Source organism: Chloroflexota bacterium, from assembly GCA_016197225.1.
Lineage (GTDB): Bacteria > Chloroflexota > Anaerolineae > Anaerolineales > VGOW01 > VGOW01.
This window is the reverse complement of sequence record JACPWC010000118.1, coordinates 1-57482: the sequence shown is the minus strand read 5'-3', so window position 1 is coordinate 57482 and position 57482 is coordinate 1. Positions and strand designations below refer to the sequence as shown.

The 57482-nt window shown below is 59.9% G+C and carries 56 protein-coding genes and 1 pseudogene; 46 read left to right on the top strand and 11 right to left on the bottom strand.

Annotation, left to right across the window (positions count from 1 at the left end; translation table 11 throughout):
* Positions 1–90: 90 nt before the first annotated feature.
* A complete protein-coding gene (locus HYZ49_19915; GenBank protein MBI3244553.1) occupies positions 91–597 on the top strand; it encodes a GTP-binding protein in 507 nt (168 codons plus the stop codon).
* Positions 598–603: 6 nt separating this feature from the next.
* The gene (locus HYZ49_19910; protein ID MBI3244552.1) at positions 604–1323 is read left to right on the top strand and encodes a hypothetical protein; all 720 of its coding nucleotides are present in this window, start codon (positions 604–606) and stop codon (positions 1321–1323) included.
* Here HYZ49_19910 and HYZ49_19905 read toward each other — a convergent pair.
* Together HYZ49_19905 and HYZ49_19900 are read right to left on the bottom strand one after the other, a co-directional pair.
* On the bottom strand, positions 1297–2664 hold the full coding sequence (locus tag HYZ49_19905) for a polysaccharide biosynthesis C-terminal domain-containing protein (GenBank protein ID MBI3244551.1): 1368 nt from the start codon (positions 2662–2664) through the stop codon (positions 1297–1299). The two genes, HYZ49_19910 and HYZ49_19905, sit on opposite strands and share 27 nt — an antisense overlap.
* A 23-nt stretch (positions 2665–2687) precedes the next feature.
* Positions 2688–5195: a transglycosylase domain-containing protein gene (locus HYZ49_19900; protein MBI3244550.1), complete on the bottom strand. Its 2508-nt coding sequence runs from the start codon at positions 5193–5195 to the stop codon at positions 2688–2690.
* A 171-nt stretch (positions 5196–5366) separates the two neighbouring features.
* On the opposite strand from HYZ49_19900, the gene rsmG reads away from it, so the two are divergent.
* Complete coding sequence (gene rsmG, locus HYZ49_19895; GenBank protein ID MBI3244549.1) at positions 5367–6089, top strand: 16S rRNA (guanine(527)-N(7))-methyltransferase RsmG; 723 nt, start codon at positions 5367–5369, stop codon at positions 6087–6089.
* A 23-nt stretch (positions 6090–6112) separates the two neighbouring features.
* On the opposite strand, the gene recF is transcribed toward rsmG, so the two are convergent.
* The 8 genes from recF to HYZ49_19855 form a co-directional block, all read right to left on the bottom strand.
* The gene (recF, locus tag HYZ49_19890; protein MBI3244548.1) at positions 6113–7330 is read right to left on the bottom strand and encodes a DNA replication/repair protein RecF; all 1218 of its coding nucleotides are present in this window, start codon (positions 7328–7330) and stop codon (positions 6113–6115) included.
* 206 nt (positions 7331–7536) lie between these two features.
* Positions 7537–8856 (bottom strand): GMC family oxidoreductase, encoded by a 1320-nt coding sequence (locus tag HYZ49_19885; GenBank protein ID MBI3244547.1) that lies wholly within the window; start codon positions 8854–8856, stop codon positions 7537–7539.
* A 146-nt stretch (positions 8857–9002) separates the two neighbouring features.
* On the bottom strand, positions 9003–10499 hold the full coding sequence (locus HYZ49_19880; protein MBI3244546.1) for an MFS transporter: 1497 nt from the start codon (positions 10497–10499) through the stop codon (positions 9003–9005).
* Positions 10500–10506: 7 nt separating this feature from the next.
* Positions 10507–11316, bottom strand: a complete 810-nt coding sequence (locus tag HYZ49_19875) for a M48 family metallopeptidase (protein ID MBI3244545.1) — start codon at positions 11314–11316, stop codon at positions 10507–10509.
* Positions 11313–12104 carry an ABC transporter permease gene (locus HYZ49_19870; GenBank protein ID MBI3244544.1) on the bottom strand — a complete coding sequence of 264 codons (792 nt, stop codon included), beginning with the start codon at positions 12102–12104 and terminating at the stop codon, positions 11313–11315. Before HYZ49_19870 ends, HYZ49_19875 begins: the two co-directional genes overlap by 4 nt.
* Before the next feature lie 65 nt (positions 12105–12169).
* Positions 12170–12946 carry an ABC transporter permease gene (locus tag HYZ49_19865; GenBank protein ID MBI3244543.1) on the bottom strand — a complete coding sequence of 259 codons (777 nt, stop codon included), beginning with the start codon at positions 12944–12946 and terminating at the stop codon, positions 12170–12172.
* Positions 12947–13012: 66 nt separating this feature from the next.
* The gene (locus HYZ49_19860; protein ID MBI3244542.1) at positions 13013–14041 is read right to left on the bottom strand and encodes an ATP-binding cassette domain-containing protein; all 1029 of its coding nucleotides are present in this window, start codon (positions 14039–14041) and stop codon (positions 13013–13015) included.
* Between the two features lie 152 nt (positions 14042–14193).
* On the bottom strand, positions 14194–14619 hold the full coding sequence (locus HYZ49_19855; GenBank protein MBI3244541.1) for a hypothetical protein: 426 nt from the start codon (positions 14617–14619) through the stop codon (positions 14194–14196).
* Positions 14620–14914: 295 nt separating this feature from the next.
* On the opposite strand from HYZ49_19855, the gene HYZ49_19850 reads away from it, so the two are divergent.
* The 7 genes from HYZ49_19850 to HYZ49_19820 all read left to right on the top strand — a co-directional run bounded on the left by HYZ49_19850 (position 14915) and on the right by HYZ49_19820 (position 21054).
* Positions 14915–16201, top strand: coding sequence for a PLP-dependent aminotransferase family protein (locus tag HYZ49_19850; GenBank protein MBI3244540.1), 1287 nt, complete (start codon positions 14915–14917; stop codon positions 16199–16201).
* A gap of 172 nt (positions 16202–16373) precedes the next feature.
* Positions 16374–16637 carry a 4Fe-4S binding protein gene (locus HYZ49_19845; GenBank protein MBI3244539.1) on the top strand — a complete coding sequence of 88 codons (264 nt, stop codon included), beginning with the start codon at positions 16374–16376 and terminating at the stop codon, positions 16635–16637.
* 77 nt (positions 16638–16714) lie between these two features.
* A complete protein-coding gene (locus HYZ49_19840) occupies positions 16715–17770 on the top strand; it encodes a 3-methyl-2-oxobutanoate dehydrogenase subunit VorB (protein MBI3244538.1) in 1056 nt (351 codons plus the stop codon).
* Between the two features lie 74 nt (positions 17771–17844).
* The gene (locus tag HYZ49_19835; protein MBI3244537.1) at positions 17845–19314 is read left to right on the top strand and encodes a GAF domain-containing protein; all 1470 of its coding nucleotides are present in this window, start codon (positions 17845–17847) and stop codon (positions 19312–19314) included.
* Complete coding sequence (locus HYZ49_19830) at positions 19301–20089, top strand: 2-oxoglutarate oxidoreductase (GenBank protein MBI3244536.1); 789 nt, start codon at positions 19301–19303, stop codon at positions 20087–20089. Before HYZ49_19835 ends, HYZ49_19830 begins: the two co-directional genes overlap by 14 nt.
* An 84-nt stretch (positions 20090–20173) precedes the next feature.
* Positions 20174–20755, top strand: a complete 582-nt coding sequence (locus tag HYZ49_19825) for a 2-oxoacid:acceptor oxidoreductase family protein (GenBank protein ID MBI3244535.1) — start codon at positions 20174–20176, stop codon at positions 20753–20755.
* Positions 20756–20820: 65 nt separating this feature from the next.
* Positions 20821–21054: a hypothetical protein gene (locus HYZ49_19820; protein MBI3244534.1), complete on the top strand. Its 234-nt coding sequence runs from the start codon at positions 20821–20823 to the stop codon at positions 21052–21054.
* A 97-nt stretch (positions 21055–21151) separates the two neighbouring features.
* Here the strand turns inward: HYZ49_19820 and HYZ49_19815 are convergent, their stop codons facing one another.
* Complete coding sequence (locus HYZ49_19815) at positions 21152–21433, bottom strand: NifU family protein (protein MBI3244533.1); 282 nt, start codon at positions 21431–21433, stop codon at positions 21152–21154.
* Between the two features lie 245 nt (positions 21434–21678).
* Here HYZ49_19815 and HYZ49_19810 point away from each other — a divergent pair, with 245 nt between their 5' ends.
* From HYZ49_19810 to rbsK, 36 genes and pseudogenes are all read left to right on the top strand, one after another.
* Positions 21679–22578, top strand: a complete 900-nt coding sequence (locus tag HYZ49_19810; protein ID MBI3244532.1) for a universal stress protein — start codon at positions 21679–21681, stop codon at positions 22576–22578.
* 218 nt (positions 22579–22796) lie between these two features.
* Positions 22797–23732 carry an ATP-binding cassette domain-containing protein gene (locus tag HYZ49_19805; protein MBI3244531.1) on the top strand — a complete coding sequence of 312 codons (936 nt, stop codon included), beginning with the start codon at positions 22797–22799 and terminating at the stop codon, positions 23730–23732.
* Positions 23733–23812: 80 nt separating this feature from the next.
* Positions 23813–25054: an ABC transporter permease gene (locus HYZ49_19800; protein MBI3244530.1), complete on the top strand. Its 1242-nt coding sequence runs from the start codon at positions 23813–23815 to the stop codon at positions 25052–25054.
* A gap of 9 nt (positions 25055–25063) precedes the next feature.
* Positions 25064–26248: an ABC transporter permease gene (locus tag HYZ49_19795; protein ID MBI3244529.1), complete on the top strand. Its 1185-nt coding sequence runs from the start codon at positions 25064–25066 to the stop codon at positions 26246–26248.
* A gap of 12 nt (positions 26249–26260) precedes the next feature.
* Complete coding sequence (locus HYZ49_19790) at positions 26261–26713, top strand: nuclear transport factor 2 family protein (protein MBI3244528.1); 453 nt, start codon at positions 26261–26263, stop codon at positions 26711–26713.
* A gap of 128 nt (positions 26714–26841) precedes the next feature.
* Positions 26842–27366, top strand: coding sequence for a hypothetical protein (locus HYZ49_19785; GenBank protein ID MBI3244527.1), 525 nt, complete (start codon positions 26842–26844; stop codon positions 27364–27366).
* Between the two features lie 93 nt (positions 27367–27459).
* Positions 27460–28188, top strand: coding sequence for a CPBP family intramembrane metalloprotease (locus HYZ49_19780; protein ID MBI3244526.1), 729 nt, complete (start codon positions 27460–27462; stop codon positions 28186–28188).
* 8 nt (positions 28189–28196) lie between these two features.
* Positions 28197–30245 carry a c-type cytochrome gene (locus tag HYZ49_19775; protein ID MBI3244525.1) on the top strand — a complete coding sequence of 683 codons (2049 nt, stop codon included), beginning with the start codon at positions 28197–28199 and terminating at the stop codon, positions 30243–30245.
* A 67-nt stretch (positions 30246–30312) separates the two neighbouring features.
* Positions 30313–31488, top strand: coding sequence for a sensor histidine kinase (locus HYZ49_19770; GenBank protein ID MBI3244524.1), 1176 nt, complete (start codon positions 30313–30315; stop codon positions 31486–31488).
* A gap of 71 nt (positions 31489–31559) precedes the next feature.
* Positions 31560–32216: a response regulator transcription factor gene (locus HYZ49_19765; GenBank protein MBI3244523.1), complete on the top strand. Its 657-nt coding sequence runs from the start codon at positions 31560–31562 to the stop codon at positions 32214–32216.
* Positions 32217–32302: 86 nt separating this feature from the next.
* On the top strand, positions 32303–32722 hold the full coding sequence (locus tag HYZ49_19760; protein ID MBI3244522.1) for a RidA family protein: 420 nt from the start codon (positions 32303–32305) through the stop codon (positions 32720–32722).
* A 199-nt stretch (positions 32723–32921) separates the two neighbouring features.
* Positions 32922–33842 (top strand): TIGR03560 family F420-dependent LLM class oxidoreductase, encoded by a 921-nt coding sequence (locus HYZ49_19755; GenBank protein ID MBI3244521.1) that lies wholly within the window; start codon positions 32922–32924, stop codon positions 33840–33842.
* The gene (locus tag HYZ49_19750) at positions 33842–35554 is read left to right on the top strand and encodes a TerB N-terminal domain-containing protein (protein MBI3244520.1); all 1713 of its coding nucleotides are present in this window, start codon (positions 33842–33844) and stop codon (positions 35552–35554) included. The genes HYZ49_19755 and HYZ49_19750 overlap by 1 nt, the downstream gene beginning before the upstream one ends.
* Before the next feature lie 99 nt (positions 35555–35653).
* Positions 35654–36991: an ATP-binding protein gene (locus HYZ49_19745; protein ID MBI3244519.1), complete on the top strand. Its 1338-nt coding sequence runs from the start codon at positions 35654–35656 to the stop codon at positions 36989–36991.
* 27 nt (positions 36992–37018) lie between these two features.
* Entirely contained in the window at positions 37019–37291 is a 273-nt protein-coding gene (locus HYZ49_19740; GenBank protein MBI3244518.1) for a DUF4404 family protein, read from the top strand.
* A gap of 109 nt (positions 37292–37400) precedes the next feature.
* Positions 37401–37802, top strand: coding sequence for an STAS/SEC14 domain-containing protein (locus HYZ49_19735; protein MBI3244517.1), 402 nt, complete (start codon positions 37401–37403; stop codon positions 37800–37802).
* Positions 37795–38228, top strand: a pseudogene (locus HYZ49_19730) (HNH endonuclease). The gene HYZ49_19735 and the pseudogene HYZ49_19730 overlap by 8 nt, the downstream one beginning before the upstream one ends.
* Positions 38221–40350 carry a DEAD/DEAH box helicase gene (locus tag HYZ49_19725; protein MBI3244516.1) on the top strand — a complete coding sequence of 710 codons (2130 nt, stop codon included), beginning with the start codon at positions 38221–38223 and terminating at the stop codon, positions 40348–40350. Before HYZ49_19730 ends, HYZ49_19725 begins: the two are co-directional and overlap by 8 nt.
* Positions 40351–40354: 4 nt before the next feature.
* A complete protein-coding gene (locus HYZ49_19720) occupies positions 40355–42139 on the top strand; it encodes a PQQ-dependent sugar dehydrogenase (protein MBI3244515.1) in 1785 nt (594 codons plus the stop codon).
* 233 nt (positions 42140–42372) lie between these two features.
* Positions 42373–43476 carry a LacI family DNA-binding transcriptional regulator gene (locus tag HYZ49_19715; protein ID MBI3244514.1) on the top strand — a complete coding sequence of 368 codons (1104 nt, stop codon included), beginning with the start codon at positions 42373–42375 and terminating at the stop codon, positions 43474–43476.
* 86 nt (positions 43477–43562) lie between these two features.
* Positions 43563–45140: an extracellular solute-binding protein gene (locus tag HYZ49_19710; protein MBI3244513.1), complete on the top strand. Its 1578-nt coding sequence runs from the start codon at positions 43563–43565 to the stop codon at positions 45138–45140.
* A 4-nt stretch (positions 45141–45144) separates the two neighbouring features.
* The gene (locus HYZ49_19705; protein ID MBI3244512.1) at positions 45145–46302 is read left to right on the top strand and encodes a sugar ABC transporter permease; all 1158 of its coding nucleotides are present in this window, start codon (positions 45145–45147) and stop codon (positions 46300–46302) included.
* Positions 46303–46424: 122 nt separating this feature from the next.
* A complete protein-coding gene (locus HYZ49_19700; protein MBI3244511.1) occupies positions 46425–47402 on the top strand; it encodes a carbohydrate ABC transporter permease in 978 nt (325 codons plus the stop codon).
* Positions 47402–48241 carry a dTDP-4-dehydrorhamnose reductase gene (gene rfbD, locus HYZ49_19695; protein MBI3244510.1) on the top strand — a complete coding sequence of 280 codons (840 nt, stop codon included), beginning with the start codon at positions 47402–47404 and terminating at the stop codon, positions 48239–48241. Before HYZ49_19700 ends, rfbD begins: the two co-directional genes overlap by 1 nt.
* Before the next feature lie 180 nt (positions 48242–48421).
* The gene (locus HYZ49_19690; GenBank protein ID MBI3244509.1) at positions 48422–48922 is read left to right on the top strand and encodes an SIS domain-containing protein; all 501 of its coding nucleotides are present in this window, start codon (positions 48422–48424) and stop codon (positions 48920–48922) included.
* Complete coding sequence (locus HYZ49_19685) at positions 48919–49782, top strand: sugar phosphate isomerase/epimerase (protein ID MBI3244508.1); 864 nt, start codon at positions 48919–48921, stop codon at positions 49780–49782. The genes HYZ49_19690 and HYZ49_19685 overlap by 4 nt, the downstream gene beginning before the upstream one ends.
* A gap of 33 nt (positions 49783–49815) precedes the next feature.
* A complete protein-coding gene (locus tag HYZ49_19680; GenBank protein MBI3244507.1) occupies positions 49816–50253 on the top strand; it encodes an RbsD or FucU transport in 438 nt (145 codons plus the stop codon).
* Between the two features lie 55 nt (positions 50254–50308).
* Positions 50309–51406, top strand: a complete 1098-nt coding sequence (locus tag HYZ49_19675; GenBank protein ID MBI3244506.1) for a Gfo/Idh/MocA family oxidoreductase — start codon at positions 50309–50311, stop codon at positions 51404–51406.
* Between the two features lie 75 nt (positions 51407–51481).
* Positions 51482–52249 carry a glucose 1-dehydrogenase gene (locus HYZ49_19670; GenBank protein MBI3244505.1) on the top strand — a complete coding sequence of 256 codons (768 nt, stop codon included), beginning with the start codon at positions 51482–51484 and terminating at the stop codon, positions 52247–52249.
* Positions 52249–52608, top strand: a complete 360-nt coding sequence (locus HYZ49_19665) for a cupin domain-containing protein (protein ID MBI3244504.1) — start codon at positions 52249–52251, stop codon at positions 52606–52608. Before HYZ49_19670 ends, HYZ49_19665 begins: the two co-directional genes overlap by 1 nt.
* A 12-nt stretch (positions 52609–52620) precedes the next feature.
* Positions 52621–53463, top strand: a complete 843-nt coding sequence (locus tag HYZ49_19660) for an amidohydrolase family protein (GenBank protein MBI3244503.1) — start codon at positions 52621–52623, stop codon at positions 53461–53463.
* Between the two features lie 19 nt (positions 53464–53482).
* Positions 53483–54439 (top strand): thiamine pyrophosphate-dependent dehydrogenase E1 component subunit alpha, encoded by a 957-nt coding sequence (locus HYZ49_19655; GenBank protein ID MBI3244502.1) that lies wholly within the window; start codon positions 53483–53485, stop codon positions 54437–54439.
* Complete coding sequence (locus HYZ49_19650; protein ID MBI3244501.1) at positions 54379–54696, top strand: four helix bundle protein; 318 nt, start codon at positions 54379–54381, stop codon at positions 54694–54696. Before HYZ49_19655 ends, HYZ49_19650 begins: the two co-directional genes overlap by 61 nt.
* Before the next feature lie 34 nt (positions 54697–54730).
* Positions 54731–55702, top strand: a complete 972-nt coding sequence (locus tag HYZ49_19645) for an alpha-ketoacid dehydrogenase subunit beta (GenBank protein ID MBI3244500.1) — start codon at positions 54731–54733, stop codon at positions 55700–55702.
* 47 nt (positions 55703–55749) lie between these two features.
* Positions 55750–56211 (top strand): VOC family protein, encoded by a 462-nt coding sequence (locus HYZ49_19640; GenBank protein ID MBI3244499.1) that lies wholly within the window; start codon positions 55750–55752, stop codon positions 56209–56211.
* A gap of 61 nt (positions 56212–56272) precedes the next feature.
* A complete protein-coding gene (rbsK, locus tag HYZ49_19635; protein MBI3244498.1) occupies positions 56273–57214 on the top strand; it encodes a ribokinase in 942 nt (313 codons plus the stop codon).
* Positions 57215–57482: the final 268 nt, after the last annotated feature.

Sequence of the window (57482 nt, the reverse complement as noted above, 5' to 3'; positions counted from 1 at the left end):
GTGCGGCCCCTCACTGCGAGACCCGCACCCTTCGACTGCGGCCCGCAAAGAACACGCAGGCCTCCGCTCAGGGTGCTATACCGTTCAACCATGAAGCCGACTTCTCAACTCGCCATCAAAGTCGTGGTGGCCGGCGACGGCAACGTCGGCAAAACGTCGCTCATCCGCCAGTACTGTGAAGGCAAATTTGAATCGTCGCGGGTGATGACGATTGGCGTGGACTTTCAGACCAAGCGGGTGGCCTTGCCCGAAGGCGAAGTGAAACTCTCCATTTGGGACATGGCCGGACAGGAGCGATTTGCCGTCATGCGATCCGGGTTCTATCGGGGAAGCCGGGCGGCAGCCCTGGTCTTTGACGTGACTCAGGCCGCCTCGCTTACCAACCTCGAAACCTGGCGGGCCGAAATTCTCAAAGTGATGCCCGACCAAAAGTTCGTGGTCGTTGGCAACAAGATTGACCTGCCGCGTGACGAGGCGACTCAAGACGCCGCCAACTTCGCCGCCCAAATCGGGGCCGAGTACGTGGAAACCAGCGCCGCCACTGGTGACGGCGTGCCAAAGTTGTTTGAGGCGCTGGCGAGACTGGCGATCGGGTGAGGCCGGATGAACGCCAAATCGGCTCAAGCCATCTTATCGCTTGCCCAGCAAAGCGACATACTTATTTTTGGCGAGACTCATGGGACGCAAGAAGTGCCGCAGGTTCTAGCGGCGATGCTCGACGACTTCAGAGCGACAGGCTTTTGCGCCCTGGGCCTTGAAGCGCCTCTTTCCGAGCAGAATGCGCTTGCCAACTGGGCCAAAGGGGAAACAACAGAAGCCCCGTCGTTCTTTGCGCGCCCTTTCGCAGATGGAAGGGGAAATGAACAAGCTCTGGCCCTTGCCCGCGAAGCAATTCGCAAAGGCTGGCACGTCATTTGCTTTGACGTTAATTCAGTTGCGCCTGGTTTCGTGTGGGCCGAACGAGATAACGGGATGGCGGAGAATTTGGTTGCGGAGTGGGAGCGCCTGGGACCGGACTGTAAGGTGGTCTGTCTTTGCGGAAACCTGCATTCGCGGCTTGCGCCTTTGCCAAAAGGATTCGCTCACTTCTGGCCTTCCTTTGCCGCTCGCATCCAGCAGTTGAAGCCAAACGCCAAAGTCAACAGCATCAACATCATGTTTCACGGCGGTTCTTTTTTCAATACCAAAGTTCAGCAAATTGCTGGCAGACCGATTACTGAAGACTGGGTTTCTGAGGACGCCGAAACCGGGCATTCATTGGTTTGGCATTTGCCGCAGGCGACTCCGGCAACATTTTTAGCTCCGCCTACTCACTTCTTCTAAGCTTTTCTTTGCGTTCTTCGCGCCTTCGCGGTTCAACCTCCACCTCCACAATAGCAGTAACCCCACCATCGGCACGGCCCCCAACCCATCTCCAATCGCAATTCCAATCAACCCTAGAGTCGGCGTGAGCAAATAAGCACCGCCGGCGCTGAAGGCCAGGCCAATTACAGAGGCAGTCACCGTCCACCAGGGTTGCTGGCGGGCGTAAGTGGCATAGGCCAACGGCTGGCTGAGGGCGGTGAGGAAGAAGTACGGCGCAAGCGTTGCCAATGTCGCCGATACTTGCCTGGCATCCTCAGCCGTGAAGTTGCCACGTTGATAAAGCACGGCTACTATCGGCTCGCGCAAAAACAGGAAGGCAATCGTCAGCGGCAGGGCGACGACGAGCATGAGCTTCAACGTCCGGTCGAGGGCGGCGCGAAAGGCGGGCAGGTTGTTGGCGGTGCGGGCCAGTTCGGGGAAGGCAGGTGTGACAACTCCGGCCAGCAACAGGGTGCTGGCGGCGGCAATGGGCCGCATGGCAAATTCGTAGGCCGCCACTGCGCCCAGGCTCACCCCGCTGGCAAAGCCGCGCATGATCACAAAGTCCGAGTGATAGATCAAGTCGCTGATGGCAAACGGCACGAGCAGGGCCAGTGCGGCAGGCAGGCCGGGATGGCGAAAGTCGAGCGTGAACTTGAGATTGGCTGTGAGCGCCTTTGGAAACGAGAGCGGCAGGGCGACGAGGGCGACGAGGCTGGCCGAGAGCGTGGCCGCCACCAACGTCCAAGCGCCGAGCGTCGAGGGCGCGACGGCAACGACGAGGAAGTAGGCAACACTGCCCGCAAACAAAATGGCCGCCGGGCCGACGAGCAAATTCTTGGCCGTCAACGTTCCGCGCCAAACGCCAACCGGCGCGGCGATGGTGGGGCCAATGAGCAGAGTCCGGGCCATGGAAACGGCGACGGCCTGACGCCGAAGGTCCAGCCCCGGCGCGAGTCGCGGCAAGAGGGCCGGCATCAGAATAAAGCTCAACACGGCAACGACGGCCACCCCAATCAACGCCAGCGACCACAGTGAGTTTACAAATCCCCAAGATTCAGTTTCATCATCCGCTAAATTCGCTCGCGAAGCGTCCGTTGTCAAAAACCGTCGAAACAAAGGCGGCACTGCCGTCTCCAGCCCGCCGACGAGGGCGACGGAACTGAGCACGAATGGAATCGAAGAGGCGACGTAGAAGGCGTCGAGGGCGGGGTCAAGCCCGAAGCGGGCGGCGATGATGGGTGTGGCAAGAAAGGCGACGAGGCCGCCGAGGAGTCGCAGGGCGGCAAGGATGAGGCCGGTTCGGACGAGGCGCGACACGCGAGGATTGTATCATTGGGAAGTCAGGGATTCACGACAAACGTGATCGGTTCGCTTCTCAGTGTTTCCCCGCTCACCGTCACCCCCGCCGCCTCCAGGGTGTGCCGCCCCGGCGCGAGTTGCCAGAAGTGTTGATAGGGCGACTCGGTCAGCGTTGCCACGACTTGCCCGTCCAGCACAAACGAGACTCCTTTCATCGCCTCACCGCTCACGGCGCTGAAGACGATCTGCTGGCTTGCCAGAGGCAGGCGAGGCGAGATGGCGTAGAGGGTGGAGTCGTCGGGCGAAGTTAGAGTGAGGAGTTGGGAGTTAGAGTTGGGATTTTGGAAATTGGGATTTGGGATTTGCGGCAAGCCTTTTTGCCGCGCCCATTCCTGGGCTTCGGGTGGGAGAACGAGGAAGACTTGAGTAGCGATGCGTTCGGGCGGGGTGTTCTCGTCGGCTAAACCGCCGGTGGCGGCGTCAATTTGGAAGGGTTGGTAGAAGGTGTCGGGTTGAGTCGGTTGAGTCCCGTCAATGAAAAGATCAACTTTGCGGAGCGGGCAGTAGTCGGTTGGCAACAGGCCGGAGAGGGCGCAGACTTCGACGCGGACGAGGCCGGGCGGCTCGGCGAATGGCGTTTCGGGCTTGCCGGTGAGGGCGGCGCGCATGAAGTCGTGCCAGATCGGCCCTGCCCCGGCAACGCCACTGATGTTGACCATTGGACTGTTGTCGGCGTTGCCCACCCAGGCGCCGATGGCGAGTTCGGGCGTGTAGCCCACCGTCCAGTTGTCGCGGAAATCGGTGGTGGTTCCGGTTTTGACGGCGGCCGGGCGGCCAATTTGCAGGATGCTGTTCGGGCCGAAGGTGGCGAGGCGGGCGTTGTTGTCGGAGAGGATGTCGGTGATGAGGTAGGCCACGCGCTCGTCAAGAACGCGCTCGGCGGGGCGGGGTTGCCATTGGTAAACAATGTTGTTCTCTGCGTCAGTAATTTTGAGAATAGTAATTGGTAATTGGTAATTGCCGCCGGTTGCGAAGACGCCGAAGGCGGAGGTGAGGTCAACCAGGCGGACTTCGCCGCCGCCGAGGGTGAGGGCCAGGCCGAAACGATCCGCATCCGAGAGCGTCGTCAGGCCCATCTTGCCGGCCAGGGCCAGCATGTTGTTGATGCCAATGTGATCAAGCGCCTTGACTGCCGGAATGTTGAGTGAGCCGCCTAGCGCCTCGCGGGCCAGCACCGGCCCGTGAAAGTTGCGGTCGTAGTTTTGCGGGACGTACGAAAAACCTTCTTTGGTGACGAAGGCAGTGCGCACGTCGAGGATGAGGGTGGCGGGAGTCCAGGGGCAATAACCAGTAACTAATAACGAATTGCCAGAATTTTGTAATTGGTTATTAGTTATTGGTAATTGGGAGCACAGGGCCGGATCAAACGCGGCGGCGTAGGTGATGGGTTTGATGGCCGAGCCGGGCTGGCGGGGGGCGACGGCCATGTTGATCGCGCCGGAGATTTCGGCGTTGAAGTAGTCGGGGGAGCCGACCATTGCTAAGATTTGGCCGGTGTGAGGATCCAGGGCGACAAGGGCGGCGTCGGTGACGCTCCCCGGGACTTCGCTGGAGTCGGCCAACAATTGGAGCCGGCGGGTGATGATTTGCTCGGCGGTGATGGTGAGATCAAGGTCGAGGGTGGTGGTGACGGTCAACCCTGAGTACAAAACGTCGGGCGGGTAAGTCGCTTCAAGCTGACTCCAGACGTAAAAGATAAAATGCGGGGCGGTGATCGGAAAAGGCGAGGGCGCGAATTGCAGGACTTCGTCTTTGGCAAGTTTGGCTTCGTCTTCGGCGATGAAGTTGTTCTTGACCATGAGGTCGAGCACAATGATCTGCTTGTCGTCGGCGGCCTGCGGGTCGGTGAGCGGGTCGAAGAGGGCGGGCGCTTGCGGCAGGCCGGCCAGCAGGGCGCACTCGGCCAGGTCGAGGTCGCGGGCGCTCTTGCCGAAGTAGGCTTGAGCGGCAGAGTCGAGGCCGTAGGCAAGGTAGCCGTAGTAAGTCTGGTTGAGGTAGAGTTCGAGGGTTTGGTCTTTGGTGTAAGCCTGCGACAGCCGCCAGGCGAGGATGCTCTCGCGCATTTTGCGGAGGAGGGTGCGCTCGGCGCGCTCCTGCGGATCGAGCAACATGTTGCGGGCCACCTGCTGGGTGATGGTGGAGCCGCCGGCCAGCACCTCACCGCCCTGGATGTTGATCCACAGGGCGCGAACGATGCCGACGATGTCCACGCCGGGGTTGGTGTAGAAGCTGGCGTCTTCGACGGCGACGGTGGCTTGCTGGCAGGCAAGCGGAATTTCGTCGAGTGGCAGGGTGGTGTGGCGCACTCCGGCCGGGTCGGTGATTTCGTAGAGCAGTCGCCCGTCGCGGGCGAGAATTTTGGTGGAGGGGACGGTGAGGGCTTCGGTGAGGCGGTCGAGGGAGGGTAAATCGGTGAACAGTGAGTGCGTGATCAGTGAGACGAGCACAAGCAATAGTGCAAACGAGGAGAGAAAGAGACGGCGACGCATGGAGGTAAGAGCAGGAAGCAGAAAACAAAACACGCCCGTGCGCCAATTGTAAACGTTTTTGCGCAAGGGCGTGTTGCAGAGGTTTACAGGAAACGCCCGTCATCTTTTTTGGGCGGGTGGTTGGGATGATTAGTGATCAATTGCGGCTTACTCCAGTTATAATTTCCACCAATGAACCGTCTCTCCTCTGCCGTCAAACAACTGCTTGGTCTCGACCTTACCCCCGCCCAACTCGCCGCCTTTCGCATTTACGCCGCCGAACTTGCCGAATGGAACGAGAAGTTCAACCTTACCGCCATCAAAAGCCCGGCGGACGTTGAAATCAAACACTTCGCCGATTCGCTGTCGTGTCTTCTGGCAATACGCAATACGCAATATGCAACACGCGCTTCGCTGATTGACATCGGCACCGGGGCCGGTTTCCCCGGCCTGCCGCTGAAGATCATTTGCCCGGAGTTGAAGCTGACGCTGGTGGAGTCGGTGGGCAAGAAGGTGACGTTTCTCGAGCACGTCGTCGGCAGGTTGGAGTTGAAGGACGTGATGGTGATCAAGGGCCGGGCCGAGGAAGTCGGGCAGGATGGGGCACACCGCGAAAAATACGATTGGGCCGCCGCGCGGGCAGTGGCCGAAATGCCGATCTTGCTGGAGTATTTATTGCCGCTGGTGAAGATGGGCGGCAAGGCGCTGGCGCAAAAAGGGGAAAGCGCCCCGGCCGAGACTCACGGTGCAGAGCGGGCGGCGAAAATTTTGGGCGGGAGCCTGGCTCAGATCACGTCGGTTGAACTGCCGGGCGTGGTCGAGCCGCGCTACCTGGTCGTCTTTGATAAAGTGGCGGCCACACCGGGGAAGTATCCGCGCCGGGCGGGAGTGCCGGGTAAGGAGCCGTTGAAATAACCAATAACTACTAACGATATTCGTTATTGGTTATTCTGGATCGTTCCGCTCACCACCCGCCACTTTTCAACCGTCCCCACAAACTCCGGCTCGAACAAATTCAAATCGGTCGTCGTCATCACCGACTGCTCCACGCCGCCGAGTCGCTTGAGCAGGTCGCGCCGCCGCTGCGGGTCAAGCTCGGCCAGCACTTCGTCGAGCAGAAGGATAGGCGGCTCGCCGGCTTTGTCGGTCATCCACGCCAGCTCGGCCAGTTTGAGCGCAAGCACCGCCGTGCGCCCCTGCCCGCGCGAGCCGTAGATGCCGAGGTCAATGCCGCTGGCGAGAAAACGCACGTCGTCGCGGTGCGGGCCGGTGAGCGTCATGCCGCGCTCGATCTCCTGCCGCCGCGTAGCCTCCAGCTTCTCGCGCAAACTTTGGGCGATGGACTCCGGGCCGACGCCGGAGCGCGTGACCGGCACGTCGAGGCCGAGGCCAATTTGAGGGGTGTCGTCGGCCAGCGGGTCGAAGGCCGGTTGATAGGCCAGCCGCAAGTGCTCTGCGCCCTCGGTCAACTCGCGATGAATGGAAGCGGCGAAGCGCCCAATTTCTTCCAGCGCCCGCGCCCGGGCCGCGATCAATGTTGCCCCATGACGACAAAGCTCCCCATCCCAAAACTCCAACTCGACGCCGTTGCTATTTCCGTTGCGCTCTTGCAGTTGCTTGAGCAGGGCGTTTCTCTGCGAAAGGATTTTTCCGTACTCGCCCAGCGCCAGCGCATAAACCGGATCAACCTGGCAGAGCGTGGAATCCAGGTATCGCCGCCGGTCGCCGGGGGAGCCTTCCACTAAGGCCATGTCCTGCGGCAGGAACAGCACCACGTTGACCGCGCCGTGCAGGTCGCCGGCCCGCCGCTTGAGGCCGTTGATGAGCACCGTCTTCTTCAAGCGTTGCTCGCGGGCCGCGCCCACATCCTCAACTTCAAGGCGAATATCCACCCGGCGAATTTCGCGCGCGGTGTGAACTTCGGCTACAATCTTGAAGAAGGGGCGCGGGTCGTTGCGCAGGGCCAGCCAGTGGATCAGTTGGCGGTCGGTGGTGGCGTGCGGCGAACTGGCGGTGGCAAGATAATAGATGGCCTCAAGTAAGCTGGTCTTGCCTTGCGCGTTGTTGCCTATCAGGATGAGCGGCCCGGCGGGAAGATCGGCCTCGAGGCGGGTGTAGTTGCGGAAGTTGGTGAGGGAGAGGTGGGCGACGCGCATTGGAGTCGGATTCTAACATGAGAGCAGTCGGCAAGATAATTAGTTTTGAGAACGCCGAAGTCACGCTTCACGAAAAACTTTATTGGAACGCAGACGCGAAGCGCGCAGATATTTTTGAAAAAATCAGCGACGATCAGCGCACAAAGCGTCCGCGTTTATCAGCGTTCTAATAGAAGCCCGTGAGCAGTTACGATCATTCGAAGCGATCAGTGGCCCTCTTCTCTCAGCAGATGCTCCACCAACCTCTTCCCCAACCCAATAATCGTCAGCACCGTCGGTCGGGCAAGCGATTCGGGGAAGGCGCTGGCGTCGCAGACGTACAAGTTCTCAATTTCGGTCTGCAAGTTCTGGTCGAGCACCCCTTCGGGGCCGATGCGGACGGTGGCGCAGGGGTGCGTGCCGCGCAGGGGAGTCATGAGGAGTGACTCGGGGTCGGCCCCGGCCTTGACGAGAATCTGTTTGGCAACTGCCGAGGCGTGGTCGAGCTTCTTCCGGTCATTGGCCGTGAACGGCTTGCTGATATTGCGTTCGGACTCGACGACACCCGAAATATCATCTTTGAGTTTGATCATGATTCCGAGAGTGTGATTCCAGCGCGGCCAGGTGGCGAGCGCGCCCGGCCCTTTCAACGCCATCACAATCGGGTAGTTGAGCCAGGGGTCAATCAGGGTGCTGAGCAAGTATCCCACTTCATCGTTCGCCCACTCGTAAGTCATCGGCGGCTCGTTGCCGTTGCCTGCGAAGCGCGACGCGCCGTAGACCATCACCGTCGTGTCCATGCCGATTCCCTGACCGGCGCGACTCAGTCCGGCGCGTTTGAGGAGGAGCGGCGACCCAATGCCACCGGCGGCCAAAACGACGATCGGGGCCACAATCTCCAATCTCTTATCTCTAATTCTCCCTCGCACCCCAACCACTTTTCTATTCTCAACGATCAGTTCGTCCACCCGTGCTTCGGCGATGAACTCGCAACAGCCGGTGGCCGTCGCCTCATCCACCCACTCCGCCGCGTTCCACTTTGCGCCGCAACGACAGCCTAACATGCACTTTGCGCCGCAGTCGAAATGCTTCGTGCGCGCCGGACTCATGAATTTGGGCAGGGGTTGCCAGTCGTAGCCAAGCGCATTGGCCGAGTCGGCTAAACGGGTGGAGGCGGTTCCCCTGAGTTCGGGCGGCAGGGGCGCAATCTTCAATTCGTCAATCGTCTCGGTCACGTACTTATCGAGATCGATCTTGTATTTATCTTTGAACCAGGCGGGCGGCGGGGCGGCGCAACCGCAGTACATGCTCGTCGCGCCACCGGCCATGAGCGGGCGGATGATGTTGAGGCCTTCGCGGGTGAAGAGCAGAGCGTTGCGGTCAGCGTACATGAGCGCGCCGGGGTACGTGCCGTAGAGCGGCGAGCGCCGCCAGTCCTTGCCGCGTTCGAGCAGAAGCACGCGCTTGCCCGCGCGGGCCAGGCCGCGAGCCATTGTGGCCCCGCCCGGCCCGGAGCCGATCACGATGACATCTCCTTCTTTTTTCATAGCACGGCCTCCAGCCGCAACCAAAGGAATCCACGAAGGACACGAAGTTACACGAAGGATTCTTCGTGCTCCTTCGTGGCCCTTCGCGGATCAGAATCTTCGCGGTCGTGATAGTTTTTCAAGGGGAATGCAAAAACATCTTCGCGTCAGAGCGCAGGTTGTTCGACTTTCTCGGCTTGCCGGGTCGCCAACTGGGCAATGTTGCCTTTGGGCGTGAGGGCCGTTATCGCCAGGCCCAGCGCGGCGGCGATGAAAGCGATGACGAACACGCCTTGAATCGCCCCGGCCAGCGCGTTCTTCAACGCCTCATTCAACAAGGCGCTGGAGGCAGACCGGGCAATCGGATCGAGCAGGCTGTCCACCGAAACAGCCGCCGACTCCAAACCGGCGGCCTTGAGATTGGAAATCAGCCAGCCACCGAGGGCGGCTCCCATCATGCTCACCCCCAGCGTGCCGCCGATACTGCGGCTGAACTGCAAGGTGGACGTGGCAACGCCCATCGAGCGCTTTTCGACCGTGCTCTGCACGGCGATGAGGAATGACGGGATCGAAAAGCCCATGCCGACGCCCATCATGCCCAAATAGATGATCAGGTTGATCTGAGAGACGGCGACGCCGATCCGGGTCATCAGGAACGTGCCCAACGTGAGCAGGCACATGCCGAACAGAGCCAACGAGCGGTAGCTCACCGCCAGCAAGAGACGGCTACTGACGATGCTGGCGATGACCCAACTGATCAGCATTGGGGTCAAGGTGGAACCGGCGACGGTGGCGCTGGTTCCCAGCACGGCCTGCACGAACAGCGGCACAAAGGCCAGGCTACCGAACATGGCGAACCCGGTCAACAGGCCGTGCCCGCAGGCGACGGCAAACAAACGATCACGGAACATGAGCAGGGGCAGGATGGGATCGGCGGCTCGCCGCTCGATCCAGATCAAGGCGGCGAAGAGCAGTGCCGCTGTCGCCAGCAATCCCCAACCGACGGGCGTGCCCAGTTCAAACAGCCCCAACAACAACGCAACAACACCGGCACTCATCACGCCCGCGCCGAGGAAGTCCACTTGCGCCACGCCCGCCGTCTTGCGGGCGCCGTCCGCCAACGAGAGCATCACCAACGTTCCGGCCAGCAAGCCGGGGATGAGGTTGATGTAAAAGACCCAGTGCCACGAGACGGTATCCACCAGGAAGCCGCCGAGCAACGGGCCGACGACGGACGACACGCCCCACACGCCGGAGAACACGCCCTGCATGCGGGCGCGTTGTTCAAAGCTGAAGGTGTCGCCGATGATGATGAAGGCCAGCGGCAGAATACCGCCCGCGCCCAGTCCCTGCACGACGCGGAAGAAGATCAACTGCTCCATGCTTCCGGCCAGGCCGCACAAGAGCGAGCCGGCGAGAAACAGAGTCATGGAGACGGCGTAGACTGGCCGCCGCCCGTACAAATCGGAAAACTTGCCGAAGAGCGGCACGGTGGTTGTCGAGGCCAGCATGTAGGCCGAGAACACCCAACTGTACGACGCCAAACCGCCGAGTTGGCTGACGATGGTGGGCATGGCCGTGGCTACGACGGTGGCTTCCATTGAGGCCATGAAGATGCTGAGCATGATGCCCAGGGTGAGAGCAATGATTCGTTGACGAGACATGGTTCTCCTATTCCGTGTTTTTGTTCACCACCGCCTGCAAGCGACTATATTCAGCCGAGGCAATGTAGCGGCGCAATTCTTCGATGCGCTTGATGATCATCGGATGCGTGCCGAGCAATTCGCCGATGTTGTTGGCAAGGTCGTCGTCTTCCTTCTCGATCAGGGCCAGCGCCTTTTGCAAGTCAGCCGAGGTCTGGGCCGCGCCGCCCGTTGCCAGCTTGACCAGCGCCGAGATGGCCTTGTTGGGTTTGCCGCAGGCCAGCAATCCGGCCCGGTCGGCTGAATATTCGCACATCCTGTTCCACCACCGGAAAGCAATTTGCAGGATGACGGCGGCGAAGAGGGGGCTGGGGATTCCGGCCATGCCGCCGACGAGGGAGTTGAGCCAGGTGTGGCCGAGTCGGACGTGGCCGAGTTCGTGGCCCAACACAAACTGAATCTCGTCCGTGTCCATCACTTGCAAGATAGGCGAGTACAACACCACCACTTTCGGGTCGGAGAGGCCGAAGGTGTAAGCGTTGAGGACATCCGCCGGGACGACGAAGAAGTTCACCCGCCCCGGTTGCAACCGCCTCACACAATCACGGGCCAGCGCCGCCAGGTTGGGCGACGATTCAGGCGTCACCTGATGTGCTTGTTTTATAAGCGTTTCATGCCTGGATTGACTCGCAAAGTACGAGAAGGCCAGCATCGCCAGCACAAACAGCAGGCTACCGCACAACGTGGCCGTGGCCGTGACAGCGATGACGACGAACACCAGAAACAGCGTCAGCGTCAGAACAAGTTGTTCGTTGGGGTAACGGTAGGAGGCGTTCAAATCAGTTCGATGTTTCCGTTCGATCGCGCCGTATTCAGGCGATGGCGGAACATCAGCCAGGCCGCCGCCCCGTAAACCAGGCCGAGCAGAACTTCCAAGCCCATCAACCCCATCACCTCAGAATAAGGAGCGCCGTCCACAACAGCCCGAATCGCCAGCAGGCCGTGGGTCATCGGCAGCGAGCGGCTCAACACTTGCACGGCGGGCGGCAGAGCCGAGAGTGGGAAGTTGACGGCGCCGGTCAACATCATAATGTAGCCAATCATGTTGCAGAGCAACATTCCCCAGCGGGTGGGCAGTGAGATCGAGCCGGACAGCCAGCCCAGGCCGCCGGTCGTGATCAGCGTGATCACGAGCAGGGGCGCGGCGCGCAACAGGTTGACGACGGCAAGGTCGGGCGCGATGACGGGCACGAGGACGATTAGCACCAGCGCCGTGCTGAGCAGGGCGTCGAAGAATCCGGCCATGCTTCGCCCGATCATCATCGGCAGCCAGTTGGCCGGAGCGGCGATCAGGTGCGGCAGAGTGCCGGCCCATTTTTCCACTTCGATCACAATCGCCAGTTCGACAATCGCCGGGAACACTGCCGCATGCACGGCGTTGCCGATCAGGGCAAACTTCGCCAGTTCATTGCCGCCGGCGGCTTTGGCAATCAGCACGAAGAACAGGGCTTGCAGAACCCAGCGCGGAATTTTGGAACCGAGGACAACTGCCGGTGTGAGTTCCACCGAGTACACCGCGAATGAAACGCGCGTGCCGCTCCAGAATAAACGTAAGGCGTTTTGCATCGTTGATCCTCCAGTGCAGACCTCACAGGTTTCCGCGAAGCGAACCTGTGAGGTCTGGTAGCAACCTACCACGCCTCCAGCGACCCCGCTTCGCGCACCATGTATTCGACGCGGGCATAGAGGAAGCGGGCGATGATCAGATAGACGACGGACAAACCGATCAGCCACAAGTCAATGAGCCAGGGGTTGCCCGCCACTAAACCAGCGGCAGTGTTCATCGCCAAATTTCCCCACATCGGAGCCAGGATCGCCGAGAGCGGCCGCGTCCACGCGGGCAGGAGGGTGATCGGAAACGTCAGGCCGGCCAGCACGAAGATCGGATAGTTGGCGACGGTGATGAACTGGCCGGCGTTGCGGGTAAGGACAAAGAACGAGCCGAGGATCAACCCCAGGCAGGTCATGGCGACGATGGTGAGGAGCAGGCTGGCGACAAAGCCCAACGGATCGTCAATGTCAATCGGCAGGCGAAAGGCGATCAGGCCGGTGCCGAACGTCATAACCATGGCGACGAGTGAGGTAACGGCGTTGGACAGACTCTTGCCCACCAGCACCAGGGCAAACGGAGTCGGCGAGGCGATGAGCATAGGCATCGTCCCCGACCGCCGCTCGTCGTCCACGATGCGGCCCGAGGTCCACAAGTTGGAATTCCAGATGCCGATCATGCCCGCGCCGACGACGGCGTACAGCCCGAAGTCGGGCTTGCCGCCGTAGAGATACGTGCCGACCGAGAGCAGGGTGAAGATGACGGGCAGAACGAAGAGCGTGCCGATGAAGAAATTGTTCGTCGCCCGATCCTTTGCCTGAAGCATGAAGGAGCTGTAGATGACGCGGAGGGTGGTCATAGGCAAATTCAAACTCCAAACTCCAAACCTCAAACACCTTTGAAGTTTGTCGTTTGAAGTTTGAAGTTATGTGTTCAGCGCTTCTTTCCCCACCAGCTTCACATACGCATCTTCCAGCGTGGGCTGGCGGGTAACAACTTTTTGCACGCGCACCCCGTCGAGGAGGCGCAGAAAGTCCTGCACCAGTTCTGCGCCGGCCGGGGCTTGAATTTGCAGGACTTGAGTCTGCTCGCGCGCTTCGACGTTGACTGCTTCGACGCCAGGGTGTTCGCGCAGTTTGGCGATGAGGGCCGAGGGCGCGCCGAGGCATTCGATCTCCACCACTTCGAGATCGGCGACCAGCCGCTTGAGGGCCGAAGGGGTGTCTACAGTCAAAATCTTCCCCTTGCTGAGGACGGCTACCCGGTCACACAAAGCGTCAATTTCAAACATGTAGTGGGAGGTCAAAAAGACGGTCTTCCCGGCCTCCTTCAATCCGTGAATGACCTGACGCAGTTCGCGGGCGGCCACCGGGTCGAGGCCAATCGTCGGCTCGTCGAGGAAAAGGATTTCGGGATCGCTGATCAGGCCGCGGGCGATGTGCAGGCGTTGCTTCATGCCGCGCGAGTAGCCCTCCACCCGCTCGTCGGCGCGATCCTTGAGACCGACGAGTTCGAGCAATTCGGGAATTCGCTTTTTGGCAACATCGGGCGGGACGTGATAGAGGTCGGCGAAGTACTGGATGTTGTCGCGCCCGGAGAGCCGCCAGTACAACCCGCGGTCGCCGCCGAAGACAATGCCGATGCGCGGGCGCAGTTTGGCGGTGTCGCGCACCACGTCGAGGCCCAGCACTTCGGCCCGCCCCGAGGTGGGGAGCAAAATAGTGGCCAGGATTTTGGTGATGGTGGTTTTGCCGGCGCCGTTAGGGCCGAGCAGGCCAAACAGTTCGCCGGACTCTACCGAGAGGCTAACGCCGTCGAGGGCGACGATCTCTTTTTGCTTGCGGCGGACAATGCCAGTGGTGGTCTTGAAAACGCGGATCAGGTTTTCGATGAAGATGGCAGGCAAGGCAACTCTCCTTTCGCGAAACGCGGATGGGAGTTGCAATCGTACCATAAAAGAACAACGGATTTACCGAAATGGACGGATCGCGATCCGCTCAATTCGGTAAATCCGTTGTTCTAAAAGAGACGATCAGACCTGACAGGTTTTTGCGTAGCACCCCGTAGCGAAGGGTGCGAAGCGAACCTGTCAGGTCTGACCGCAGGTTACCGCCACTCAGCCGGTTGAGGCCGCATGGCCTCGTTCAGCATTTGCGCCAGGCGTTTGGCGTCGTTCAGATACAAGTACATTTCTGCCACATCCGAACGCAGTGGCCCATGCTCGCGCGCCCGGGCTACCAGCCGCAAATACTCGCCGCCGGTCTGGCCCTTGCCCGACGAGGCCACTTCCAGCACATCACAGTCGTGCGTCGGGCTTTGCCCCTGATACCACAGATCGAACTCGGTGACTTGCACGCCGCCCAGGATAGCGCCCTGGATGATGACCCGCCGGTCGGTGATCATCAGCTTGATGGTGTGCAGGCCGGGAACCGTGCCAGCGGCATGAATGGTGGGCAGAGATTTGTATACCGCAAAATCCACGCGCTCTTCGTCGTAGAGCAGTTTTTCGTTTTCAAGAAGTTTGCTGGTCATGAAGTCCTCCTCGGTTTTGGTGAACGGGGTTGATTTTTTCGATCTTGCCACCCCTGCGCTGTCGAAATAAGTGCTATTCCACCATCTCTCCGGCGACAAAAGTCACTTAACCCCACAGGATAAGTCCAGAAGAAGATCAGCCGCCCCAGACCACAAATGACACTACGCCCAGACGGGTAGAGGGTTACACTCCTCGTAGAATCAGACCTGCCGGGTCTGATCATCTTGAAGTTTGTCTAACTTTCGGCCAGACCCGGCAGGTCTGAGACAACTTTTCAAATTTAGAGGAACCCTCATGTCAACCCCCTGGTCTCACCGTTACGCCCAACGCACCCAAAGCCTCACCAGCTCCACCATCCGTGAACTGCTCAAGCTCACCCAGCAACCGGACATTATCTCCTTCGGCGGCGGCATGCCCGCCCCCGAATTATTCCCAACCGAGCAGTTTGAAGACGCCTGCCACCGGGTGCTGAGCCAGCAAGGTCAGGCCGCCCTGCAATACAGCACCACCGAAGGCTACCCGCCCCTGCGCGAAATGATCGCCCGCCACCTGGCCCGCTACGGAATCCTGGCCGAGGCCGACAACGTCCTCATCACCGCTGGATCGCAACAAGCCCTCGACTTGATCGCCAAACTGCTTATCAACCCCGGCGACCGCCTGCTCGTCGAGGCCCCTACCTACCTCGGCGCGCTCCAGGCCTTCAACGTTTTCGGGGCGGACTACGTCGGCGTTCCCACCGACGACGACGGCCTCATCGTGGGTCGCCTCGACGAAGCCCTGCGCTCCGGCCCCAAGTTTATGTATATCCTCCCCAACTTCCAGAACCCGTCCGGCGTCACCCTCTCCCTCGAACGGCGGCGGGCACTGGTGGAACTGGCCGACAAGTACGGCATCCCCCTCGTCGAAGACGACCCCTACGGCCAACTGCGTTATGAAGGCGACCACCTGCCGCCTCTCATCGTCCTCGACCGCGAAACGCGCGGCATCCGGCTCGACAACGGCTACAAACTGGGCAACGTCATCTACATGAGCACCTTCTCCAAGACGCTCGCCCCCGGCCTGCGCCTGGGCTGGATCGTCGCCCCGCCCGAAGTCATCGCCAAGCTCGTCCAACTCAAACAGGGCGCCGACCTGCACACCAGCACCTTCACCCAAATGGTGGCCTACGAAGCGGCGCGCGGCGGCTTCCTCGACGAACACATCAAGAAACTGCGCCAGGTCTACCACGAGCGGCGCGACGTGATGCTCGACGCCCTGACCGAATTCTTCCCCTCCGAAGTCAGTTGGACTCGCCCGGCGGGCGGACTCTTCCTGTGGGCGCGACTGCCGGGAGGAATGGACTCGACTCGACTCCTGGAAGCCGCCCTGCGGCAAAAAGTGGCCTTCGTTCCCGGCAACGCCTTCTTCGCCGGTTCAGCCGACTCTGCCGAGAGCAACCGCTACCTGCGCCTCAACTTCTCCAACGCCAAACCGGACATGATCGTGGAAGGCATTCGCCGCCTGGGAACGGTCGTCAAAGAGCAAATGGCGGGCGGCGGCTCTGTGCCCAGCCAGCTTCGCGCCGACGCCATTTGCGGTTAATGCCGAACTTTGTCGCCGCTCCCGGTGACGATAGTCACTACGGCGCAAGTGACATCCCGCCTACACTAAAGCAAAGTCGCTCCAATTACTCTGGCTCCCGGCGGGCGAGACCCTAAAAGTCTTGCGAAGCAACCTTTAGGGTCTAAAAGCCGCGGAATTAAGGAGTTTACCCATGGCCAAAGGTCACATTGTTATAGACGAAGGGCGGTGCAAAGGATGCGCCCTGTGCACCACCATTTGCCCGCAAGATGTCATCGTCATGGCCGACGAGGCGCTCAACGCTAAAGGCTACCACCCCGCCCGCTACGACGACCCGCAAGGCAAATGCACCGGCTGTACCCTGTGCGCCGTCATCTGCCCCGACGTGTGCATCGCCGTCTACCGTCAAAAACGCTTCCCTCAGCCGAGCTTTCAACACACCCCTGTCACAGTCTGATTAAGGACAACGGATTGAACAGACACAACGGATAGAAAAAAATCCGATATATCCGCTTCATCCGTTGTCAAAAACCCATGACCAAACACCTTCTCAAAGGCAACGAAGCCATCGCCGAAGCCGCCGTCCGGGCCGGAGTGGAAGCCTACTTCGGCTACCCCATCACCCCTCAGACCGAACTGCTCGAATACATGGCCCGGCGCATGCCGGAACTGCATCGCGCCTTCCTCCAGGCCGAAAGCGAAGTGGCCGCCATCAACATGGTCTACGGCGCGGCCTGCACCGGAGCGCGGGTCATGACCTCCTCCTCCAGCCCCGGCATGAGCCTGATGATGGAAGGCCTCTCTTACATCGCCGGCTCGGAAGTGCCGTGTGTGCTGGTGGACGTGATGCGCGGCGGGCCGGGCCTGGGCAACATCGCCCCCTCGCAAGCCGACTACAACCAGATCGTCAAAGGCGGCGGCCACGGCGACTTCAAAATGCTCGTCCTCGCCCCGGCCACCGTCCAAGAAGCGATTGACCTGACCTACATCGCCTTCGACCTGGCCGAAAAATATCGCACCCTGGTCGTCATCCTGCTCGACGGCAACATCGGCCAGATGATGGAACCGGCAGAACTGCCGCCGATGAAACCGGCGAACAGCCACTGTCACCCGGCGTGGGCGCTCACCGGCGCGGTCGGAGGCCGCCCAAAGAACATCATCACCTCAATCTACCTTGTCCCCGAAAACGAAGAGGCCTTCAACCGCAAACTGCAAGAGAAGTACGCCCGCATTCGCGAGAGCGAAGTGCGCTTCGTCGAATACGAAACGGCAGATGCTGAGTATCTGGTGGTTGGCTTTGGCACCTCGGGGCGCGTGGCCCAAACGGCGGTGAAACAGGCGCGGGCGCAGGGCCTCAAGGTTGGTCTGCTGAGACCCATCAGCCTCTGGCCCTTCCCCGAACAGCGCCTGGCCGAGTTAGCCAAACAAGTTCGCGGCGTGCTAGTCGTCGAGATGAACGCCGGGCAAATGGTGGACGATGTGCGGCTGGCGGTGAATGGCAAAGTGCCCGTGCAATTCTATGGCCGCATGGGCGGGGTGGTGCCTTTGCCGGATGAGGTGTTAGATGAGATTAGGAAGATGGTGAACTAAAGCCGCAATCGAGCGAGTAAGAGTGAGTGCAATGAAACCCGAACGCACCCATTGTCTAAACCCCGAGGTGCATCATGGAAAACAATTATCACGACCCACGTATTTCCCAGTATGTTGCCGCCGCCGAGCAACTAATTCACGGCAGGTTCACCATTGAGGTGCCGCTCGCCCCGCCTGACGAAGTAGGCCAGTTGGGGCAGGCGTTGCTCCAATTGAGCGAGAAGTTGGAACACCGGTATCATGAGTTTGAGCAATTGGTTCAACTCACCAGCCAGGTTAACGCCGGGCTTTTGCTCGACGAAGTGCTGGACAATGTATACCGCAATTTCCGCTCCGTCATCCCCTACAACCGGATTGGCGTTTCCTTGTTGACTGACGACGGCCAGACCGTCCGCGCCAGATGGGCACGCACCGACCAACCAGAAATGCGCCTGAAAAGTGGATTTCAAGCACCTCTGCAAGGCAGTAGCCTGCAGCGTATTCTGGAGACCGGGCAACCGCGTATCCTGAACGATCTGGTTGCCTATCTAGCCGAGCACCCTCAATCGAACTCGACAAGGCGGGTTGTCGCCGAAGGAATGCGCTCCAGCTTGACGTGCCCGCTAATCGCCAACGGCATCCCCATCGGCTTCATGTTCTTTTCCAGCATTCACCCCCACACCTACGCCGAAGCGCATGTCGAACTCTTTCAGCAGGTCGCCGGGCAATTGGCAGTCATCGTGGAAAAAGGGCGGCTGGTCAGCGAACTCGCCGTGCAGAAGCAAGCCATTGAAACTCGGAACGCCGAGCTTAAAGCGTTGAATGACCTCAAGAACGAATTTCTTGGCATAGCCGCCCACGACTTGCGCAACCCGCTCAATGTGATTTACGGGACGGCGGCGTTCCTCGTCCATAGCAATTTCAACATCAACGCCGACAGGGGACAGGAATTGTTGAGAGAAGTCTGCAAGCAAACAGAGTACATGCTCGACCTGATTAATAACCTGCTGGACGTTTCGGTTATCGAAGCCGGAAAGTTGAAGCTTTCCCGCACCCGGTTGTCACTGGCTGATTTCCTGGCCGAGATTAGCCGCATCAACCACACGCTGGCGGCGGCCAAGCAGACGCAGGTCGTAGCCGAGAACATAGCAGAGGTAGAAGTGTGGGCCGATGCCCGCCGGCTGCGGCAAGTGCTGGATAACCTGATCGGCAATGCGGTGAAATTCTCGCCGCCCGGCAGCACGGTCGTGGTGACGGCTGAACTGCGTGATGCGGCGACCGTGATTATCCGGGTGCGCGATCAAGGCCCCGGCCTCACCCAGGAAGACCAGCGCCGCCTCTTCAAAAACTTCGAGCCTCTCTCCGCCCGGCCCACTGCTGATGAAAAAAGCACCGGTTTGGGGCTGGCCATCACCCGGCGCATGGTCGAAGCGCACGGCGGGCAAATCAGCGTAGAGAGCCAACCAGGACAGGGAGCAACCTTTTGGTTTACTTTGCCGTTGGCCCCAAAACCTGACGCCACATCAACGGCACTTGCTCATGGAGTCCTTAATGACCACATTTGAACTGCAGACTAAAACCACCGACGACCTCGTCTACACCTACCCCGCCTCGCTGGCCGAGACCTTCACCCATTACTGCCCCGGTTGCACCCACGGCGTGGCCCACCGGCTGGTGGCCGAGGTGATTGACGAACTCGGCATCCGCAAGAAGACGATTGGCGTGGCCCCGGTCGGGTGCGCGGTGTTCGCCTACAACTACTTCAACGTGGACTTCGCCGAGGCGGCGCATGGCCGCGCCCCGGCCATGGCCACCGGCATCAAGCGCGTGCGGCCTGACAACGTCGTCTTCACCTATCAGGGCGACGGCGATCTGGCCTCCATCGGCATGGCCGAGATCATGCACGCCGCGGCCCGGGGCGAGAACATCACCGTCATCTTCATCAACAACGCCATCTACGGCATGACCGGCGGGCAAATGGCTCCCACCACCCTGCCCGGCCAGAAGACCACGTCATCACCGTGTGGGCGCGACGTGGAAACGATGGGCATGCCTCTGCAAATGTCGGAACTGCTCTCGGTTCTGCCCGGCACGGCCTACGTCGTCCGGCGAAGCCTGCACAACGTCAAAGAGATCAACCGGGCTAAGAAGGCGATCAAGAAGGCGTTTGAGGTGCAGATTGCCGGGATGGGCTTCTCGATGGTCGAACTGCTCTCAAGCTGTCCCACCAACTGGGGCATCAGCGCCATAGACTCGCTGAAGTGGATCGAAGAACACATGATCCCCTATTACCCGCTTGGCGATTACAAGGTGAGGCCGGAAGTGGAAGCGTTGCGATAAAGACGATATTGCGTGTTGCGTATTCCGTTTGAGCGTGACGACCACGCAATACGAAATACGCAATACGCTTTGAAGAGTTGAGACATGCAAACCGAAATCATCATCTCCGGCTTTGGCGGTCAGGGCGCGTTGTTCGCGGGGCAACTGCTGGCGTATGCAGCCATGGACGAAGGCAAGCACGTCACCTGGATTCCATCGTACGGCCCCGAAATGCGCGGCGGCACCGCCCACTGCACAGTCATCATCTCCGACGACGAGATCGGCTCGCCGCTGGTGCGCAACCCCGCCGCCGTCATTGCCATGAACATGCCTTCGCTCGACAAGTACGAATCGCTGGTCGCGCCCGGCGGCGTGCTGGTGATCAATTCATCGCTCACGGCACACGCGGCGGCCCGAACTGATATTCATGTGATTGAAGTTCCGGCCAACGCCATCGCCGAAGAACTGGGGAGCGCCACGCGAAGCGTAGCGAACCTCGTGCTGGCGGGTGCAATGCTGGCCGCCACGAACGCCCTGCCGTTGGAGGCCGTGGAGCAGGCGCTGGAAGCGCACCTGCCGGAGCGACATCGCAAATTATTGGGAGCCAACAGGGAAGCCCTGCGCCGGGGCGCGGCGCTGGCCGAGATTGCATCGGCAGAAAAGTTGTCCGCAGATTACGCAGACTGACGCAGATTTTTTTTCTAATCTGCGGTCATCTGTGTAAATCTGCGGATGAAAGACAGGAGGTTGCCATGCCCAAAATTATCTGGGAAGTGACAAAGAAGATTTGGTGTGAGCGGGTCAAGGAGGAAGTAGACCTGCTCGAAGAACGGGTTTACCCCGACGAGCCGGTGCCGGATGTTGGCGCGCCCTTCCAGGTTCACGCCCGCAAATGCTCGCAGGGCGTCGAGTGCAACCTCGAAGGATTCGCCTGCCGCTGGTCGGGCCTCAACCCCAACTACGACCCGTTTCTCGAAAGCCCGTAGAGCGAGTTGGCAACTCGCACTCTTGATGGGGCGGCAGTGCAACTGCGGCGTGAACACAAAAGCCCGTAGAGCGAGTTGGCAACTCGCTCCACAAAAGCTACACCGACTCGACCGCCTTGAGGCCGGGGAAGAATTGCCGCGCCGTGCCTTCCACCCAGCCGTGCAGAGTGACGGGCGACAAGGGGCAACCGATGCACGCGCCCCGCATCCTGATCTTCAACGTCTCACCGTCGAACCCCGCCATCTCCACCGCTCCGCCATGAAAGTATTCAATGTAGGCGCTGAGCGATTCAATCAGCGCCTGCATTCGTTCCTCGTCGGTGGCATCCACGGGCAGGCTGGGGGTTTCGGGGAATGTCTTGGACGGAAATTTGTTCATGTCAGCGCCTCCTGGCTCACTCCAGTTTACACCCGCTTTGGCAATTCAACCTGGGGAAATCCTGTCGTGTAACGGCGAAGCAGTCGGAGAATAGTCACGCAGTTCTCCAACTATGATCGCGCCTGAAAACAGTCCGCAAAATCAACAGACTTCACGTAGATTCAATGACATCCGGCACTAGAAGCACAAGCCGGTTGGTTAGATGATTGCCCCAAGAAACCGTATCATTTGTTGTGGAGGCCGCCATGTTTAATAAAATCCTTGTCCCACTGGACGGCTCGGAACTGGCCGAACGAGCGCTCAAGCCCGCCCTGAAAATTGCCCAACACTCCGAGGCAGAAATCATACTCTTGCGTGTTCCACTGCCGGAGACGATGCTGATAGCCGCGCCTCACCTGTACGGCGGCTACGACCTGATGTACCCAAGCCAGGCGCTCAACAAAGCGCGACAGGAAGTGAAAGATTATTTGGACCAGGCACAACAGGCCGCGGCCCGGTTTGGCTTGAACGCCCGAATCAAAACGCCGGAAGGCAATGTGGCCGAAGCGATCATGGAAACCGCCATTGAAGAACACGTTGAACTGATCGTCATGTCATCGCACGGCTATTCTGGCATCACCCGCTGGGTGCTGGGCAGTGTGGCCGAGAAGGTGCTGGGTAACGCGCCTTGTCCGGTGCTCATTGTCCGCTCGACTCAATCTATGGACAAAGCCCTAATCACGCTCGACGGCTCGGAAGTGGCCGAAAGCGCCATCAAGCCCGGCCTGGATGTGGCCATGGCCCTCTCGCGCGAAGTGACTCTGTTGCGTGTGGCTGAAGAAGTGCATTTTGACGAACTGACTCAACTGGAAATTGCCGAGCATGGCCTGGGCGCGCGGTTGCAGGAAGAGCTTTACCGGGAAGCCGATACCTACCTGCAAAGTGTGGCCGAAGCCAATCTCTACGACGAGCTGACGATGCAAACACTGGTGCGGATCGGCGCGCCGACCGGCCAGATTCTCGAATTTGCCGAAACCCACCAGGCAGGGCTGATCGTGATGGCTACTCATGGTCGCACTGGTTTGCGGCGCTGGGTATATGGCAGTGTCACTGAAAAAGTGTTGCGTGGCTTCGGCGGCTCAATGCTGGTAATCCGGCCCAAATGAGTTGAAGGACGGCGGACCTGGCCGGCCCGGTTGAGCAACATAAACCGGCGTGCTGAGCAACAGGTGCTCCTCGGGTTTAGCCGGGGCGGTTTGGTGAACCGCCCCGGCGCTTTTTAATTCTCCTGATATGACCCGCCTCATGACTTCCGGCACTTCGCAATATGACCTGCACCGGCCTATTATCGTCCCATCACCTTTGGAGGCATCTCATGGCACCCATTCTCGAAGTCAACAATCTCGCCAAAAAATTTGGCGACTTCACCGCCGTCAACGGCATCAGCTTTGCCATTGAGGCCGGCGAAATCTTCAGCCTGCTCGGTCCGAACGGTGCCGGCAAAACCACCACCATCTCCATGCTCTCGTCGCTTCTCGAACCTTCGGGCGGCGACGCCGTCATCGGCGGCCACTCGGTGAGCAAAGACCCGATGGCCGTGCGCAACATCATCGGCGTCGTGCCGCAGGAAATCGCTTTGTATGAGGAGCTTACCGCCCGCGAGAACCTGATTTTCTGGGGTCGTATGTACGGCATGGGTGGCGCATCGCTCAAAAAGCGCGCCGACGAAGTGCTGGCCCAGATCGGCCTGAGCGATAAAGCCAACCAGCGAGTCAAAACGTATTCGGGCGGCATGAAGCGCCGGGTGAACATCGGCGTGGGGCTTCTGCACAACCCGCGCATTTTGTATATGGACGAGCCGACGGTGGGCATTGACCCGCAGAGCCGCCGCAACATCCTCGACACAGTGAAAGACCTGAACAAGCAGGGCATGACGGTGCTTTACACCACGCACTACATGGAAGAAGCGGAAGAGCTTTCGGATCGGGTGGGCATCATTGATCACGGCCAGGTGATTGCGCTTGGCACGCAAAAGGAACTGACGCGGCAGGTGGGCGAGCGCGACGTTCTGCGCTTGCACATCGGCGAAGGCGGCGAGGCGGCCAAACTGGCCGAGGCCCTGCGCGCCCTGCCCGGCATTCTGCAATCTTCAGCCGTCGATCACGAAGTGGCCCTCATGGTTCCCTCTGCCGCCGACGCCCTGGCCCCGGTCGTCGCCAAAGCCAATGAGCTTGGCATCAAGATTCGGTCGGTGGACATTCAAGAGCCGAACCTGGAAGCGGTGTTTCTGCAACTTACGGGCCGAGCTTTGCGGGATTGAAAACCAGCATCCTTCGACTACGCGGCGAACAACACGCCGCTCCGCTCAGGACGCTTGTCCAGCTTCTCAAGGAAGTAATCATGAACAAGATTCTCACCATCGCCATTAAAGATGTCACCCTCGCCTTTCGCGACCGGGCGGCGCTGATCCTGATGCTGGTCGCGCCGTTCGTGCTCACGCTCGGCCTCGGGGCCGTCACTGGCCGCTTTTCCGGCGACACCAACAGCGGCCTGAGCAACATCCCGGTCATCATCGTGAATCAGGATGAAGGCGAGATCGGCGAAATAATGGTTGACGTTTTCAACTCCGAAGACCTGGACGAGCTACTCGAACCGGCATTTGCCAACAATGTGGCCGCCGCCCGAAGCCAGGTGGAAGAGGACGACGTGGCCGCCGCCGTCATCATCCCAGCCGGATTCTCCGACAGCCTCACCGCCGACGGTGAACCCGTGAAGATCGAAGTGTACGTCAACCCGGCCCGGCCTGTCAGCGCCGGAGTTGTGCAATCCATCGTGGACGCATTTGTGAGCCGGTTGGAAGTAGGCCGGGTGAGCGGCCAGGTGGCCGTCACCCAGTTGGTCGCCAGCGGCCTGGTCGCGCCTCAAAACGCGCAAGCCGTCGGCGAAGCCATCGGCCAGCGCCAGGCCGAGGCCGGCGCAGAGAATTCGCTCATCACCCTCAAACGTGCCAGCCCCTCAGCCGATTCAGAATCGGTGGAGTTCGACATTCTGGCTTATCTCGCGCCGGGCATGGCCCTGCTGTTCCTGATGTACACCGTGAGCAACGGCGGGCGCACGATTCTGGCCGAGCGCCACGAGGGAACTCTGCCACGCCTGCTCACCACGCCCACCACAGCGGCGCAAGTGCTGGGCGGCAAACTGCTCGGCATCTTCTTCACCGGCCTGGCCCAGGTTGGAATTTTGATCCTCGCCAGCACACTGCTCTTTGGTTTGAAATGGGGCGACCCGCTGGCCGTGTTTCTGCTCGTGGCCGCCGTGGCCGCCGGGGCCACCGGCTGGGGGAGCCTGCTGGCCGCCATCGCCAAGACGCCGGCGCAAGTGTCCAGCGCCGGCACGGCCATGATGTTGATGTTCGGCGTGCTGGGTGGCAGTTTCGGCTTCAACTTCCCCCTGCCCGGTTGGTTGCAAATCGCCGGCAAACTCACGCCAAACTCGTGGGGGCTGGAGGGCTTTACGGCGCTGGGCACTGGCGGGGCACTGGCCGACGTTGTTACACCCATTATCGCTCTACTCATCATGGCCGCCGTGCTTTTCACCATTGCCGTTGCCTTATTCCGCCGCCAGGGTTGGGCGGGACGTTAGGAATTTATCATGAACAAAATTTTCGCCATCGCCTGGAAAGACGCGCTGATTCGATTTTCAAGCCGCTCCGAGCTTCTCTTCTTCGTCATCCTGCCTCTAACCTTCACCTTCATCATCGGCGGCGGGTTTAGCCGGAACCAGGAAACGGACAACCGGGTGCGCCTGCTGGTGGCCGACAACGCCAACTCAACGCTCTCCGCCGAAGTGTTGGACGCGCTATCAAAATCCAAAACGGTGCGCGCCGAAGTAATGCCGCTGGCCGAGGCCGAAGCCGCATTTGCCGACGACGGCGCTCCGGCACTGTTGATCATTCCGACCGGCTTTGAGGTCGGCGGCCAGACGGAACTCGAACTGTTGCAAGCGCCCAACAACTTGAACGCTCAAGTTGCCGAGCGGGCCGTGCTGGCCGTGATCAGCCGCGTAGGGAGCGCGCTCTCGGTTGCGAACAACAGCGTGGTCGAAGCAGAACGACTCCAGCCGTTTGCGAGCAACGCGGATCGCGCGACCTACTTCAACGCAAGTTTGGAGCAGGCGCAGGCTCTGTTCGAGTCGGCCCCGGAGCGGGTGGAGGTGACGGAGGCCACGTCGGCGGGTCAACCCTACGATCCGGCGGCGCAAGCCTCAGCCGGTCAACTGATCACCTGGGTCTTCATCCCGCTGTTGGGCATCTCCGGCCTCTTCGCTTACGAACGTTCGCAAGGCACACTTCGCCGCCTGCTTACCACGCCGACGCAAAAAGCTACTTACTTGTTGGGAACCATCAGTGGGCAGTTGGTGATCGCGCTGATACAGATGGCGTTATTGGTTATTTTTGGCGTCTTTGCCATGGGATTGAACTGGGGTCAGTCGCCGCTGGCTTTGGCCTTGATGCTGGTCACCTTCGGGTTGGCCGCCAGCGCGTTGGGGGCAACGCTCGGCACGTTTATCAAGTCTGAAGGGCAGGCCAGCGGGTTGAGTGTAATGCTTGGCATGAGTTTTGCCCTGATGGGCGGCTGTTGGTATCCGCTCGAACTGTTTCCCCAGGCGGTGCGAACCGCCGTGCAGATTCTACCGACCACCTGGGCCATGCAGGGCCTGATGGATATTGTTCTGCGCGGCCAGGATGTGGCCGGCATTATGCTCGAAGCGACGGTGTTGACCGGGTTTGCCGTCGTCTTTTTCGCCGTTGGCGTGTGGCGATTCAAATACGAATAGTTGAGGCATTATATGTACAACACAATAGTCCGGGCGCAAGTCACAAAACTGTTTGACGAACTGAACAAAGGCAACTACGAGCCGATCTTGAATGGCCTCGCCAAAGATTTTGAGCATTGGTTTGTCGGAAATCATGCGCTCTCTGGCCGTCGAAACTCACTGGCTGTCACTCGCGCATGGTATGAACGATTGTTCAAGATATTCCCCAACATTCACTTCGATTTGTGCAACATCCTGATTACAGGCCGGCCCTGGAACACGCTTGTTGCCGTCGAATGGACAGACCACTATACATTGCTGAATGGCGAGAAAAGAACGAATTGCGGTGTCCATCTGATTCGCCTTTGTTGGGGCAAAGGTGTTTCAGTGCGAATCTACTGCGATACACACTTGCTGCTCGAAAACCTCGCCATTCAGGAGCGCGGCGGCATTGCCGATGCCGCTTACGAGCCGCTTGTGGGGTAGCCCACAAGCCTAAAAACAGATATGACCTGATACGTGACTTCCAGCACTGCCGGGCATGACCACTTTGGGAGTAAAACGTGAAGCGTAAACAGCTTCACGTTTTGCTTCATATCAGAAAGGCTAACCTCATGTCAACTCAAACTCCCCTCAACCCGATCGAAACCGCGCCGGCCTGCAACTCCAACCGGCTCTTTGGCGGACTCTTTCTCATCGGCCTCGGCCTGCTCTTCCTGGCCGCGCAATTCATTCAGGCGCAATGGATGGGCCTGCTCATTCTGCCGCTGTTGAGCGCCGGCTTTTTGCTGTGGGGCCTGTTTGCCCGCAACTCCGGCCTCCTCGTGCCGGGCGGCATTCTGGGCGGCATTGGCCTGGGCGCATACCTCACCAGCGGCCCGTTTGTAGAGGCAGGCGAGCAAACACAGGGCGGCGTCTTCATGCTGGCCTTCGCCGCCGGCTGGGCGCTCATCGTGCTTCTCTCGTTCGCAATCAACCGCGCCCAGTGGTGGCCGCTCATCCCCGGCGGCATCATGACCGTCATCGGCGTTGCCTTGCTGGCCGGCGGTGCGTGGATGCAAGTGCTGGAGTGGCTGGGCAAGTTGTGGCCGGTAGTATTGGTGGTCATTGGCGCGGCCATGCTTCTGCGGCGCAAATAAATTGCACACGCCTGTCAGGTGGGCGCTCGAAAGCTGCGCAAGCTCTCGACGCGAAGCGCCCCCTGACAGGTGTCATATCAAGGAGGACATTACATGCAATCAAAACCCGAAACAATGTGGCGCGCCTGGACTCTTCTCGCCATTCCGCCCTTCCTGTTTCTCATCGCCATTATCGCCATGTCCGTTTACTTTGGGGCCATGCTGGGCAATGACCCTCAAGCCATTGCGGACAGCGTTGCCGACTCCACACCCCAGATTTTGCTGATCGTTCAACTCAGCTTGCTGTTGGTTTTCTGGATCGTGATGAGGGCTGATCGGCTGACCCTGCCGGCCATCGGCTGGCAACTTGCCTCGGGGCAAAAGCTCTGGCAGGAGATCGTCACCGGCGCTGTGCCGGGTCTGATCCTCGCCGTGCTTTACTTCTCGGTGCTGTCGCCGCTGATGACAACTGCCCAACGCCTCATCGGCGACTACATCCCGCCGGGCGAACTGCTCTCTTCGCTGGGAACGTCGGCGCTTCCGTTCTTTCTGGCTAACGTCGCGCTTGCGCCATTCGTGGAAGAAAACATCTATCGTGGTTACGGCCTGACCCACCTGCAAAAACGCTTCGGCGTTCCTGCCGCCATCCTCATTTCGTGCTTCTTCTTTGGCCTGCTTCACTGGGCGGGCGGCTTCTGGTACATGCTGTTGACCGGTATCGTGGCCGGCGGCCTCCTTGCCGGACTGTTTGCGTGGCGCAAAAACATCATCGCCGCTTTTGCTGCGCACTTCACTTTGAATCTCGTTGAATTTTTGTATGTGTGGCTTGTAATTTCAAATTAGGAGACATGATGACCTGGCTACTCACTTCCCGCCGCCGTGTATTTTTCATAGCACTTGCTCTCTTGTTAGTGCTCGACCTCGGGCGCTCACTCTACGCCCGCGTCGCCTACAACACGCCCTCCGAAGAATGGCAGGGCGAACCCTACGATCTCAAGCTGGCCGTATGGCCGCCCGCCAGCAACGTTTCAGCCAATGCTTCGATTGGCGAAAAGGTGTACGTCGAACGTTGCGCCGTCTGTCATGGCACGGATGGAGATGGAAAAGGTGTGGCGGCTCCATCCATTTATCCCCGGCCCCGGGATTTCACCCTCGGCCAGTTCAAATACAAGACGACGGCCCCCGGCCTGCCGCCGAGTGACGCCGACCTGATCAACACCGTGTCGAACGGCCTTCACGCCAGCCCGATGCCTTACTTCAAAGATATTCTGACTGACGAAGAAATCACGTCGGTCGTGCAATACGTCAAAGACTTCTCCCCGGTTTTCGCCGCCACTGCACCCGAACCGATTTCTATCCCCGACCGCCCCACTCCCGACGATGCCGGCCTTGCACGCGGGAAAGAGTTGTTCGCCGCCAACTGCGCCTCGTGTCACGGCGCGGATGGCCGGGCGCGGGCCGAACTCAAAGACGCCGACGGCTTCACCGTCTACACCCGCGACCTGACTGCGCCCTGGACGTTCCGGGGCGGGAGCGAGCCGGAGCAGATTTGGTTGCGCCTCACCACCGGCCTTGCGCCCAGCCCCATGCCTTCGTTTGCCGAGACGCTGACTGACGAGCAAAGATGGGACGTGGTGAACTACGTTCTTTCCATCGCCCGCCCGGCTCCCTGGGAACCCGGCGGCAAGCTGGATGGCCCTCGCACCGAATCCAACCTCGTCAAGCGCGGCGAGTACATCACCCACACAGAAATCTGCGGCTTGTGCCACACCCAGGTCAACCCGACCGGCATTTATCGCGGCGACGATCGTTACCTCGCCGGCGGCATGCAAGTGGGTGCGTACCCGCAAGGCACTTTCGTCAGCCGCAATCTCACCTCTGACGCCGAAACCGGGCTGGGCAACAAATCGGTCGAAGAGATCGCCAACATCATTCGCAACGGCCAGGCCTCGGATCGCTCCGTCAACGTCTGGGGCATGCCCTGGGCGTTCCTGCACAGCATGAGCGAAGAAGACGCAACCGCAGTCGCCTCCTACCTCAAGACTCTGCCGCCGGTAAAAAATCAAATTCCGCCGGTCATGGAATATGGTGTGATCGAAACCGTGATCATGAAGATTGCCAGCGGCCTGCCGGTCGCTTCGCCCAAAGTGCTCACTTACGCCGCCGGTTCCTATGGCAACATCAACGCCGGCCCGCTTCCGGCAGACTGGCCGCGCCGGGTTCTGGTGTGGGCGCAGTGGATCATTTTGATCGGCGGGGCGGTGATGTGGGTAGTGGCCGCTCCCCGCGAGAGGCGGCTTCCCCGGAAAGTCGGCGGCTGGTTGCTGGCCGGAATCGCCGTCATCGGCCTGGCCTTGTGTGGCCTGATCACGTCCGTGATCTATGACATCCCGGCCACGCCCGCCCTGCCGCCTGATATTGTCGCCGAACAAGTGTTGAGCGGCCTGCCCGAACCCGACCCGGCCTCGTTCGACAGCCCGGAACAGTCCGCGCTGGCCGAGCGCGGCAAGTACGTCTTCTCCAGCATCTCGTGCGCTTTCTGTCACGGCAACACTGGCGACGGCGGGGCAAAACTCAGCGGGCTGGGCATGGGCACGATCTGGGTGCGCAACATTTCACAGGACGGCCAAACCGGAATCGGTTCGTGGAGCGACGCCGAGATCGCTCGCGCCATTCGCAGTGGCATTAGCAAAGATGGCCGTCAACTGCACTGGCAGGCCATGCCCTGGGATCACTTTGCGAATTTGGATGAAGAGGACGTGCAGGCGCTGGTGGTTTATCTGAGGGTTTTGCCGCCGGTTGCCAAGCAGATTCCGGCCTACCGGCCTCCGGCCCCCGGCGACTGCGAGACTTACACCTTCTTCCTTTCGCAGAACGACTTTGCGCCGGGGTGCAAGTAAGTTAAACGATTGTAGAGCGAGTTGACAACTCGCTCTACAATTGCTCAACCTCCCCTTGCTGCAAACCATGAAGTACAATGTGAACATGCCGCAAAAACACAGCAAGGACTGGCTTCTTGAATTCGCCGGCCTGTTCACCGTTGGCGCAGTGGCCGTCATCAGCTTTGTGACTATTGAGAACAACAGCACCCGCTGGATTGCGTTGGGTCTCACGTTAGCTTTTGGCGCTCTGTTCCTTTTCCATCACAGCATCCGGGTTCACTTCTATTTTGCCCTCCAAACCACGCTGGCCGTCAGCCTGATCCTGCTCCAGCCCAACACCTTCGCCGCCGGGGTTTTGTTCTTTGTCCTCAGCGCCGAGGCAATGACTGTTCTGCCGCTACGCCAGGCAACGCTCTGGATCAGCATTTTCACCGTCGCCACCTATTTCAACTTCGCCTTCGTCGCCGGCTGGTTGAGCGCCTTGATCTACGTCCTGCCTTACGCCGGCGGATTCGTGTTCTTCGGCACGTTTGGCAAGGCCATGCGCGACGCCGAAGCGGCTCGCCAGGAAAGCCAGCGCCTGCTCGAAGAACTGCAAACGGCGCACCGCCAACTGCAAGACTATGCCTCGCAAGTGGAGCAGTTGACGATTGCCGAAGAGCGCAACCGCCTGGCTCGCGAAATGCACGACGCGGTGGGCCACCGCCTTACCGTCACCGCCGTTCAACTTGAGGGCGCGCAACGCCTCATCCCAACCGATCCCGACCGCGCCGCGCGAATGATTGGAACGATGCGTGACGAGGTGAAACTAGCCCTGGCCGAACTGCGCCGCACTGTGGCGACTCTGCGCGCCCCGCTGGAAGTTGACCTGCCGCTGACTCAATCGCTGGCGCGGCTGGCAACCGCCTTTCAGGAAGCGACCGGCCTCAACGTTCACCTGACTCTACCGGAAGACCTTTCTTCTGTTCCCGAAGCCGGACGGCTGGCCCTCTACCGCGCCGCGCAAGAATCGCTCACCAACGCCCAGCGGCATGCCGGGGCAAAAAACATCTGGTTGAGCCTGCAAACGTCAGACGACAATATTTCACTGACCGTCGCAGATGATGGCATCGGTTTTCCAGCATCTATGAACGGCGTGGGCTTTGGCCTGCGCGGCCTGCGCGAGCGGGCAACCCAGCTTGGCGGCGAACTCCACTTAGAATCCCGGCCCGGCGGCGGCGCGCAACTCTGCTTCCGCCTGCCTTTATTGGTACGCAGATAAACGCGGAAGAACGCAGATCAATATAAAAATCCGCGTGCATCTGCGCGCGAAGCGTCCGCGTCCCATTCAAAATGACCAACCCGATTCGTATCCTGCTCGTAGACGATCAACGCCTGATGCGCGAAGGCTTGCGCACCCTGCTTGAGCTTGAAGCCGACATCGAAGTGATCGGCGAAGCCGGGGACGGCCAGGCCGCCCTCGACGATTACGCCAACCTCAAACCGGACGTAGTGTTGATGGACGTGCGTATGCCCGGCATGGACGGCGTGGAGGCCACCCGCCGCCTGCGCGCCGCGTGGCCTGAGGCCCGTGTCATCATCCTCACCACCTTCGACGACGACACCTACGTGTTTGAAGGGTTGCGTGCCGGAGCGTCCGGCTATTTGCTGAAGGACGTATCGGGGCAAGAGTTGGCGGCGGCAGTCCGCACCGTGGCCGCCGGGGGCGCATTGATCGAGCCATCCGTCGCCCGCAAAGTGCTGGCCGAATTTGCCCGCCTGGCCCCCGCCGCCCGCCCTGCCGAGTCGGCTCTGCCCGAGCCGCTTTCCGAGCGCGAGAGCGAGATTCTGCGACTGCTGGCGCAAGGCCTGAGCAACGGTGAAATTGCCGACCAGTTGAGCCTGGCTGAAGGCACGGTGAAGAACTACGTCACCAACATCCTGCAAAAACTTGACGTGCGCGACCGCACTCAGGCCGCCCTTCGTGCCCGCGAGCTAGGGCTGATATAACTCCTCAACTTTCTTTTTACAATTAACCGCCTCTGCCTAACATCTCCCAATGTGAAGTAAAATCACGCAAGAGGAGAACCGGGCACATGCAACGTCAAAACATCGCCAGCGGCGCAAAATGGGAATCCATTGCCGGTTACTCGCGCGCCGTTCGCATCGGGCCGCACGTTCACGTCTCCGGCACGACGGCCACCGACGCGAACGGGGACATCGTCGGCGTTGACGACGCTTACGCCCAAACTGTGCAAACATTGAAGAACATCGAAGCCGCGCTGACCAAAGCCGGAGCCGGCCTGACCGACGTGATTCGCACCCGGATGTATGTGACGAACATTGACGAGTGGGAGAAAGTGGCAAAAGCGCACGGCGAGTTCTTTGGCGACATCCGCCCGGCGACGGCGATGGTCGAGGTGAGACGGTTGATTGACTCGGCGATGCTGGTGGAGATTGAAGCCGAGGCATATATTGAGAACGCAGACGCGAAGCGCGCTGACGCGTCGCGCTGATTTTCGCCGATCGCTTGTAATTGCCCAGGCATACGCTTGAAAAACGCCATTGTTTATCCGCAGATTTACACAGATTGCCGCAGATTTGTTTTAGTAATCTGTGCTAATCTGCGAAAATCTGCGGATGAAACCAGGCCTGTGTAGTTACGAACTCTTTGAAAAGGCTCTGCGTTCATCAGCGTTCCGAAGGAGACCATCCATGCTCGAAGTCGCCATCATGATCGAAGGCCAGAATGGGTTGAACTGGCCGCGCTGGCAGAAGATCGCCGCCGCCGTCGAAATGCTCGGCTTCAGCGGCCTCTACCGCTCCGACCATTACACCAACTCCAACCCGCCTGACATTGAGTCGCTCGAACTGTGGGTCTCGCTGACGTGGCTGGCGAGCCACACCAGGCGTATCGAATTTGGGCCGCTGGTCTCGCCCGTCTCGTTTCGCCAGCCGACGATAACGGCCCGCATGGCAAGCGCCGTTGACGATCTTTCAGGCGGGCGGCTGACGCTTGGCCTGGGCGCAGGCTGGCAGGAGCGCGAGCACACCAATTACGGCTGGGACTTGCTCAACATCGCGGGACGCTTCGAGCGATTCGAAGAAGGCCTGAAGATCATCTCGCACTTGCTTCAAAACGAGTCACCGCTCGACTTCGACGGCAAGTTTTATCATCTGAAAGAGGCGGTGCTCCTGCCACGCCCTGCCCGGCCCGGCGGGCCGCCCATCCTCATCGGCGGCAACGGGCGCAAGCTCACCCTGCCGCTCGCCGCCCGCTACGCTTCCGAGTGGAACGCGGTCTACCTCACGCCGCAAAAGTTCGTCGAACTCAACAAAATGCTGGACGAGTTGTTGGCGGCCAACCATCGCCAGCCAAACAGTGTGCGCCGCTCGCTCATGCACGGCTGTTATTTCGGCAAAGACGAGGCAACGCTTCAACGCAAACTCGGCGCGCGCGACCCGGCCAAACTGCGCGAACACGGCGTGGTTTTCGGCACTGCGTCTGAGGTTGTGGATCAGCTTGGCAAGTTCGCCGAGGCCGGAGTCGGGCGCATCATGTTGCAGTGGCTCGACCTGGATGATCTCGATGGCCTGGCGGCGATGGCGCAAAGCGTTCTGCCTCAGGTGAAGTAGTGGCGAAGCGACGCCGGCCACGCGGCTGTTTGACTTTGATATTCGATGGACTCGTCTGGCTCATCCGTCAACTCACGGGGACGCCGTCACCGCCGCCCGTCGCCCGCCCCGCAAAGAAAACGGCAGGAGCGGCCAGCGGCGGCTACCCCGACGCAACCGCGTTTCTCGACGATGCGAAACGTTTCCACGAGCGCGAGGGCAGGCCGTGCAACCCTGCACCTCACCCGCCTTATCTGCTCACTTGGTGGCAGTTGAGCGCGGCGCAGTCCAACTGGTATTTCTACTGGCGCTCACAGGTGCGGCGCGGAACTTATTTGCCAACCGAGCGCGGCTACATCGGCCTTTATGCTTACGAGTTGTTAAACCTTGTCGAACTAACCGATCCCAATCAAGCGGCTGGCCGTTTGCGGTCAGTGTGGGAAGCGTATCGCAAAGGGCATCCTGAGCTTGACGACGTTCTGCCGGAGTGGCACGGCGATTTGCTGGCGGTAAAAGTCGGTCCGGCGGCGGCCCTCGACTGGTGGGAGAAGTTTGCCGCCATGAACATTCAGCCGCCCAAATCGGTGGCAAACGCCCTCATCGAGCGCTTCGTCGCCCGCCGAAAATCAAACGAGATGCCTTACACACTCTGGGCCTCGCTCACCGACTACCGCCCGCGCAACAAGTTTTATCTGGCTCACAATACCGATGGCCGGCTCGACCAGGCTTACGAAAAAGCGATTCGCGTGGCGGCAGATTACTGGCAAAAGGCCAACGGCCAATCGTTGCTGGAAAAATTCACCGAAACCGACGCCAGGCCAAACTTCAAGCGCGTGTTTGAAGATGCCCTTGTCGGCTACGCATACCCGATGATGGTTGACTTCGGGGCCAGCCGGAACTACGAAGACAGCGCGGCGCTGAAAGAGCACCTCACCTCAGTCGTGAAACATGCCGAAAATATTTTGCGGGCGCAGGCCGGAGTGTGGCATCGCCTCTCTGGCATCACGCTTGACTCAGGTATAGCCGCCGCGCTTGAAAAAGCCTTTGCGCCTGTCGAGAGACCTTTGCAGATCAAGATTGACCAGTCGCGCGTGGCCGCACTGCATCTTGAGAGCGAGCGCGTGGGCGCAATGTTGGAGCCGCCGCCTGAAGAAGCAACGTTGGACTCGCCCGAAGCCGCCTATACCGATTTGGCCGAAGTGCGCCAACTGTGGGCGGCGCTGGAGGGCGCGGGCCGGGCAACCGTCACCGCCATTTTCGACAAATCCGTTTCAACGGTTGAGCAATTGGCGCAACAGGCTCAACTGCCAAACGTCGTCATCGAGCGGGTGAACGAGCAGGCTTTGCCAGTGTTGGGCGACCGATTGATTTATGTTGAAGCCGATGGCGCGCTGACTCTGGCCGAAGATTTTTTGGATGAACTGCAAATTGTGATCGGCGAGACGCCGCCAACAAAAGCAGAAGCCGCCGACGGCCTGTGGGGGCAACTGCTGAACCAACTCACCCCGGCAGAGGGGGCCCTGCTCAAGTTGTTTGCCGGGCGCGGCGCGCTGGCCGAATCCGAGATCGAGTCGGCGGCCCGGCCCTTTCACCTCATGGGCAACGCCGTCCTGGACTCGCTCAACGAGAAGGCAACCGAGGCGCTGGGCCATCCACCGCTGTATCTTGATGGCGAGCAATGGGCAGTTGAGGAAGATGATCTGCCGTCTCTTCGCCAACACTTTTTCAGCTAAACACAAAGCTCGAAGGCCCAAAGACACCAAGAAAGCTGTTTTCCTTTGTGCCCTTGTGTCTTGGTGTCTTCGTGGTAAAACTGTCTCAGGATAAACAAAATGCCGATTCCAAAACGTGAAGCGGTTGCAGTTTTGAATGCGCTGGGCGCGGGCGTGGTGCCGCGCGCCGGTTTGCGCCACATCGCCGTCGGGCGCTTGCGCGAAATCACGGCCCTCAAGGGCGACCTGGAGCACATTCGCGAAGGCGGGGCGACGGTGCGGTTCATCGTCGGGCGGTTCGGCAGTGGCAAGAGCTTTTTGTTGCAGTTAGCGCGCGCCAACGCTTTCGACAACAAGTTCGTGGTAGCCGATGCCGACTTTTCGCCGGAGCGCCGCCTGCAAGGATCGGGCGGGCAGGCGCTGGCCCTCTACCGCGAACTGATGAAGAACCTTTCGACGCAGACCCGGCCCGACGGCAACGCCCTGCCGGCCATCATCGAGCGCTGGATTTCAAACGTTCAGGCCGAGGTAGCGGCCAAACAGAATTTGTCGGCGGGTTCCCCGGAGTTTGCGGCGACAGTGCAGGCCAGCATCGTCGCCATCGTCAACGACATGCACGAGCTGGTGCACGGTTTCGACTTCGGCACGGTGGTGAGCAAGTATTATCAGGGCTACGTCGAGAACAACGACGACTTGAAGAGCAATGCCATCCGCTGGCTGAGGGGTGAGTTTAGCACCAAGACCGAGGCCCGCGAGGCGCTGGGCGTTCGTTCGATTATTGACGACGACAATTTTTACGACTATCTCAAGGTCATCGCCCGCTTCGCCCACGACGTGGGTTACGCCGGTTTGCTCATCTGCCTGGACGAGGCGGTGAACCTTTACAAGATTACGCACAGTGTGGCCCGCAATGCCAACTACGAAAAGATTCTCAGCGTCGTCAACGACTGCTTGCAGGGGCGGGCTGGTTACGTCGGCTTCATGTTCAGCGGCACGCCGGAGTTTCTCGAAGATGCGCGGCGCGGGCTGTTCAGCTACGAAGCTCTGCGCACGCGGTTGGCCGGGAGCCGCTTTGCCACCGACGACCTGCGCGACTTCTCCGGGCCGGTGCTCTCTCTGCCGCCGTTGACCGCCGAGGAGATTTACGTGCTTCTGCAAAAGGTGCGCGACATTCACCGCGAGAGCGCGGCGAACAGCAAAGGGCTGGAAGACGAGGCCATTGTGAAGTATATGGAAGAGTCGCTGAAGCGAATCGGGGCCAAAGAGTTTGCCACGCCGCGCGACCTGGTGCGCGAGTTCGTCAACCTGCTCAACCTGCTGGGGCAGTATCCCGACAAGACGTGGCAGGAGATTTTGGGAACGTTGCCCACGCCGGTGACAACGACACTGGCGGAACAAGCCGCCCCGGCAAGCGACGGCGACCCGCTGGATCGATTTACCGATTTCAAAGTGCAGTGAAATTTTTTCAAGAAAGGCTGTCAGGCTATGAACAAACAACAACTTCACGAAAAGCTGGAGCAGCTTCACGCCGAATTGCAGCAGGCCCAGACCGTTGACGCCGGTGAACGCGAACTGTTGCGAAGCCTGATGAAAGACATTCAAGAATTGCTTGACCGCCCGGGTGACGCCTCTGCTCATCAATATCACTCGCTCGGCGAGCGGCTCAGCGCGGCCCTGTTGCGTTTCGAGCTTTCGCATCCGGCGCTGACGGCCAGCATCGCGCAAGCCATTGACGGGCTGAACCGGATCGGCATCTGAAGCCAACTTAGCGGCGTTGCCCTGTTCGTCGGTAAGGTGTCTATTGCGCCGGCTGGCGATCAGGCTAAAATAAAGCCAGTGCTGACCAGTCTGGCCCCAGGAGGTCAATATGCCAACCGTTCAAGTTGAAGCGCAGTTATCGTCTGCCGATCTGCTCAAAGCCGCCGGGCAGCTGAGTCCTGGCGAACTAGAGCAGTTCGTGTTTCAGTTGCTCTCTCTGCAAGCGCAACGCAAGGCCCCCAGCTTGCCGCCTGCCGAAACCGATCTTTTGCTCAAAATTAATCAGGGCGTGCCAGGCGATGTTCAGAAACGACATGATGAACTGGTTGGCAAACGGCAGGCGGAAACTCTGACCGTTGATGAACACGATGAACTTCTCCGGCTGACTGATCAGGTTGAAAAGATAGAAGCAAAACGCATTAAATACATGGTGGAACTGGCGCGTCTGCGCCAGACAACGCTCACCGTGTTGATGAAAGACCTGGGCATTCAGTCGCCGACCTATGCCTGAAATGCGGGTCTCCGCCCAGCACAAACAAACTGTCTTTGAACGCGCCAGGGGCTGTTGCGAATACTGTCGCAGTCAGGCGCGTTTTGCTATCCAGCCTTTCTCCATCGAACATATTGAGCCTCGCGGTCGTGGTGGCGAAACTACTCTCAACAACCTGGCGCTCGCCTGTCAGGGTTGCAACAATCACAAGTACACCAAAACCGAGGGCCACGATCCGGTGAGCGGCGAAAACATCCCGCTCTACCATCCTCGACAACACCGTTGGCGCGATCATTTTGCCTGGAACGATGATTTCGCGTTGATCATCGGGTTGACGCCAACTGGTCGGGCTACAGTTGAATCGCTTCAACTGAATCGAGAAGGCGTTGTAACTTACGCCGGATTCTGTACTTGATGGGCGAACACCCACCAGAAGAAATTGAGTGAATTACAACCCTTCTCTCGTCTCGCACCGTTCCTCCGCGAGTTCGTTTACGCCGAAGCCTGGGACGATCTGAGGCCCATTCAAATTGAAGCGATTGAGGCGATCTTCGACGGCAACGGCGATGTGCTGATCGCCGCCGGCACGGCCAGCGGCAAGACCGAAGCCGCCTTCCTGCCCATCCTCAGCCTCCTTCACGCCGAGCCGTTTGGGTCGGTGCGCGCCTTGTACGTTGGGCCGCTCAAGGCGCTAATCAACGATCAGTTCGAGCGGCTCGAATTGCTTTGCCAGCAGGGCGGCATCCCCGTTCATCGCTGGCACGGCGACGTAGCCGCCTCGCGCAAGTCCGATCTGCTCGAAACCCCTGGCGGCGTTTTGCAAATCACACCCGAGTCCATCGAGAGCCTGTTCGTCAACAAGAGCGGCAAGCTGGCGGCCTTGTTCGGCGGCCTGCGCTTCATCGTCGTGGACGAAGTTCACTCATTCTTAGAGTCGGATCGCGGCGCGCAGTTGCGTTGCCAGTTGGAGCGATTGTCGGAGTACGCCCAAAGCCGCCCCCGGCGAGTCGGCCTTTCGGCGACAGTGGGCGACTTTGAGGCGGCCAAACGCTGGCTGAATCCGATTCAACCGGATCAGGTGCAACTGATCAATCCGCCGGGTGTGGCCGCCTCGATCAAGTTCAGCCATCTCCATTTTGCCGCCGACGAAATCCCGCCCGAACTGGTAGCCGATCTCTACACCCTCACCCGCGACCGCAAGACGCTCATCTTCTGCAACAGCCGGGCTGAGGTTGAAACGATCACTGCCGATCTGAATGCGCTTTGCAGACGCGACAAGCGCGAAGAGCGCTACCTGCCGCATCACGGCTCGATCAGCAAGGAAGTTCGCGAGGAAGCCGAAGCGCGGATGCAAGACAAGCATCATCTGGCTTCGGTCGTTTGCACCAGCACCCTGGAGTTGGGCATTGACATCGGGCGGCTCGATTTGGTGGCGCAGGTCAACAGCACGCACTCGGTGATGTCGTTCGTCCAACGGCTGGGGCGTAGTGGCCGCCGCCCCGGCGCGCAACGCATTATGCAGGTTTACACCGTCGAGCCGTCGGCCCGGTCCTCCTACGACCGCATCCCGTTCAACCTGCTCAAGGCATTGGCCGTGTCTGAATTGTTCGCCGAAGGTTGGATCGAGCCGCCAACTGCGAGTGCGCGGCCTTACAACGTGTTGTATCAGCAGTTGCTCTCGCGGCTGGTCGAGCGGCACGGCAGTTCGCCGCGTGACCTGGTCGGTTTCTTCATGAAGTCGAGCGTCTTCCCCGGCGTGAGCGCGGATGATTACGCTACTCTGCTCAAGCATCTGGCGAAGATCGATCACCTTCAACAATTGTCCGATGGCAATTTGATTCTTGGGTTGAGTGGCGAGAGGGTCGCCCGCTCGCGCGATTTCTATGCCGTGTTTGAGTCGGCAGAAGAATTGGAAGTACGACACGGCGAGCGCGTGTTGGGGCGGATCAGCAACTCGCCAGGGTTGAAGCCGGGGCTGTGTTTGCGGCTGGCCGGGGAAATGTGGGAAGTGACGGAGGTTGCTCCGGCGCGAAAGGAAGTGTTAGTCACGCCAGCCGCCAGCGCACAGCCGGCCCGGTTTGCGCCGAGCGGCGGACCGGAACTTCATCCGCGCCTGGCCCGGAAGGCGCGAGAGATTTTGCTGGGCGAGTCTGTGCCGGGTTATCTTTCGCCGCCGGGGCAGGTTGCGCTGGCCGAGGCGCGACAGTTTAGCAAAGCATTGAAGTTGGATGAACGGCAAGTGCTCGGCGACGGCGTCGTTTTTCTCTGGACTGGCACGCGGGCGGCGCAGACGTTGAGGGCCATGTTGGAGAACGTTGGCCTGGAAGTGGACTTCATTTCGTTTCCGTGGATGATGAAGGTGAACGGCGACTTGCGAGCGGCTCTGCGGCGGCTAGGCGAGTCGCCGCCCACCGCCGCCGAACTGGCCGCCGGCCTGCCCCTCGCCGAAATCCAGACTCGCAAGTTCGACGAGTTTCTACCAGAATCCCTTTTGCGCGTCCACGCCGCCGAGGCGTGGCTTGATATGACTGAAGCTCAGTCGGTGCTGGCGCAACTCATGGTAAGCTAATCCAATGATGCAACGACTACTTTCTTTATTGGCCCCGCTCATCGCCAGCCTCTTCGGCCTGAGCCTTTTGTTCTTTGCGGCGGCGTGGATGCTGGCGGCTGTTTATCGTTTCGGCAAAAAGCGGGCGCGAGTCTCCGGCGTTTTGGTATTCGTCACGGCGCTGGCCGGGACCGGAATCTTTTTGTATCTCACCGCCAGCACGGCGGCGCGCCGGGCTTACATCAACCTGCCCATGCGCGAACTGGCGATCGGCGTTGGGCTGATAGCGGCAAGCGCCATCGTTGCCGCCGCCCTTGCCTTTGGCGTTTACAAACTGGCGGAGCGGCTTGGCGGCAACTCCGATTTGCGCTTCGGGCTGACGGCTTCGTTCAGCATTGCCGTGTTGTTCGCCGTCGTGGGTTACGGGTTGTACCTCACCACATTTACTCCCGACCTCGACGAGGTTAGCGTCGTTGCCACGCCTATCGAGAAAATCGTCGTCGCCGACAATATTCCGATTCAGGTGTTCGAGAATGCAGTCGTTCAACAACCGACGGCGCTGGAGATTGGGCCGGACAACGAATTGTACGTGGCCGGGATCGGCGGCTCGATCTGGATCATGCGGGACGACGACCTTAACGGGGCCGCCGACTCGGTGGCCGAGTTCGCCAGCGGCCTCAAGCAACCTGAAGGCCTGGCCTGGAGTGAAGCCGGACTCTACGTGACGGAGATTGACAAGCTGGTGTTGCTCAAAGACACCAACGGCGATGGAGTCGCCGACGAGTCGCAGGTGATCGTTGACGGCTTCCCCGGCGAAGAATACGCCTTTCATCAAAGCAACGGGCTGACGTTCGGGCCGGACGGTCGTTTATACATCGGCGTCGGCAGCACCACCGATCACCGCCCCGAAACGCATCCGCTGGCCGCCCGCATCCTGTCGGTGAATCCCGACGGCTCCGATCTCAAAGTGTATGCCACCGGCCTGCGCAATCCATTTGGCATCATCCCGGCGCCGGGCGGCGGCTTCTTTGCCATTGACAACGGCTCGTCGGGGTGCATTGACACCGCCACCCAGGTGGACGACTGCTCCAACAAGATTGACGTGCCGGAAGAGTTGAACTACATCGTCGAAGGCAAGGATTACGGCTTCCCGAATTACTTCGGAATCCCGCCGCAGGACTCCGGCACACAGCCGCCGGTGGTAACGTTTGTCGATCACTCCGCCCCAGCCGGGATCGATTTTTATGCCGGCGATGCCTTTCCGACAAAATACAAAGGGCAATTGTTTGTGTCGCTGTGGGCGCGAAACGAGATTCACAGCGTGCGCGTGTTTCGCATTGATTCTGAACACTTTGTGGGCGCAAGCCGGCTCTTCATCAGCGGCATTCTCGGTCCGTCGGCCTTGCTCAATTCACCTGACGGCGGCCTGTACGTTGCCAGCTTCAGCAGTAACACCATTTACCACATTGGCCCGGTGGCAAATGAAGCGGTTCCAGCCGCAAGCGCCACGCCCGCTCCGCTCCTGCCCGGCGACGCAACCAAAGGTCAAGCTTTGTTCGCGGCTACCTGCTCGGCCTGCCACGGCCCGACCGGCGAGGGCGTGCCTAGCCTGGGCAAGGATTTGACGACAAGTGAATGGGTGGCGGGCAAGAGCGACAAAGAACTGGTTGAGTTCATCAAAGTAGGCCGCCCCGAAAACGACCCACGGAACACGACCGGCGTGACCATGCCGCCTAACGGCGGCAACCCGGCGCTGAGTGAGCAGGATTTGTATAACATTGTGGCTTATTTGAGAGAGATACAGAAGTAAGTTCCAACACTCCGGCGACTGGAGGCTTCACGGCGTCAACAAAAAGCACGAAGTCTGCCTTCGCGGACTCCATTGAGCCGCCACAGGGTGGCTTTGTGTTTTGTGGATACATTCCTTGCAAAGGTCTTGACTCTAAAAAAGAAATCGTTTACAATTGGGTTGTAAACGATTTCTTTTCACGTACTCCTAAACAAAATTTAGACCCAATAGCAGGCAACTCAGTGGCTCGGCGAATGACTACTATCAAAGAAGTCGCCAAGCGCGCCGGTGTATCTATCGCCACCGTGTCGCGAGTATTGAACGATCAGCCTAATGTCACAGCCGACGCGCGAGCCAAAGTGATGGCCGCAGTTCAGGCGCTTGACTATCGCCCCAGCCGCGTGGCCCGCCGCCTGCGGACGAAAAGCACGCACGTCATCGGTTTGATCATCACCGATATTCAAAATCTTTTTTATACCTCGGTCACACGGGGCATCGAGGATGTTGCCTCGCGCAATGGCTACTCCCTCATCCTCTGCAACACCGACGAAGACGCCGACCGCGAACGGCTGTATCTCGAAGTGATGCACGACGAGAACGTGGCCGGCATCATTCTGGCCTCAGCCACCGAAACGGGCCACGATCCTAAATTGCTCAACGGCCATATTCCGGTTGTGGCGTTAGATCGTTTGATAACGGACGTAAAAGTGGATACGGTATTGGTGGACAACGTTGGCGGGGCCAAGAAAGCGGTGTCCCACTTGTTGTCACTGGGCCACCGTCGCATCGGCCTCATCCGCGGCCAACAAGAGATCACCACCAGCCTCGAGCGGCAAGCGGGCTACGAGCAAGCCCTGAAAGAATATGGCCTGCCGATTGATCCGGCTCTTATTCGTCAGGCCGATTTAAGGCAAGTGGCCGACAGCCGCCAACAGGCGCTTGACCTGTTGGCATTGCCAGAACGCAGCCGCCAACAAACCCTTGACCTGTTAGCATCGCCAGAGCGCCCGACCGCACTGTTTACTGCGAATACCATGATCACCCTCGGGACGCTGACGGCCATTCATGAAATAGGGCTTCGCATCCCGGATGATATTGCTCTCGTCTCTTTCGACGACATCCCGTGGTCCGCCCTGCTCAATCCGCCGCTGACGGCTGTTCCGCAACCCACTTACGAAATTGGCACCACTGCCGCCAACATGTTGCTGGCCCGCCTCGCCGAACCAGACCGTCCGCCAACCCAGGTTCGCCTCGATCTGCAATTGGTGATCCGGGAATCGTGCGGGGCGCGGCAGGCTGGCCGGTTGGCCGCTACTATATTGCCTAATCAGTCACAAGAAAAGGAGGTGGTCCGTTAGCCCTAAATTGCCGCGGCTTTGAACCGTAGTCACCCAGTCGGAAATCGGCGCAACTTTTCTCATATTTTGAAAAGGAGAAGAAAAAGATGAAACAGTACGTTGCCAGGACTCTGGCCGTGTTGACGGCCCTTACCGTGGTGTTGGCGGCTTGCGCCACCCCCACCCCCCAGACGGTTGTTCAAACCCAAGTGGTCACCCAAATCGTCGCCGGCACTCCCGTAGAGACAATCGTCGAAGTCACCGCCCCGGCGCCCACCGAAGCGCCCCCGATGTATGCCGGAGTGACGGTGAACGTCCTCACCTTCACCGGCCCGCAAATCGCCGAGCCGCTTCAGCGCCACGGCCCCGAATTCACCGCATTGACCGGCGCAACCATCAACGTCATCACCGTGCCGTTCGGCGACCTCTACCAGAAAGCGCTGACTGACTTCTCCACCGGCACGAACAGCTACGACCTGGTCGTGTTCGACCCGCAGTGGATGGGCGACTACGTCGCCGGCGGTTATCTGGAAGACCTGACCGACCGCGTCAAGGCCAGCGAAGAATTGGCGTGGGACGACATCGGCCCGTTCTTCCGCGACTTCAGCGCCACCTATCAGGGCAAGGCGTACACCGTCCCGCTCGACGGCGACTTCCAGATGGTGTATTACCGCAGTGATTTCATCAAGACCCCGCCGAACACGTGGGATGATCTCATTACCACCGCCGGGGAGTATCAAGGCAAAGACTTGAATGGTGACGGCCAGGGCGATTACGGCGTGTGCCTCGCCATGAAGCGCAGCGCGCAGTCGTACTGGATGTTCACCTCCATCGCGTCCGCTTATCTCCAGAGCCAGGGCACCGGCCAGGGCGCGTTCTTCGACACCGGCAACATGCAGCCCCTTTACGGCGACAATGAAGCCATGGCTAAAGCGCTGGATGTTTACAAGCAACTCTCCACGCTCGGCCCGCCAGATCAGTTGAACCTGGATGTGGGCGACACACGCGGCCTCTTCACCTCTGGCCGGTGCGCGCTCTCCATTGATTGGGGCGACATCGGCACTCTGGCGATTGACCCGGCCACCTCGGTGGTGCAGGATAAGGTAGGCGCAGTGATCCTGCCTGGCAGCGCCAAAGTGCTCGACCGGGCAACCGGCACGCTCGTCGCGTGCGACGCCACCACCTGCCCATATGCGGATGCTCAGGGCGTGAATCACGCGCCCTTCGCCGCCTTCGGCGGATGGTCGGGCGCGATCAACGCCGCCTCCAAACCGGAAGTGAAGGATGCGGCCTTTGCGTACCTCGCCTACGTCAGCGCCCCGGCGCAGTCGAACGCGGACGTGACCATCGGCCAGACCGGTTTCAACCCCTATCGCGCGTCACAGTTCCTCAACCGCGAGCAGTGGGTGAAGGCCGGTATGAGCCCGGCGGCGGCCAGCAACTACCTGGGCGCCATCGAAGCCAGCCTAGCCAGCCCCAACATGGCGCTCGATCTGCGCATCCCGCAGAACGCGTACTATCAGGGCACTGTTCTCGACACGGCCCTGGCTCAATTCCTCGCGGGTGAAATTGACGCGAAGGCAACCGCGAAGCAGATCGCCGACGGTTGGAATACGAAGACGGATGAGCTTGGCCGCGATGCCCAGCTGGCCGCTTACCAAGCCACACTCGGCATCACGAAGTAGAGTCATGTCACTCTCTGCAAGAACTCAAGGCCCGGCCCGTGAGCCGGGCCTTGAACCCCCCTCCCTCGTCACTCGCATCCAAGCGCGGCTGGATGGCATCGCGATCTCGGCCTTCCTCATGCCGGCCGTGTTGGTCGTGCTTTTCCTTTCGGTTTTTCCGCTCATTGTTTCTCTCTACATTTCGATGGCTCGCCTCACGTTTGCCAAAGGCGGGTTTCAACTCACTTTTGTCGGCTTCAGCAACTACGCCAAATTGGTCGTGGGCATTGACCGCGACCATTTCCTCGGCGTGTTCGCGACTCCTTCGCTAATTGGCTGGCTGGCGTTTGGCGTCGTCGCCGCGTGGCTGGCTGTGTCAATCGTCCGCTACCTCCGCAGCGCAGAATTTTCGTTGGGGGGATTAATCGGGCGGCTGATCAGCGCCGGCATCGCCGCCGCCGGCGCATGGCTCATTGCCCATACGCTGAGTCCGGAGGGCAGGCCTGGCACAGTGGTCGTCACATTGATCTACGTGCTCGTCGGCATTATCTTTCAATACGTGATCGGATTGGGCCTGGCCCTGTTATGCGTCCAGCATATTCCGGGACGCCGATTCTTCCGCGTCGTCTTTCTTCTGCCGATGATGATCACGCCGGTGGGCGTGGCCTACCTCTTCCGCATGCTCACCGACACCAGCAAAGGCCCTTTCTATCCAATCTGGAATGCGGTCGGGCTGGCGAACACCTCGTGGGTGACCAACCCGTGGGGCGCGCGGTGGGCGGTGATGATCAGCGACATTTGGCAGTGGACGCCGTTCATGTTCATCGTGTTGTTGGCCGCGCTTGAAAGCCAGCCGACCGAACCCATTGAAGCCGCTGTAGTAGATGGCGCGAACCGTTGGCAGATATTTTGGGAGATCACTCTGCCTTCCATTCTGTCGGTGAGCAGTACGCTCATTCTGATTCGCTTGATCGAAGCGTTCAAGATCGTGGACTTGCCGAACGTGTTGACCAGCGGCGGGCCAGGCACGGCCACCGAATCACTCACACTGCACGCTTACTCCATCTGGCGCACGCTCGACATCGGCGGCTCGGCGGCGGTGGCCTACATGCTGTTATTCGTCGTCACGTTTATCGGCGTGTCGTACGCGAATTTTGTCCGCCGCCGAATGGCCGAAGCGTAATCGTAGCGGCGGGCTTTCCGCGCGAACTGGAGTCTTTCCGAGAGGCACGGGGAACTACAATGGCAACATTAGCGAAACGACGATATCAATACCGCTCAATCTACACACCGACCCCGATAAGCATGGCTCTCTCTTACGTCGTCCTCATCGGGTGGACGTTTCTCATTCTGTTTCCGCTCTATTGGCTGTTAGTCACTTCTTTCAAACTCCCGATCCAAGTGGCGCAGGGGCCGGTCTATATTCCATTCGTTGATTTTCAGCCCTCGCTCCACGCCTGGAAATACATTCTGGTCGGTGATTTGAGCAACGACACCATCCGCGTCTATCGGAACACAATTGTCGTCTCGCTGACCAGCACGGCGCTGGCAGTGGTCGTCGGTTCGGCAGCGGCGTATGCGCTCGCGCGGTTCGACTATCGGCCCCGCGTCGGCGCGATTCTTACGTTCGTCGGCTGCGTGATCTTGGCAATTGTCGCCGTCGTCTTTCACACGCCGTGGCAGATAGCGGTTGTTTCCGCGCTTGCGCTCTTCGTCATTCTTCTGCAAACCCTTGGCCGCCGCTTCCAGCGTTCGCTGAGCAACAACGATATTGCGTTCTGGCTGATCTCTCAGCGCATGTTGCCGCCAGTGGCCGTCGTCATCCCTATATACGTTTTATTCCAGCAACTAGGCATGCTCGACACCTGGGGGGCGTTGATCATCAGTTACGTGGCCGCCAACGTGCCCATCGTCGTCTGGTTGATGCGCGATTATTTCCAGACGGTGCCGATTGAATTGGAAGAGTGCGCGGCTATTGACGGCGCGTCGCATTACCGCATCTTTTGGTCTATCGTGCTTCCGCTCTCACTGCCAGGACTGGTGGCAACGTCTTTATTCGTGCTCGTCTTTACGTGGAACGAGTACCTGTTTGCGCTTTTCTTATCGAGCGCCAATGCTCAAACGATGCCGCTCTCGGTCGCCGCGCAGAACGCCACGCGCGGCCCGCAGTGGTGGTACATGTCGGTGCTCATCTTGATCATGATCATCCCGGTCATCGGCATGGCAATCGCGCTGGAGCGGTATATTGCGAAGGGGTTGTTGATTGGGGCGATTAAGGGTTAATGAGAGTCTTAATCACCGGTGGCAGTGGACTGCTGGGCCGCGCCCTCGTTGGCGTTTTTTCCCGCGATCATTCCATCGCCAGCCCCGCCCACGCCGAAATGGACATCACCGACCCCCGGCGCGTGCGCGAGGTGATCGAAGAGTTTCAGCCCGATCGGGTGATCCACGCCGCCGCTACCCCTGATGTGGATCGTTGCGAACAAGACCCGGACGCGGCCTATCGAGTGAACGCCCTGGGCGCACAACATGTGGCGCTGGCCTGCGGCGAAGGCGATATACCTTTAGTGTTCATCAGCACCGATTACGTATTCGACGGCGCTCAGCGAATACCTTACACCGAGTTTGACGAAACGCGCGCGCTCAACATCTATGGCCGGGCCAAGATTGCGGCCGAGAATGCAGTGCGAACATTCTGCCGCAAGCATTACATTATCCGTAGCGCCTGGTTGTTTGCGCCCTGGGGGAAAAACTTTGTGATGGATACCCTGGCCCGCCTGAGGCGTGGCGACACGGTGCGCGCCGTGAGCGACCAATACAGTTCGCCCACCTCGGCGATTGACTTGGCGGAGGCGATTGTGCGGCTAGTGGCGCAGTCAGATTATGGCGTGTATCATCTTGCCAACCCCGGCATACTTTCACGTTACGAAATGGCTCAAGCCATCTGCCGCGCCGCCAGGCTGGACGAGTCGCTAGCCCAGCCAGTCAACGCCGCCGAAGTCAAGCGATTCGCCCCGCGCCCGGCCTTTACCGCCCTGCGCAACTACCGCCTCGAACTCATTGGGCAAGATTTTATGCGCCCCTTTGAAAAGGCCCTCACGGATTGCGTGGCGCAACTTTAGGCCCACATAAACCCTTGCTATTGGTCTCGGCATCCCCAACCTGGAGTGTTACAAAGCAAAGTGGAATCTCAGACGAAAAGCACGATCAAAGAAATTGCAATTCAGGTATTGAAAGACGAAGCGCAAGCGATCGAAAATCTCTGCACCTTCATCGGGCCGGAATTCGAACGGGCCGCCGAGATGCTGTTGCAGTGCCAGGGCCGGGTCGTCGTCACCGGCATCGGCAAGGCCGGGCACATTGGCCGCAAACTCGCCGCCACGCTCGCCAGCACAGGAACCCACGCCTTATTTGTCAGCGCCGCCGAAGCCGCGCATGGCGATCTAGGCATGATGAAAAATGGCGACGTCGTCATCGCCCTCTCGCACTCGGGCGCGAGTGACGAGGTGGTGCATATCCTGCCCATTATCCGCGACATGGGCGCGCGCCTGATTGCTATCACCAGCAAGCCGGACTCGCCGCTGGCCCAAGCCAGCGAAGTGGTTCTGCTCACCGGCGTCACCCAGGAGGCCGACCCGCGCGGGCTGGCGCCCACGTCAAGCGCCGTGGCTATGCTGGCTCTGGGCGATGCTTTAGCGATGGCCGTTTCTGTGGCCCGTGGCTTCACCCGCGAAGATTTCCTGCGCTTCCATCCGGGAGGCGCCTTAGGGAAGTTGAAGATCGTCAACGGACGAAGCAAATGAACCGGATCGGAATCTACTACGCCTACTGGACACACGATTGGGATGCCGACTTCCACCCGTTCGTGGACAAGGTGGCCGATCTGGGATTCGACATCCTGGAGGTGAACGCCGGCACGATTGCTCATATGCCGCCGGCAGAGCGCCGGCGGCTCAAGGCACATGCGGACGACAGGAACATCGGCCTGACGTATTGCATTGGTCTGCCGACGAAGTACGACCTGGCCTCGGAAGACGCCGCCACGCGCCACAGAGGGGTGGCGTTTCTCCAGACCATGGCCGAGGCCATCGGCGAGATGGGCGGGGGCAAACTGGGCGGCATCATCTACAGTTGCTGGCCGGCCAGCCTGCCTGCCGGCGAGACCGATCGGCGGCCATACTTCGACCGCTCGGTCGCTAGCATGAAGGAGGCCGTCAAGGCCGCCGAAGCCCACAACGTCACGTTCAACATGGAGGTCGTTAATCGCTTCGAGCACTACTTGCTGAACACGTGCGCGGAAGCCATCGGGTACGTGGACTCGGTGGGTAGCCCAAACGCCAAGATCATGTTGGACACCTTCCATCTGAACATCGAGGAGGATTTCGTCGGCGAGGCGATTCTGCGGGCCGGGGAAAGGCTCGGGCACTTCCACGTCGGCGAGAACAATCGCATGCCACCCGGATATGGTCACATCCCCTGGACTGAAGTGAGCGCCGCGTTGCGCAAGATCAATTACCAGGGGGACGTGACCATGGAACCGTTCTTGATGCCCGGCGGCGAGGTCGGGCGGGACATCAAGGTGTACCGCGACCTCGGCGCCAACTTGGATCTGGACGAAGAGGCGCGCAAAGCCCTGATGTTCATGCGCGGGGTGTTGAAATAGGGAAGGTGAAAAAGTAAAAGGAGAGTTTAGCCTATGATGAAATATCGCCTCATTCACCCGCAACTGTTAGGCGCGTTGGGCCGGGCCGGGCACGGCAGTCGCATCCTCATCGCCGACTCCAACTATCCGCACGTCACCGGCGCGCCGCCTGCGGCAGAGCGAGTTTTTCTAAACCTGGCCCCCGGCCTGATCTCGGCCACCGACATTCTCAAAGTTCTGCTAGATGCCATCCCGGTCGAAACCGCGTACGCAATGCTGATGGCCGACGGGCAGGAAGCGCCAATCGCAGCCGAGTTTCGCGCCATGCTCCCCAAAGGCGTCGAATTCAAAACGCTGGAACGCTTCGCCTATTACGACGCGGTGAAATCACCGGATACCCTTTTGGTGATCGCTACCGGCGAACAGCGGCTGTATGCCAACTTGCTGTTGGTGGTTGGGGTGGTGACGCCGGAAGGGGCGGCGAAATTCTAACGATAGACGACGGGGAAGCGGTCGTCCGTCATCCATCGCCGTCGTCCCTATACGAATGTCCGATTCCCTTCCTCCCCTCGTTGCCTCGGCCCTCGAACGCCAACTGCCCCCCAAGACCGATTACGGCATCGCGTTCGTCGGTTGCGGCGGCATCGTCAACTACGGCCACATCCCGGCCTACAAAGCCAGCGGCTTCAATATGCTCGGCGGCTACGACATCAACCGTGAAGCCGCCGAGCAAACGGTGAAGACGCACGGCCTGAGCAAAGTCTACGGCTCACTCGACGAAGTGCTGGCTGACCCGGCGGTGCAGATTGTGGATATTGCCGCTTTGCCCTGGGTTCAACTCGGCCTGGTCGAAAAAGTCGTGGCCGCCAAAAAACATATGCTGTGCCAAAAGCCGTTCGCGGACAAATACGCCGAAGCGGTGCAGATGGTGGAACTAGCGCGAGCGGCGGGCTTGAAGATCGCCGTCCATCAACAGTTCCGTTGGGGGCAAATCATCCGCGCCACTCGCGCCCTCTTGGCTGCGGACTGGCTGGGCGACTTGCTCGACGTGCAGGTGCAGGTGAGCATCAGCACACCCTGGGATATGTGGCCCTGGCTCGCCAGCCAGCCGGGTCTCGAAGTGCGCTATCACTCGATTCACTACCTCGACGCCCTGCGCTTTCTCTTTGGCGACCCGGCTCTGGTCACCAGCCGCCACACGAAGAACCCGGCCCAAAAAGCCAAAGGCGAAACCAAAACCGTCACCGTTTGGGAATACGAAAGCGGCTTGCAAATTCTCGTCGCCGTCTGCCACTATGATTGGTCGCCGGGGCTGTATTCGATCTTCCGCGTGCTCGGCACAGAAGGGTTGATCGAAGGCACAATTGGCACCAACTACGATTATCCTCATGGCCGCAGTGACACGATCAAATTCACCAGCCGCCACAACCCCGAACGCAACTTTGAAGCGGCCCTGCCGGGCCGCTGGATCCCCGATGCCTTTTACGGCCCAATGGCCTCGCTGATGGAAGCCATTCAAACCGGCGGCGAGCCGGTGACTTCGGGCGAAAACAACCTCGGCACTTTGCGCGTCGTCGAAGCCTCGTACCGCTCAATGGCCGAGCGGCGCAGTGTGAAGCCATCAGAAATTACATTAGGAAACTGACGAACTGCAAAGACGCGAAGGACGCTAAGAAAATTAAAAACTTTGCGCTCTTCGCGTCTTTGCGGTGAAAAAATTATGAAGACAGCAATTGTGACCGGGGCCGGTCAAGGCATTGGCCGGGCCATTGCCCTGCGGCTGGCCCGCGATGGATTCGCGGTGGCTCTGGCCGACATCAACCCCGCCGCCCTCAGCACGGTGCGCGGCGAGATCGAGTCGGCAGGCGGTAAAGCCATTGGCGTCGAAGTTGATCTCTCGCAGGTAGCCGAGATCCAACGCCTGGTCAAGCAGACTGTGGCCGAGTTGGGTCAATTGGATGCGCTGGTCAACAACGCCGGACGGCTGATCACCAAGCCCTTTCTCGATGTGACCGAAGCTGATTGGGATGCTTTGTTGGAACTCGATCTCAAAACCGTCTTCTTCGCCATGCAAGCCACCGCCCGGCACATGATCGACTCTGGAGTAAAGGGCCGCATCGTCAGCATTTCTTCCGTCTCTGGCCGGGGTGGCCGCCCCGACCAAACTCCGTATGCGGCGGCCAAAGCGGGTGTGATCAGCCTCACCCGCTCGGCGGCGTTGGCCTTCGCCTCCTTCGGTATCACCGTCAACGCCGTCTGCCCCGGCGTGGTGGATACGCCGCTGACGCGCAAGATTCACGAAGACCGCGCCCAGGCCCTCGGCATCACTCCCGAAGAGTCGCTGGCCCGGATGATCGCCCGCATCCCGTTGGGCCGCATTGAATCGCCGGACGATATTGCCGGCGCCGTTTCGTTTTTGTGTTCGCCCGATGCCGCCTACATCACCGGCCAGGCGCTCAACGTGTGCGGCGGAATGGAGATGGACTGATGACCCAAGATACTTTGCCCGTCCTGATCGCCGATATCAATGCCGGAGAGTGGGCGGCGCATTCTCGCTTTCGCGGCATCTACGTGAAACGGTTGCTCACCTCAACCGACAACGCGTTGGCCAGCGTCAACGTGGTGCGCGTCCCGCCGGGCAGCGTCATTAGCCGCCATCATCACCCAACGCAAGTAGAGACCGTCTACGTCCTCGCCGGGCAGAGTATCCTGACCCTGGACCAAACCGACGCGCCTTTCAACGTCGGGCAGGCGGCGGCTATTCCTATGGCGCTCGAACATGCCTTACGCAACGAAGGAACAGAAATGGTGGAACTGCTCACCTTCTTCACGCCGCCGTTGACTTGAAAAGGTGACTTTGTGACCGCCAAAAGAATTGACACCCACCAGCACTTCTGGAATCTGGCCAAAGTTGAATATCCGTGGCTGAGGCCGCAACACGGCGTCATCTACAACACCTTTGCGCCGCGCCAACTCGAACCCCACCTCCAAGCGGTCGGGATTGATAAGACAGTGCTGGTACAGTCGGCCAACTCTTTTGAAGATACCGTGTCCATGCTCACTCAGGCAGAAGATTACGACTGGATTGGCGCGGTGGTGGGATGGATTCCACTGTTGGAGCCGGACAACACCCGCAAGGCGTTGGAGCGGTACAGCCGGCATCCCAAGTTCCGGGGCATTCGTCATCTGATTCACGACGAGCCGGATCCGGACTGGGTGATTCAGCCGACCGCTGTCGAGGGGCTAAAGGTGCTGGCCGAACTCAACATGTCGTTCGACGTGGTGGCAGTGTATCCGAACCACCTCAAGCACGTGCCGGTGCTGGCCGAAAAGATTCCGAACCTGACGCTGATCATTGATCATCTGGCCAAGCCGCCGATCAAAGATAGGCAAATGGGGGCGTGGGCCGACCAGATGGCCGCCGCCGCCCAATACCCCAACGTTTGCGCCAAAGTCTCCGGCCTCAACACCGCCGCCGACTGGGACAACTGGTCTGCCACCGATCTCAAACCGTACATTGATTTTGTGATCGAAAAATTCGGCGCGGATCGGCTGATGTTCGGCAGTGATTGGCCGGTGTGCCTGCTGGCGGGCGATTACGCCAAAGTGTGGGCGGAGACGAACGCGGCGCTGGCCGGGCGTTCACCGTCGGAGATCGAGGCCATCTTGGGCGGCACGGCGGAGCGAGTTTACAAGTTGTAACGGATAAGGAGAAAAGACAATGCCATTGAGTCCCGACCGCTTGCCGGACGCATATCGGCAAATGCTCGTCATTCGCAAGTTCGAAGAAACCATTCGCAACTTATATCAGCAAGGCAAGATACGCGGCTCATTCCATCCGTGTGTAGGGCAGGAAGCTGTGTCGGTCGGCGCTTGCTGGGCACTGCGCCAAGACGATTACCTGACCTGCACCTATCGCGGCCACGGGCACTCGCTGGCCAAAGGCCTCAATGTCCGCGCGGCCATGGCCGAGATGCTGGGCAAGGCGGCAGGCTGTTCCAAAGGCAAAGGCGGCTCGATGCACTTCACTGATCCATCGGTGGGTTTGCTCGGCGCGAATGCTATCGTGGCCGCCGGCATCCCCCACGCCGCCGGGGCCGCGTTGGCGGCGCAAATGCAAAAGAAGGATACTATCGCCCTCACCCTCTTTGGCGAAGGGGCGGTTAATCAGGGCGTGTTCCACGAAACCCTCAATCTGGCCGTCATTTGGAAACTGCCGCTGATTCTCGTGTGCGAGAACAACCTGTATTCGGAGATGACGCCGTCACACGAAACCACCTCTGAGGTGGAAACTCACAAACGCGCGGCGGCGTATGGAATGCCCGCTGTCCGCGTTGACGGCAACGACGTTGAACTGATGTATGCCACCGTGGAAGATGCGACGGCAAAAGCGCGCGCAGGTGGCGGCCCCACTTACATTGAAGCGATGACTTACCGCTTGTGGGGCCACATGATGGGCGACCCGGAAGTGTACCGGACGAAAGACGAAGTGGCGAAGGCTCGCGAGAACGAGCCGATTGTGCGCTTGGGCCGCCGCCTCCAAGCCCTCAGCCACGCCGCCGCCGATTTGGCTAAACTCGACGCCGAAGCGGAGGCCGTCATCGCCGACGATCTGCAATTTGCCGAAGCCAGCCCTGCGCCGAAACCGGAGGAGGCGTTCGAGGATGTGTTTGCGTGAAATGTGAAGCGTGGTCAGTCTGCGCGAATATCGCCGAGGCTTGGCGCAAGCGCCGCTATCCGAACAACTTTGTCAGCAAACTCAGCGATGCAGATGCGGAAGCCGCTGAAACACTTGTCTGGTTAGATTTTGCGTTACACTTCGGCTATATTCCTGCCGAACTTCACAAAGAGATGAGTGATCGTTACGACCACATCTGTAGCCAACTCTCTTTGATGATGTCCGACCCTCAGAAATGGACGCCAAAAACACATTAATCGCTTTACGCTTCACTCTCCACCCTCCACGACTATGCCAACTCTCACCTACGCTCAAGCCCTCAACGATGCCCTGCGCGAAGAGATGAAAGCCGACCCGCGAGTCTTCCTCATGGGCGAAGACATCGGTCATCACGGCGGCATTTTCCGGGTGACCAAAGATTTGATTGACGAGTTCGGCCCGGAGCGGGTGCGTGACACGCCCATCAGCGAGTCCGGCTTTGTCGGCCTCGGCATTGGCGCGGCCATAGCCGGGATGCGCCCGGTGGTCGAATTGCTGTTTATGGATTTCGCCCTCGTCGCCGCCGACCAGATTGTGAATCAGGCGGCCAAACTGCGGTACATGGCCGGGGGCACGGTGTCGGTTCCGATTGTCATTCGCGCCCAACAAGGCGGCGGGCGTGGCAACGGCGCACAACATTCGCAGAGTTTCGAGTCGTGGCTGGCCCAGGTCCCCGGCCTCATCATCGTCGCCCCGGCCACCCCGGCGGACGCCAAGGGCTTGCTCAAGAGTAGCATCCGGGCGGGCAATCCGGTATTCTTCGTCGAGCACAAACTGCTCTACAACACCAAAGGCGATGTGCCGGAAGGCGAATACACCATCCCGATTGGCAAAGCGGAGGTGAAGCGCGCCGGGCGCGACATCACTGTCGTTTCATTTTCGCGCACGCATCTTTTTGCGCTCGAAGCGGCGGAGACTCTTTCACAGAACGGCATTGAAGCCGAAGTGATTGACCTGCGGACGATTGAGCCGCTGGATATGGCGACGATCATCGAGTCGGTGAAAGGCACAGGGCGGTTGCTGGTCGTTCACGAGTCGCACAGCAATTGTGGGCTGGGCGCGGAGATTGTGGCCCGCATCTATGAGCAAGCGCCGGATGCGCTCGTCACTCCGGCGCGGCGGTTGGGCGCGAAGCATGTGCCCATCCCCGTGGCCGAGCCTCTTGAAAACGCCGTCCTGCCTCAACCCTCGGATATTGTGCAAGCCGTGGAAGCAATGTTCTGATGGCAGACTCGGCATACCACGGCATTTAGCGATAAGGAGTTCGATAAATGATTCAAGGTTTCTGGCACGTCTCATTCACGGTGAGGAACATCGAGGCTTCGGTGAAGTGGTATACCGAGGTGCTGGGGTTGGAATATGTGCGCGGCCAGGTGCAACATAACGAGTACACGGCGAAGCTCGTCGGCTTCCCCGGCGCGCACCTCAACGTGGCCCAGTTGCGGGTTCCCGGCGAGACGATCCCGATCTCGCGCCATCACATTGAGTTGGTCGAATACGTTCACCCGCGCGGCGAAGACATTCCGCTGGACACGAACCGCACCGGCGTCGGTCATTGGGCGTTCATGGTGGATGATATTCACATAGAGTTCAAGCGGCTCAAAGCGTTGGGCGTCAAGTTCAAAGCCGATCAACCCGTTGCCATCGAAGCGGGTGTAAATAAAGGCGGCTATACGATATACTTCACCGACCCGGATGGGATTACGTTGGAACTGCTACAACCGCCGAAGTAGATGTTGGAGGCCGCCCTTCCAACCTCTAACCTCCAACTTCCAAACTAAGGGAGAGCACACGATGAAAGGTGACAAACCTCACATTGTCGTCGTCGGCAGTTTCGTCACCGACCTGGTCTTTCGCGCGCCGCGCCGCCCGAATCGCGGCGAGACGTTGATCGGCCTTGAGTTTGGCCTGTTTACCGGCGGCAAGGGCTACAACCAGGCCGTGGCCGCCGCCCGCATGGGCGCGCAAGTCGGCATGGTGGGCCGCTTGGGCACAGACATCTTCGGCGACATGTTCATGCGGTCGTTGGAGAAAGAGGGCATTGACGCCAAATATGTGGTGCGTGACTCGGAAGTTGGCACGGGCGTAGCCTCGCCCGTCGTCTACGAGTCCGAGAACGACAACAGCATCATCCTCATGCCGCGCGCCAACATGCGCGTCTCGCCCGCCGATGTGGACGCGGCTAAGGATATGATCGCTTCTGCCGATGTATTGATGCTTCAACTTGAGATTCCAGTGGAGACCTCCATACACGCGGCGGAGATCGCCCGCGCCAACGGGGCCGCCGTCGTCTTCAACCCGGCCCCGGCCCGCCCCCTCCCCGATGTGATCTACAAATTAGCCGGCGTCATTACCCCCAACGAAGTTGAGGCCGGGCAACTGAGCGGGGTCGCCACAGGCGACGACGCCGGCGCGCGCGCGGCGGCGAAGCGTTTGCGCCAGATGGGCGTGGAGCGAGTTATCCTCACCCTCGGCGCGCGCGGCGCGTTGATGTTTGGCCCGGAAGGCGAGACCGAAGCGCCCGCCTACAAAGTGAAGGTCGTGGATCCGACGGCGGCGGGCGATGCATTCTGCGCCGGACTGGCGGTGGCGATGGCGCGCGGGGCGAGTCCGGTGGAGGCCGTGAAATACGCTAACGCCGCCGGCGCGCTGGCCGTCACCGTGTTGGGCGCAGAGCCGTCCATGCCGCGCGCCGAGCAGGTCGAGCGGTTGATGCGTGGAGAACCTGTCTCGTGAAAGGAGGCAGCAATGCGTAAGATAATCGTTCTCCGGGTGCTGATTGTTAGCCTGAGTGTCATTACCACTGGCTGTAGCCTTAGCCCGACCGCCGCAACGAACGTGCCCGCCCCACCTTCACCAATCACGACAACCGCGGCGCCAACCCTTGAGCCGCCGACCGAAACGCCTACCGTTCCACCGACGCCGACCGCGCCAGTCCTCACTCCCACGACGACGCCTGAGCCGTACCTTAACCTTGGCACCCTCCGGCGTAACATTGCTTTCT

Excerpts from the sequence above, each read along its gene's own strand:
- HYZ49_19915 (MBI3244553.1), top strand. The coding sequence starts at position 91 with ATGAAGCCGACTTCTCAACTCGCCATCAAAGTCGTGGTGGCCGGCGAC.
- HYZ49_19910 (MBI3244552.1), top strand. The coding sequence starts at position 604 with ATGAACGCCAAATCGGCTCAAGCCATCTTATCGCTTGCCCAGCAAAGC.
- HYZ49_19900 (MBI3244550.1), bottom strand. The coding sequence starts at position 5,195 with ATGCGTCGCCGTCTCTTTCTCTCCTCGTTTGCACTATTGCTTGTGCTC.
- rsmG (MBI3244549.1), top strand. The coding sequence starts at position 5,367 with ATGAACCGTCTCTCCTCTGCCGTCAAACAACTGCTTGGTCTCGACCTT.
- recF (MBI3244548.1), bottom strand. The coding sequence starts at position 7,330 with ATGCGCGTCGCCCACCTCTCCCTCACCAACTTCCGCAACTACACCCGC.
- HYZ49_19885 (MBI3244547.1), bottom strand. The coding sequence starts at position 8,856 with ATGAAAAAAGAAGGAGATGTCATCGTGATCGGCTCCGGGCCGGGCGGG.
- HYZ49_19880 (MBI3244546.1), bottom strand. The coding sequence starts at position 10,499 with ATGTCTCGTCAACGAATCATTGCTCTCACCCTGGGCATCATGCTCAGC.
- HYZ49_19870 (MBI3244544.1), bottom strand. The coding sequence starts at position 12,104 with ATGCAAAACGCCTTACGTTTATTCTGGAGCGGCACGCGCGTTTCATTC.
- HYZ49_19865 (MBI3244543.1), bottom strand. The coding sequence starts at position 12,946 with ATGACCACCCTCCGCGTCATCTACAGCTCCTTCATGCTTCAGGCAAAG.
- HYZ49_19860 (MBI3244542.1), bottom strand. The coding sequence starts at position 14,041 with ATGGTACGATTGCAACTCCCATCCGCGTTTCGCGAAAGGAGAGTTGCC.
- HYZ49_19855 (MBI3244541.1), bottom strand. The coding sequence starts at position 14,619 with ATGACCAGCAAACTTCTTGAAAACGAAAAACTGCTCTACGACGAAGAG.
- HYZ49_19850 (MBI3244540.1), top strand. The coding sequence starts at position 14,915 with ATGTCAACCCCCTGGTCTCACCGTTACGCCCAACGCACCCAAAGCCTC.
- HYZ49_19845 (MBI3244539.1), top strand. The coding sequence starts at position 16,374 with ATGGCCAAAGGTCACATTGTTATAGACGAAGGGCGGTGCAAAGGATGC.
- HYZ49_19840 (MBI3244538.1), top strand. The coding sequence starts at position 16,715 with ATGACCAAACACCTTCTCAAAGGCAACGAAGCCATCGCCGAAGCCGCC.
- HYZ49_19835 (MBI3244537.1), top strand. The coding sequence starts at position 17,845 with ATGGAAAACAATTATCACGACCCACGTATTTCCCAGTATGTTGCCGCC.
- HYZ49_19830 (MBI3244536.1), top strand. The coding sequence starts at position 19,301 with ATGACCACATTTGAACTGCAGACTAAAACCACCGACGACCTCGTCTAC.
- HYZ49_19825 (MBI3244535.1), top strand. The coding sequence starts at position 20,174 with ATGCAAACCGAAATCATCATCTCCGGCTTTGGCGGTCAGGGCGCGTTG.
- HYZ49_19820 (MBI3244534.1), top strand. The coding sequence starts at position 20,821 with ATGCCCAAAATTATCTGGGAAGTGACAAAGAAGATTTGGTGTGAGCGG.
- HYZ49_19815 (MBI3244533.1), bottom strand. The coding sequence starts at position 21,433 with ATGAACAAATTTCCGTCCAAGACATTCCCCGAAACCCCCAGCCTGCCC.
- HYZ49_19810 (MBI3244532.1), top strand. The coding sequence starts at position 21,679 with ATGTTTAATAAAATCCTTGTCCCACTGGACGGCTCGGAACTGGCCGAA.
- HYZ49_19800 (MBI3244530.1), top strand. The coding sequence starts at position 23,813 with ATGAACAAGATTCTCACCATCGCCATTAAAGATGTCACCCTCGCCTTT.
- HYZ49_19795 (MBI3244529.1), top strand. The coding sequence starts at position 25,064 with ATGAACAAAATTTTCGCCATCGCCTGGAAAGACGCGCTGATTCGATTT.
- HYZ49_19790 (MBI3244528.1), top strand. The coding sequence starts at position 26,261 with ATGTACAACACAATAGTCCGGGCGCAAGTCACAAAACTGTTTGACGAA.
- HYZ49_19785 (MBI3244527.1), top strand. The coding sequence starts at position 26,842 with ATGTCAACTCAAACTCCCCTCAACCCGATCGAAACCGCGCCGGCCTGC.
- HYZ49_19780 (MBI3244526.1), top strand. The coding sequence starts at position 27,460 with ATGCAATCAAAACCCGAAACAATGTGGCGCGCCTGGACTCTTCTCGCC.
- HYZ49_19775 (MBI3244525.1), top strand. The coding sequence starts at position 28,197 with ATGACCTGGCTACTCACTTCCCGCCGCCGTGTATTTTTCATAGCACTT.
- HYZ49_19770 (MBI3244524.1), top strand. The coding sequence starts at position 30,313 with ATGAAGTACAATGTGAACATGCCGCAAAAACACAGCAAGGACTGGCTT.
- HYZ49_19765 (MBI3244523.1), top strand. The coding sequence starts at position 31,560 with ATGACCAACCCGATTCGTATCCTGCTCGTAGACGATCAACGCCTGATG.
- HYZ49_19760 (MBI3244522.1), top strand. The coding sequence starts at position 32,303 with ATGCAACGTCAAAACATCGCCAGCGGCGCAAAATGGGAATCCATTGCC.
- HYZ49_19755 (MBI3244521.1), top strand. The coding sequence starts at position 32,922 with ATGCTCGAAGTCGCCATCATGATCGAAGGCCAGAATGGGTTGAACTGG.
- HYZ49_19745 (MBI3244519.1), top strand. The coding sequence starts at position 35,654 with ATGCCGATTCCAAAACGTGAAGCGGTTGCAGTTTTGAATGCGCTGGGC.
- HYZ49_19740 (MBI3244518.1), top strand. The coding sequence starts at position 37,019 with ATGAACAAACAACAACTTCACGAAAAGCTGGAGCAGCTTCACGCCGAA.
- HYZ49_19735 (MBI3244517.1), top strand. The coding sequence starts at position 37,401 with ATGCCAACCGTTCAAGTTGAAGCGCAGTTATCGTCTGCCGATCTGCTC.
- HYZ49_19720 (MBI3244515.1), top strand. The coding sequence starts at position 40,355 with ATGATGCAACGACTACTTTCTTTATTGGCCCCGCTCATCGCCAGCCTC.
- HYZ49_19715 (MBI3244514.1), top strand. The coding sequence starts at position 42,373 with ATGACTACTATCAAAGAAGTCGCCAAGCGCGCCGGTGTATCTATCGCC.
- HYZ49_19710 (MBI3244513.1), top strand. The coding sequence starts at position 43,563 with ATGAAACAGTACGTTGCCAGGACTCTGGCCGTGTTGACGGCCCTTACC.
- HYZ49_19705 (MBI3244512.1), top strand. The coding sequence starts at position 45,145 with ATGTCACTCTCTGCAAGAACTCAAGGCCCGGCCCGTGAGCCGGGCCTT.
- HYZ49_19700 (MBI3244511.1), top strand. The coding sequence starts at position 46,425 with ATGGCTCTCTCTTACGTCGTCCTCATCGGGTGGACGTTTCTCATTCTG.
- rfbD (MBI3244510.1), top strand. The coding sequence starts at position 47,402 with ATGAGAGTCTTAATCACCGGTGGCAGTGGACTGCTGGGCCGCGCCCTC.
- HYZ49_19690 (MBI3244509.1), top strand. The coding sequence starts at position 48,422 with ATGCTGTTGCAGTGCCAGGGCCGGGTCGTCGTCACCGGCATCGGCAAG.
- HYZ49_19685 (MBI3244508.1), top strand. The coding sequence starts at position 48,919 with ATGAACCGGATCGGAATCTACTACGCCTACTGGACACACGATTGGGAT.
- HYZ49_19680 (MBI3244507.1), top strand. The coding sequence starts at position 49,816 with ATGATGAAATATCGCCTCATTCACCCGCAACTGTTAGGCGCGTTGGGC.
- HYZ49_19675 (MBI3244506.1), top strand. The coding sequence starts at position 50,309 with ATGTCCGATTCCCTTCCTCCCCTCGTTGCCTCGGCCCTCGAACGCCAA.
- HYZ49_19670 (MBI3244505.1), top strand. The coding sequence starts at position 51,482 with ATGAAGACAGCAATTGTGACCGGGGCCGGTCAAGGCATTGGCCGGGCC.
- HYZ49_19665 (MBI3244504.1), top strand. The coding sequence starts at position 52,249 with ATGACCCAAGATACTTTGCCCGTCCTGATCGCCGATATCAATGCCGGA.
- HYZ49_19655 (MBI3244502.1), top strand. The coding sequence starts at position 53,483 with ATGCCATTGAGTCCCGACCGCTTGCCGGACGCATATCGGCAAATGCTC.
- HYZ49_19645 (MBI3244500.1), top strand. The coding sequence starts at position 54,731 with ATGCCAACTCTCACCTACGCTCAAGCCCTCAACGATGCCCTGCGCGAA.
- HYZ49_19640 (MBI3244499.1), top strand. The coding sequence starts at position 55,750 with ATGATTCAAGGTTTCTGGCACGTCTCATTCACGGTGAGGAACATCGAG.
- rbsK (MBI3244498.1), top strand. The coding sequence starts at position 56,273 with ATGAAAGGTGACAAACCTCACATTGTCGTCGTCGGCAGTTTCGTCACC.